48 protein-coding genes (2 of these 48 cut by a window edge) are annotated in these 57,671 nt (G+C 33.9%); 25 read left to right on the forward strand and 23 right to left on the reverse strand.

All coding sequences use genetic code 11. The features are described from left to right. From H0V01_01470 to H0V01_01500, 7 genes are all read right to left on the reverse strand, one after another. Nucleotides 1-21, reverse strand: partial view of an energy transducer TonB gene (locus H0V01_01470; protein MBA2582037.1) — the 5' end (the start) only. 678 nt of this gene lie to the left of the window's left edge; 21 of the gene's 699 nt are visible here — the first part of the coding sequence; the start codon lies at nucleotides 19-21; its stop codon lies beyond the left edge, outside the window. Between the two features lie 494 nt (nucleotides 22-515). Then, nucleotides 516-1,178, reverse strand: coding sequence for an energy transducer TonB (locus H0V01_01475; protein ID MBA2582038.1), 663 nt, complete (start codon nucleotides 1,176-1,178; stop codon nucleotides 516-518). 341 nt (nucleotides 1,179-1,519) lie between these two features. Beyond that, nucleotides 1,520-1,942: a VanZ family protein gene (gene vanZ / locus H0V01_01480; protein MBA2582039.1), complete on the reverse strand. Its 423-nt coding sequence runs from the start codon at nucleotides 1,940-1,942 to the stop codon at nucleotides 1,520-1,522. A 40-nt stretch (nucleotides 1,943-1,982) separates the two neighbouring features. Beyond that, the gene (gene gcvH, locus H0V01_01485; protein MBA2582040.1) at nucleotides 1,983-2,360 is read right to left on the reverse strand and encodes a glycine cleavage system protein GcvH; all 378 of its coding nucleotides are present in this window, start codon (nucleotides 2,358-2,360) and stop codon (nucleotides 1,983-1,985) included. Nucleotides 2,361-2,437: 77 nt separating this feature from the next. After that, nucleotides 2,438-9,688, reverse strand: a complete 7,251-nt coding sequence (gene sprA / locus H0V01_01490) for a cell surface protein SprA (GenBank protein ID MBA2582041.1) — start codon at nucleotides 9,686-9,688, stop codon at nucleotides 2,438-2,440. A gap of 146 nt (nucleotides 9,689-9,834) precedes the next feature. Then, nucleotides 9,835-10,425, reverse strand: a complete 591-nt coding sequence (gene ruvA, locus H0V01_01495; GenBank protein MBA2582042.1) for a Holliday junction branch migration protein RuvA — start codon at nucleotides 10,423-10,425, stop codon at nucleotides 9,835-9,837. 11 nt (nucleotides 10,426-10,436) lie between these two features. Beyond that, nucleotides 10,437-12,713 carry an NADP-dependent malic enzyme gene (locus H0V01_01500; GenBank protein ID MBA2582043.1) on the reverse strand — a complete coding sequence of 759 codons (2,277 nt, stop codon included), beginning with the start codon at nucleotides 12,711-12,713 and terminating at the stop codon, nucleotides 10,437-10,439. 160 nt (nucleotides 12,714-12,873) lie between these two features. Here H0V01_01500 and H0V01_01505 point away from each other — a divergent pair, with 160 nt between their 5' ends. Continuing rightward, a complete protein-coding gene (locus H0V01_01505) occupies nucleotides 12,874-13,560 on the forward strand; it encodes an NAD-dependent deacylase (protein ID MBA2582044.1) in 687 nt (228 codons plus the stop codon). A gap of 157 nt (nucleotides 13,561-13,717) precedes the next feature. Beyond that, entirely contained in the window at nucleotides 13,718-14,398 is a 681-nt protein-coding gene (locus H0V01_01510) for a T9SS type A sorting domain-containing protein (protein MBA2582045.1), read from the forward strand. A gap of 287 nt (nucleotides 14,399-14,685) precedes the next feature. Here the strand turns inward: H0V01_01510 and H0V01_01515 are convergent, their stop codons facing one another. Beyond that, nucleotides 14,686-15,384 (reverse strand): T9SS type A sorting domain-containing protein, encoded by a 699-nt coding sequence (locus H0V01_01515; GenBank protein MBA2582046.1) that lies wholly within the window; start codon nucleotides 15,382-15,384, stop codon nucleotides 14,686-14,688. A 193-nt stretch (nucleotides 15,385-15,577) separates the two neighbouring features. Here H0V01_01515 and H0V01_01520 point away from each other — a divergent pair, with 193 nt between their 5' ends. The 7 genes from H0V01_01520 (at nucleotide 15,578) to H0V01_01550 (ending at nucleotide 22,451) form a co-directional block, all read left to right on the forward strand. Further along, entirely contained in the window at nucleotides 15,578-17,473 is a 1,896-nt protein-coding gene (locus H0V01_01520) for an Omp28-related outer membrane protein (GenBank protein ID MBA2582047.1), read from the forward strand. A 130-nt stretch (nucleotides 17,474-17,603) separates the two neighbouring features. After that, nucleotides 17,604-18,125 (forward strand): TlpA family protein disulfide reductase, encoded by a 522-nt coding sequence (locus H0V01_01525; GenBank protein MBA2582048.1) that lies wholly within the window; start codon nucleotides 17,604-17,606, stop codon nucleotides 18,123-18,125. Further along, nucleotides 18,115-19,797, forward strand: coding sequence for a hypothetical protein (locus H0V01_01530; GenBank protein MBA2582049.1), 1,683 nt, complete (start codon nucleotides 18,115-18,117; stop codon nucleotides 19,795-19,797). The genes H0V01_01525 and H0V01_01530 overlap by 11 nt, the downstream gene beginning before the upstream one ends. Before the next feature lie 17 nt (nucleotides 19,798-19,814). Then, nucleotides 19,815-20,720 carry an Omp28 family outer membrane lipoprotein gene (locus H0V01_01535; GenBank protein ID MBA2582050.1) on the forward strand — a complete coding sequence of 302 codons (906 nt, stop codon included), beginning with the start codon at nucleotides 19,815-19,817 and terminating at the stop codon, nucleotides 20,718-20,720. Nucleotides 20,721-20,888: 168 nt separating this feature from the next. Further along, nucleotides 20,889-21,530: a PorT family protein gene (locus H0V01_01540; protein MBA2582051.1), complete on the forward strand. Its 642-nt coding sequence runs from the start codon at nucleotides 20,889-20,891 to the stop codon at nucleotides 21,528-21,530. Beyond that, complete coding sequence (locus H0V01_01545; GenBank protein ID MBA2582052.1) at nucleotides 21,520-22,083, forward strand: UbiX family flavin prenyltransferase; 564 nt, start codon at nucleotides 21,520-21,522, stop codon at nucleotides 22,081-22,083. Before H0V01_01540 ends, H0V01_01545 begins: the two co-directional genes overlap by 11 nt. A gap of 182 nt (nucleotides 22,084-22,265) precedes the next feature. Beyond that, nucleotides 22,266-22,451: a hypothetical protein gene (locus H0V01_01550; GenBank protein MBA2582053.1), complete on the forward strand. Its 186-nt coding sequence runs from the start codon at nucleotides 22,266-22,268 to the stop codon at nucleotides 22,449-22,451. A 37-nt stretch (nucleotides 22,452-22,488) separates the two neighbouring features. Here the strand turns inward: H0V01_01550 and queG are convergent, their stop codons facing one another. The 5 genes from queG to H0V01_01575 form a co-directional block, all read right to left on the reverse strand. Continuing rightward, entirely contained in the window at nucleotides 22,489-23,433 is a 945-nt protein-coding gene (gene queG, locus H0V01_01555) for a tRNA epoxyqueuosine(34) reductase QueG (GenBank protein ID MBA2582054.1), read from the reverse strand. Nucleotides 23,434-23,671: 238 nt separating this feature from the next. Beyond that, nucleotides 23,672-24,706 carry a Holliday junction branch migration DNA helicase RuvB gene (gene ruvB / locus H0V01_01560; GenBank protein MBA2582055.1) on the reverse strand — a complete coding sequence of 345 codons (1,035 nt, stop codon included), beginning with the start codon at nucleotides 24,704-24,706 and terminating at the stop codon, nucleotides 23,672-23,674. Nucleotides 24,707-24,751: 45 nt separating this feature from the next. Continuing rightward, nucleotides 24,752-25,408 carry a hypothetical protein gene (locus H0V01_01565; protein ID MBA2582056.1) on the reverse strand — a complete coding sequence of 219 codons (657 nt, stop codon included), beginning with the start codon at nucleotides 25,406-25,408 and terminating at the stop codon, nucleotides 24,752-24,754. 71 nt (nucleotides 25,409-25,479) lie between these two features. Further along, complete coding sequence (locus H0V01_01570; protein MBA2582057.1) at nucleotides 25,480-26,532, reverse strand: sensor histidine kinase; 1,053 nt, start codon at nucleotides 26,530-26,532, stop codon at nucleotides 25,480-25,482. 76 nt (nucleotides 26,533-26,608) lie between these two features. Continuing rightward, nucleotides 26,609-27,301, reverse strand: a complete 693-nt coding sequence (locus H0V01_01575) for a response regulator transcription factor (GenBank protein ID MBA2582058.1) — start codon at nucleotides 27,299-27,301, stop codon at nucleotides 26,609-26,611. A gap of 323 nt (nucleotides 27,302-27,624) precedes the next feature. Here H0V01_01575 and H0V01_01580 point away from each other — a divergent pair, with 323 nt between their 5' ends. From H0V01_01580 to H0V01_01615, 8 genes are all read left to right on the forward strand, one after another. Beyond that, on the forward strand, nucleotides 27,625-28,554 hold the full coding sequence (locus tag H0V01_01580) for a PCMD domain-containing protein (GenBank protein MBA2582059.1): 930 nt from the start codon (nucleotides 27,625-27,627) through the stop codon (nucleotides 28,552-28,554). Nucleotides 28,555-28,806: 252 nt separating this feature from the next. Then, entirely contained in the window at nucleotides 28,807-29,247 is a 441-nt protein-coding gene (locus H0V01_01585) for a hypothetical protein (protein MBA2582060.1), read from the forward strand. Nucleotides 29,248-29,328: 81 nt separating this feature from the next. Further along, complete coding sequence (locus H0V01_01590) at nucleotides 29,329-30,015, forward strand: hypothetical protein (protein ID MBA2582061.1); 687 nt, start codon at nucleotides 29,329-29,331, stop codon at nucleotides 30,013-30,015. After that, a complete protein-coding gene (locus tag H0V01_01595; protein MBA2582062.1) occupies nucleotides 29,981-30,373 on the forward strand; it encodes a membrane protein insertion efficiency factor YidD in 393 nt (130 codons plus the stop codon). The genes H0V01_01590 and H0V01_01595 overlap by 35 nt, the downstream gene beginning before the upstream one ends. Further along, nucleotides 30,373-31,191 (forward strand): hypothetical protein, encoded by an 819-nt coding sequence (locus H0V01_01600; protein MBA2582063.1) that lies wholly within the window; start codon nucleotides 30,373-30,375, stop codon nucleotides 31,189-31,191. Before H0V01_01595 ends, H0V01_01600 begins: the two co-directional genes overlap by 1 nt. Then, nucleotides 31,148-32,002, forward strand: a complete 855-nt coding sequence (locus tag H0V01_01605) for a tetratricopeptide repeat protein (protein MBA2582064.1) — start codon at nucleotides 31,148-31,150, stop codon at nucleotides 32,000-32,002. Before H0V01_01600 ends, H0V01_01605 begins: the two co-directional genes overlap by 44 nt. Nucleotides 32,003-32,160: 158 nt before the next feature. Beyond that, entirely contained in the window at nucleotides 32,161-33,030 is an 870-nt protein-coding gene (locus tag H0V01_01610) for a ChaN family lipoprotein (protein MBA2582065.1), read from the forward strand. Then, a complete protein-coding gene (locus tag H0V01_01615) occupies nucleotides 33,027-33,584 on the forward strand; it encodes a DNA-3-methyladenine glycosylase I (protein ID MBA2582066.1) in 558 nt (185 codons plus the stop codon). Before H0V01_01610 ends, H0V01_01615 begins: the two co-directional genes overlap by 4 nt. Nucleotides 33,585-33,696: 112 nt before the next feature. On the opposite strand, the gene H0V01_01620 is transcribed toward H0V01_01615, so the two are convergent. The 9 genes from H0V01_01620 to topA form a co-directional block, all read right to left on the reverse strand. Further along, nucleotides 33,697-35,652: an ATP-binding cassette domain-containing protein gene (locus H0V01_01620; protein MBA2582067.1), complete on the reverse strand. Its 1,956-nt coding sequence runs from the start codon at nucleotides 35,650-35,652 to the stop codon at nucleotides 33,697-33,699. Nucleotides 35,653-35,761: 109 nt separating this feature from the next. Beyond that, on the reverse strand, nucleotides 35,762-36,610 hold the full coding sequence (gene gldN / locus H0V01_01625; protein MBA2582068.1) for a gliding motility protein GldN: 849 nt from the start codon (nucleotides 36,608-36,610) through the stop codon (nucleotides 35,762-35,764). A 234-nt stretch (nucleotides 36,611-36,844) separates the two neighbouring features. Further along, entirely contained in the window at nucleotides 36,845-37,678 is an 834-nt protein-coding gene (gldN, locus tag H0V01_01630) for a gliding motility protein GldN (GenBank protein MBA2582069.1), read from the reverse strand. A 23-nt stretch (nucleotides 37,679-37,701) separates the two neighbouring features. Next, nucleotides 37,702-39,303, reverse strand: a complete 1,602-nt coding sequence (gldM, locus tag H0V01_01635) for a gliding motility protein GldM (protein MBA2582070.1) — start codon at nucleotides 39,301-39,303, stop codon at nucleotides 37,702-37,704. 67 nt (nucleotides 39,304-39,370) lie between these two features. Further along, on the reverse strand, nucleotides 39,371-40,183 hold the full coding sequence (gene gldL / locus H0V01_01640; protein ID MBA2582071.1) for a gliding motility protein GldL: 813 nt from the start codon (nucleotides 40,181-40,183) through the stop codon (nucleotides 39,371-39,373). A gap of 78 nt (nucleotides 40,184-40,261) precedes the next feature. After that, on the reverse strand, nucleotides 40,262-41,554 hold the full coding sequence (locus tag H0V01_01645) for an SUMF1/EgtB/PvdO family nonheme iron enzyme (protein ID MBA2582072.1): 1,293 nt from the start codon (nucleotides 41,552-41,554) through the stop codon (nucleotides 40,262-40,264). A 134-nt stretch (nucleotides 41,555-41,688) separates the two neighbouring features. After that, a complete protein-coding gene (locus tag H0V01_01650; protein MBA2582073.1) occupies nucleotides 41,689-42,651 on the reverse strand; it encodes a type IX secretion system membrane protein PorP/SprF in 963 nt (320 codons plus the stop codon). Between the two features lie 142 nt (nucleotides 42,652-42,793). Next, a complete protein-coding gene (locus H0V01_01655) occupies nucleotides 42,794-43,957 on the reverse strand; it encodes a formimidoylglutamase (GenBank protein ID MBA2582074.1) in 1,164 nt (387 codons plus the stop codon). Between the two features lie 13 nt (nucleotides 43,958-43,970). Next, entirely contained in the window at nucleotides 43,971-46,349 is a 2,379-nt protein-coding gene (gene topA, locus H0V01_01660) for a type I DNA topoisomerase (GenBank protein ID MBA2582075.1), read from the reverse strand. 233 nt (nucleotides 46,350-46,582) lie between these two features. Between topA and miaB the strand changes: the two genes are divergently transcribed. The 8 genes from miaB to H0V01_01700 all read left to right on the forward strand — a co-directional run bounded on the left by miaB (nucleotide 46,583) and on the right by H0V01_01700 (nucleotide 55,651). Further along, the gene (gene miaB, locus H0V01_01665) at nucleotides 46,583-47,992 is read left to right on the forward strand and encodes a tRNA (N6-isopentenyl adenosine(37)-C2)-methylthiotransferase MiaB (GenBank protein MBA2582076.1); all 1,410 of its coding nucleotides are present in this window, start codon (nucleotides 46,583-46,585) and stop codon (nucleotides 47,990-47,992) included. A 17-nt stretch (nucleotides 47,993-48,009) separates the two neighbouring features. Next, nucleotides 48,010-49,248 carry a sigma-54-dependent Fis family transcriptional regulator gene (locus H0V01_01670; GenBank protein MBA2582077.1) on the forward strand — a complete coding sequence of 413 codons (1,239 nt, stop codon included), beginning with the start codon at nucleotides 48,010-48,012 and terminating at the stop codon, nucleotides 49,246-49,248. A gap of 74 nt (nucleotides 49,249-49,322) precedes the next feature. Beyond that, on the forward strand, nucleotides 49,323-49,775 hold the full coding sequence (locus tag H0V01_01675; GenBank protein ID MBA2582078.1) for an LptE family protein: 453 nt from the start codon (nucleotides 49,323-49,325) through the stop codon (nucleotides 49,773-49,775). Then, nucleotides 49,776-51,038 (forward strand): hypothetical protein, encoded by a 1,263-nt coding sequence (locus H0V01_01680; GenBank protein ID MBA2582079.1) that lies wholly within the window; start codon nucleotides 49,776-49,778, stop codon nucleotides 51,036-51,038. A 19-nt stretch (nucleotides 51,039-51,057) separates the two neighbouring features. After that, nucleotides 51,058-51,378: a preprotein translocase subunit SecG gene (gene secG / locus H0V01_01685; GenBank protein MBA2582080.1), complete on the forward strand. Its 321-nt coding sequence runs from the start codon at nucleotides 51,058-51,060 to the stop codon at nucleotides 51,376-51,378. Nucleotides 51,379-51,593: 215 nt separating this feature from the next. Beyond that, entirely contained in the window at nucleotides 51,594-51,872 is a 279-nt protein-coding gene (locus H0V01_01690) for a co-chaperone GroES (protein MBA2582081.1), read from the forward strand. A 28-nt stretch (nucleotides 51,873-51,900) separates the two neighbouring features. Further along, nucleotides 51,901-53,532, forward strand: a complete 1,632-nt coding sequence (gene groL, locus H0V01_01695; GenBank protein MBA2582082.1) for a chaperonin GroEL — start codon at nucleotides 51,901-51,903, stop codon at nucleotides 53,530-53,532. A gap of 376 nt (nucleotides 53,533-53,908) precedes the next feature. Continuing rightward, nucleotides 53,909-55,651 carry an ABC transporter substrate-binding protein gene (locus H0V01_01700; protein ID MBA2582083.1) on the forward strand — a complete coding sequence of 581 codons (1,743 nt, stop codon included), beginning with the start codon at nucleotides 53,909-53,911 and terminating at the stop codon, nucleotides 55,649-55,651. Between the two features lie 66 nt (nucleotides 55,652-55,717). Here H0V01_01700 and cphA read toward each other — a convergent pair whose 3' ends face one another. Further along, nucleotides 55,718-57,671, reverse strand: the 3' portion of a protein-coding gene (cphA, locus tag H0V01_01705; GenBank protein MBA2582084.1) for a cyanophycin synthetase. Its footprint extends 668 nt past the window's final position; 1,954 of the gene's 2,622 nt are visible here — the last part of the coding sequence; its start codon lies beyond the right edge, outside the window; its stop codon occupies nucleotides 55,718-55,720.

The following is a 57,671-nucleotide window of genomic DNA, read 5'->3' on the forward strand; positions in this document are numbered from 1 at the left end:
AGAATTTTTCTTTAATTCCATATATGATTTATTTAGGGGGTTACAAATTAAAGCCGCTCCAAAATTATCCTTGCACATTCAATAACAAATTCAAGAAGAAACAAAAAATGAATCTTTAAATTTTTACTATTTTAGTGTGTAAAGATCAAATCATATATTTAGTGTTTTATAGAAAGGTTAAAAAAATAGTAATTGTACTAATTTTAAAATTTCGAGAACCCTAAAAAAATCAAGGTTGAATAAATTTCTTTAACTTGTATTACGAAAAACTAAAAGAAACAGTTTCTAAAAAAGGTGTTTTTATATCTAAAGTGAAACTTTTAAGCAATTCAAAGTAAAAACACAATTAGGCCTTTGCCAAAAACGATGCGTCTTTTGCGGAAATTCCAATCATTTCTCTTTAAAGAGGCTCATTAAATAAATATATAAAGCCCAGGAATAAGGTTAAGTTAAACAAAAAAAAGCGTCTGTTCAAAATTGAACAGACGCTTAAAATTTCTATTAAATCTAAAGGCTTATTTTAAAACAAATCTTATTGGCAAATTGTATTGAACTGATACTGCCTTTCCTCTTTGTTTACCAGGAGACCATGCAGGCATTTTTTGAACTACGCGTACTGCTTCATCATCCAATCCTTTCACTCCCCTTAATATTTTAACATCCTTTACTTTACCGTCAGATCCAATAACAAAAGTAACATAAACTGTTCCTTGAATACCTGCATCCTTAGCCATTTGAGGATATTTCATTTCATTACCCAGAAATTTAAACAATGCTTCTTCACCACCTGGAAAAGAGGGCATATTTTCAACTATCGTAAAAATTTCATTTTCAACAATTACCTCATCTTTTTGCACAATATCAACAAATGTTGATTGATCGGCTTCGGATTCCTTTATTTCAACTTCGTTTTTAATTACAACATCATCTTCCACTACTTGTAATTCTATAACTGCAGGAGGAGGAGGTGGGGGTGGTAACAATTCTGGCTGAGTTATAGGAATCATTTCTTCCTCTGTCTGGTCAATAACTAATTGGCCAAGATCCGCCAGGCTACCTTCGTAGCTTTTCCATTCTAAACCTATTAATACTAAACCAAGGGAAACAACAAGACCTATTTGAAGAAACAGGGATCTCTTTTTTTCAAGATCAGCATTAGGATTTTTCTTTAATTCCATTTTGAATTAATTTTAAGTCTTTAATATGCAAATATAAAAATTACGGTTGCTAAAATTACGGTTTTTATAGAATATTACACTATTTTATTCCACAAATAAATGTTGTTTGTATTATAAACAGTAAAGCTGCATTATTCAACACATTAACTCTGAATTCGTGATTTTATTTTCTGCCTTAAAAATCGTTTGAATTTACACTTAAATGAATTTTAAAAAAGTTTAGCGTAAATAAAATGCTTGAACATGTATTATTTTGCTTCTTATTTGGCTATTTATAACAGCAATTACAGGGTTTATTATAACATCGTTAAAGGTGAAATCCAAGAAACTTAATAAATTAGTTATTCGTTCGAACTAAACCTAAAGGTATTCTCTTTACCATAAATAACATAAAAAGTAATTAGCCCTAAAATGCTTCCGCTTAAATTGGCTATTACATCATAAACATCAGCATTGCGCTCGATAAATAACTGATCTTGCAAAACTTCTGTAATTATACTCAAGAAAAAGGCATATCCTAAAGCTAGTTTAATCGAGTTGTACCGGAGAGTTTTAAATGCAGGCTGAATTTTAAGTCCTTTTATGGAAAGAAGCACTAAAACCAAGAATAAAAAAGCATGTACAAATTTGTCAAAAGACAAGAGTTTCCATTTAATTGCATCGGGAAAATCAGAGCCAGGCAATCCGCATAAAACAAGAATGAACAGGGACCAGAAAATAGGGAAAAGATTCCATCGAATAAATACAATAAAACTACTCTTCATAACAAAATGAAAAACATTAACTCAAATAAATTTACAAAAATCAAGCCCCTATAACTTCCTTATATTGTGAAGCAGATAAAAGATCTTCCACTTCCGAATTATCAGAAAGTTTAATTTTAACCATCCAGCCTTCGCCATAAGGATCGTTATTAACCAGGTCTGGATTTGACTCAAGTGCTTCATTTACCTGGGTAATTTCACCGCTCAGGGGCATAAAAAGATCAGAAACTGTTTTTACAGCTTCCACTGAACCAAAAATCTCTTCTTTTTTAAAGGAATCTCCACTGTTAACCTCTACGTAAACAATGTCACCAAGTTCTTTTTGGGCAAAATCTGTGATGCCAATAGTTGCTGTATCACCTTGTATTTTTACCCATTCGTGATCTTTGGTGTATTTTAAATCTGCAGGAATATTCATTATTAAATTTGTTAAATATTTTACTAAGAGTGAATTTTAAAAGTTGTCAAAATTACATTTTTTTTAATTATATTCCTTTAAGAAAGTGTAAACCTTAAACTAATTCCTGCATTGGTGTTTGATGAAGGAAACGAGTTTGTAATTACTGGTGAGGTAAGTATTTTATCAAAGAATAAACGAAGATTAACCCTGGAGTTAAGCACATAATCTGCAGCTAATTTAATTGAAATAATTCGCTGGCCTCCGGTTGGTTGATGTAAATTATCATCTATTGACCTCATCATAATTCTATTGTCCCTTACCGATATATCTGCCCTGCAATTCAAATCACTTTGAACTTTTGTTTTTGTAGGACCTATTTTGAATGGGAAAGGAACATTTTTAAACCTATATCCAAAACCAACTATAACTTCATTCCCTTTGCTTTCCTGTAATCTGTTATCGGTAAAGTTAAAAGCAAGGTTCCTGTCACGTTTTAGTTCAATACGAGTAATTAAACTGTTGTGCCAGGTCATGTCCATATTTATTAAAGGACTGAATTGTTCTGTAATTGAAATTTGAGCAATCTGAAATTGAGGAATGTAATTATCATTGATATCCATTTTATCTGTATAACCTGGTCCTGCATTTTCTACAAAAAGCATATTGGTTGAATAGGAGCCAATATTGTATGAGGAGCGGTAAGCATGACTTAATGTAAATGACTTGAAATATTTTTTAAACAAGTCCAGTTTAGATAAACCATCATATGTTATCCTCCAGTTAGGCTTAGGTATTTTAGGCATAAGGCTGGTGGAAGCTGAATTAGCATCAGTGCCGGAATAAGCAGCAAGGAAAGCAGGAATTAATACATCCTGAGAAGTAGCACCATAACCTTCCCTGTAACCATCCTGGTTTACACCCACCGGAAGCCCTGTTTCTGCTTCCCTTTCATTTGCTAATTTGTTTGAAATTGCAATTCGGTTATCCATGAATTGCTGGAAAACAGGTGATGATCCATCTTCCAGATCCCTTATAAATGAAGTATTCCAACTCACATAAGACATGCTAAAGTTGCCAGTCTCCATGCGGCTTTCCCTTACAAATTCACCTAAATCATCATTCCACCTTATAAACTCCGAATTACTTTTACCAACGTTCCTTGTAACATTAAGCTCCAGGCGCAAATCTTTAAGAGGCTCTATATTCGTTCTTGCATTAAAGTTTTTACTGTTTGTTGTTGCATATGGTGTCATAAGCAATGATTCTTCCATAAGCCACCCCTCTCGCACAGCTCGCATTGCAAAACTTGTATCCTGGTGACCAGAAATAAAACCCCATCCTGGTGCATTGAAATTATCCATTCCAAGGAGTGTGGTTGGTTTAGAATAACCTGGCAAAATTGTTCCTGAATTGTCTGTATAAGTGAAAGATGCATTCTTTACACTCATTATCACTCTTGCTGATTGTTCGTAAATATTAAATTTATTCGGATCTTTTTCCTTTTCTTTTCCTTTTAAGCTATCTGGAAGGGCGGGCTTTGGAACAGGTGGCTTAGGAGCCTGGCGGGCACCTCCTTTTCCTGAATACTTTTGGTTGACTTTCTTTAAATAAGGTACTTTGTTATAAAGTGTTAAAAAATTAAACTGTCCGTTCCATTGTTCTGATCGTGAATTTTTAATTGTATTTCCAAGTTCATTGGCAGCAAAAGGGGCCCTCATCCAATCATATGTTCCTCCGATACGTGTAGTTAAATTAACCCAATCAGTGAGTGGAAATTTATTTATTGGCCAGGTATAATTCAAATTCATAGCATGGTTATACAAAACATTGGTTCCTAATTCTTTTAGACTTTGATTTATTGAATCCTTTTTTTCCTGGGTATCTATTTTACCGTCCGGCTCCATGATCCTTGCATTGTTGGTGGCAGTAAAATCAAATTTCAATGATTTGGTTATATCATGTCTTACTTCATACATCCTTGTCATTGTGAAGTTTTTATTAAAGGTGGGAGGTATTACATAATCAGCGAATCCACTGTTATTTCTTATCTGTACTTCGTTAAACATCCTGTCTAGGCTAGTAGAGAAGGACAGCCTGCTTGGCATTAAATTGAAATTAAAATCAGTGATGAGCTTAGCATATTTAGATTTATTAAGCAATTTAGATTTTGAAAAAGGCTTGATGTTTTTTGGCGAAGTGGAAAAACTATACATTACAGCACCACGATAAAGCTTGGTTTCATTGTATTCTGTATTAATGTCACGCTTAAATATTTCATTGTAAGAGTAGGTGAAGGATAAATTTTCCACATCATATATCCTGCTTTTAGAGGCTCCCTTGCCTTTTTCTTTTTTTACATTGGCAAAATTGATGCTTCGTCTGCGGGTGTAGTCCTGTACCGATTCCTTAATTGAATCCCTTACTGATTTATCATCGATTTTCAAAAGATCATCAAATTCAATATCCGGGTCATTTGGATGAAATTGGGGATTAATAAAACCTTCGGAATAACCAAGGAACATAGGGATACTTAAATTAAAATTCTCAGGTAAAAGTCTGCCCATTCTGAAATTACCAGAAAGATCATAGGATCTAATATCTGCCCTTTGTCTTTCACTGATCTTCTTTTCTATTGAACCAAAGCCAGGAGTACTCATATTTCCGGCAACGGTTACATCTCCAAAATCAGCAAGCTTTGCAGATACTCTTCCTGTAGTTGCCCATCCATTTCTTTTATCAAAATCCGAGAGCCTTAACTCATTCACCCATATTTCAACACACTTAGCAAAGCCATCATCACTGTCATCTGTTCCTTCTTTTTTAGGATTTCTAACCCCAATCATAATTGAACTGATTTCACTTAACTGAGGATTTCCCACTACAGCTAATACATGTTCCCCATTTTTTCGTGTATAAGGAATATTAAAAGGTACCTGGGCTGCATTTCTGTCCAGTTTAAGGGCTGTAAGCAATTCAAAAGGAAGATCAATTTCATTTATAAGCGGCCAAACTTTAATTCTATCTGCCTCCGAATCACCATTGTATTTACCAGGCGGGGTAACCACCAGGGGTATTTCATATTCGTAATAATTTTCATTGTAGTCTCTTCCCAATCTTACGAACAACCTTAAATCACCATCATTAAGTACTTGATTGTTTAATGCCTCTGCATGAACAAACATTTTTAGCTTTTTATAGGATCTTACATCAAAATTTGTATTTCTGTAAGCGGCCTTTGCATCTCCATCCTCAAGATCACAGGCTTTTAAAACCATTGATTGTTCATTTAATCTTCTTAATTGAGGGTTAGCAGCATCAATTACTCGGTCTATTCCAGGAGGCAAAATATAATTTACAGGAGTTTTCACTCCATTTTCTTCAATATTCACTGCTCCAACATCAAAAAGGGTGGAACCCGAAGCATCATCCGCAAGGTATTCACCTGGTGATCTAAGATCATAAAGATATTTTCGCCATTCTCCACGAACAAGTTCAAGTCTTCCAAAACGACAAATTACTGAATCTGTAAAACCTGTTAAAAACATTCTTACAAACCGTATAGAGGTAAAATCCTGAATCCCTCCAATTACTTTTTCCGGGTTACGAACAGGGATTTTAAACTGATACCAGTCCACATCAATTTGCTCTCCGTCTTTTGTTTTGCCTGATCCTGTTACTTTATCCGTTATGTAATTCTGTCCAACCACCATATCCTGTGGCCTTAAACTTACCTTGTACTGGTAATAACTTTCATTTGTACTTAATGTATTGTCACGATTTATGTCTTCAATGTTTGGAGATGGTGATGAAGCAGTTGGAAATGCTTCTGTTTCGTTTTGGCTTGTTTTGGAATTTCCTTCAACCCCATTAAACTCTTTATATCTTTCAAGAATATTTCTTTGATCATCATCTTGTGCAGTTCCCCTGAAGTATTTAAAATTATCTCCCGAAGGATCCTGTAATGCCTTTTGATAAGCCGGGCTATTAACTCCATATATACTGGCAATATTTGCAAGATAAATATTATCAAAAAAAGTTTTTTCATCCTCATCGGATAACCCATCATACCCAATATCTTGAAAAGGCCTTGCTTCCTCCTTGGTATCAAAAGCATTAACAAGGGACTGAAGAGAAGAAACCCGCCCCCATGCAGTGGTGTCAACATTGGTAACGCTAGCGGTTGTAGGCAATCCATGCTCAAAACTTTTTCGATCATCTCTTAATATATCCTCTGAAATGTTACCAAGATTGAAATATAAATCTCCTCCCGAATGTGTTGCTACCCCATTATCAGAATGAAAGGGGTCCATTACCCAAAACTGTATATATTCAATATTCGCAGTTTCGAAGTCATTCTGGTCAATCTTTCGCATAATACCCGCCCAACGACTTGCCGGATCATTCAATAATCCATTTTGATCAATACCAGCAGAATAAGCTGAGGGTTGAACATCATAATTATAAGGCCCTTTTTCATTTGGATAAAGTGCAAGGTCAAGAACAGGCATATTCATAACTTGCCCTTGAGGTGGAACCCTGTTAGGAAAAATTTCTGTTTCCAGAATCTCCCTCATATAATGATTGGATTGCATTTCAGAGCCTTTTATATGCGTAGGCGTTAAATTATTGTCTCTCCAAAACAAGGGGTCAATTGTATACCAGGCTAGCTTTGCCCTGTTAAAACCATATCTAAGGTCATTAACGAAATTCGCTTCTGGAAATAAATTTGTTTGCTTTTGAGGAGTACTAGCAAGGCTCCAGGCAAAACTAGATCGAATATCAATCACAGATTGGCTTCCTTCAAAATCATCAAGGTAAGAAACTCCTTCCTTGCCTATTGCCTTTGAATTACCCGGAATTAAATGAGCGAATTCTCCCTGAAAAGTAATTGTTGACATTTCTTTTGTAGCAAGAAATGGAAGCTTGTCTACTAATTTAGTTAGTATAGGAGCATCAGTGCGGTAGTTTGCATCAAGACCCCAAATGGTATTTGACATGGGTTCATCACCGAAATTTACTTTTTGGGTTAATGGTCTTTCTGTCAAATTCATTATAGTTGCACCTACAGTAAAATCATTGCTTATCTTATAGTCCAAATGAGTACCAAACAAGGATTTAGACTGAATTGCAAAAAGCTGGTTACTTTCAAGGGAAACCTTAATTGGAGTATTTGACTCCAAAAGACTTGCATTAATAATTTTCACCCTTCCTAAGGTATAATCAACTGTGTAGTCGGAACCTTCTACTAAAGTCGCTCCCCCTGCAGTAACTACAACTGAACCCTGTGGAACATTCATTGCATTAAGTGAAATTTCAGAACTACTGGTTGATTGATAGGAACCTTTTATTCTAAACCTATTAAGATCAGGCCTCTGTTGGGCAGCAATCTTGGTTGTATCGTAAAGGGGCTCAAAAACATATTTATTTGCAACTGTTTGCAAATTATCATCCCCACCTGTAATCTGCTTTCTCAAATGACTCCCAAAAGGTTCAATAACAGGAAAGTAAATTCTTCCGTTTTGTGGGTTAATTGTTCGTCCGGGTAAAAAATCAAAAACCCCATCTGAGGATGCATCTTCCTGAGCATTTAATCGGTCGAGCCCAAGAACCTGAATTAATGGCCTTCCCCTATATGCCCCTTCAGGTAAATAAGGGATGTTTATACCTTGCTCAATACTGTTATAAACAACATCCAATTTAAAGCCTTCCTTATTGACGCTATATGCACCAATGGAATAAATATTTTTCATCATTAAATCCCACAAAGGAATCTGAGTATTTAAATTAGTGCTTTTAAGTAACTTCAATACAAGTGCTTTTTCTCCATTTATACCATCTGTGGAAAACTCCCCTACTTGATAAATATCTGGAGAACCACCTACAGTATATTGAAAAGCCACAGAAAGAACCTGGTCAGGATTTAAGGTTTGATTAAGTGAAATAAATCCTAACTGAGGATGGAAAGTATATTCAGCAGGAGTTAACAATCTGGCTCCTTGTGCCACATCATAATCAATGGCAAATTCAAGCTGAGTTTGATTATTTAGATATGAATTGGCTTGTAAGAAATTCCTTACAGGTTCCAAATTGCTGACTTTGTCATAAAGACTATTCACTTTATTGTCAGGATATGTTCCGGAATTTTGTGTTATATATCCTGATTGATGATAAAAATTTGGTTCACCCAAATCCATAAAACCTACAACATTACGAATGTTTGTAGTGGAGGAAATATTGGTATTTGTAATCCAAACCTCAACCTTTGTAATATTAACAGTGGAACTGATAATTGGCATTGTTGCCATGGAATTGTCATAATTTTCCCTGAAATAATTAGCAAGAAAAAAGTGCTTGTTATATTCATAATTGTCGGCAGAAATATCAAAATAACTGGTTTGTGCACCACCCGAAGTTTCAACCTCCTGCTTTTTCCCCCTTTGTTGAGAGAAAACACTTGTTACAGTTAATCTTCCGAACTGCAATTGAGTTTTAATCCCAAACAAACTTTGGCTACCGGTAATTAGGGATCCGGTAAGTGGAAGATTAACATTTCCTGCTTCTATTTTTTTAATGATTTCATCTTCATAACCAGTATATTCTAGTTTCATTTGATTTTCAAAATCAAATGTTGCTTCTGTATTGTAGCTGGTTGTAAGTTTTAATTTTTCACCGATATTTCCAACTACATTAAGTTGAATTTTTTGATTGAAATCAAATGCTGTTTGTCGCCTGTTCCTTTCAGGTATAGCAGGATTATCAATCCTATTGGACATAACCCCAAAAATCAACTCTGCTGTTCCCTGAGGTTTAATATCTACAATATTCCCCCCAAATATTCGGTCAAAAGCCTCTCCCCCTACATGAATTTTTGGAATAATGGGATTTTCTTTGTCAATGGTCTCTGCATCAATTTTTTGTCGCCAATAATCCTTGGTAGACTTATCCATTTTGTAATTGACGTATTCATCAAAAGTCATATAAACAGGGCTTCTGTAATTCCTATCGCCTAACTTTTGTTCATAATTGTAATTTCCTGTTTCAACATCATACGAAAATTCACTTTGTATATTTGATGGGTCCTTTAAATACATAGAACCATTGGAACCAGAACTAGGGAAAGGATCCCAACTTTGATCATTAAATGGAAAAGGAAGTGGTTCAGACTCCTTAGTGTTGGGAATTGTATCATCGAGGGTCAAAATAGATTGACCTTCCGTTTTCTCATCTCCAGCTTCTAGAGCATAAAGATATTCTGCCGGAGAGATTTCTGCATTTGAAACCCAGGCAATTGTAAAAAACGAAATAGCCGACAATGCGGAAATAATAATGTTTCTGCTGTTTTTCAACTGCTAGGCTGTTTATTTTTTTAGAAAATGAATTTCTAATTTAAGTAGATATTCAATCGATAGGCTATAGCAGTTTTATATTTTTCATAGGAGAAATAAAGATGAATATACACCTTTTTTTATTTATTAACAATAGGGTTTTTATATTACAAACTTTTTAATGCATCCTTAATTAATTGCTCAACCAATAACTCATGCTCACTATTTTTTATTGCTTTGTCAACTGCCTTTTCTGCAGCCAATTTTCCAAAACCTAGCATTACCAATGCAGACAGAGCTTCATTTCTGGTATTATTTGTTTGCGTTAATTCTATTCCTTGCAATAAGGATTCTTTTGAGAGTTTATCTTTCAAATCAACAATTAACCTTTGAGCTGATTTAAGACTGACTCCCTTAACCCTTTGCAGCAATGTTACATCTCCATTTGAAATTGCTTGTATGATCTCTCTGGGATTTAAGGAAGATAAAACCATTCGTGCCGTACCAGGTCCAATTCCTGAAACAGAAATCAGGTTTTTAAATAGATTTCTTTCTTCATTGTCTGCAAAACCGTATAGAATTGGGGTTCCCTCCCTTGCAACAATATGCAGGTGAGCAAATAATTTAACACGATTCCCTTCTGTTAAAACAGAAAAGGTATTGAGTGAAATATTAAGGTAATAACCAACTCCGCCGCAATCTATCACTGCATAAGTAGGTGTTTTTTCTACAAGTTTGCCTTCTAAATGAGTTATCATAGTATAGGTAATTATTTTCTGATTCTTGACTGGGCATCCACTACAGCAATGGTTACCATATTTACAATTTCTCTAATTGAACTTCCGAGTTGAAGTATATGTACGGGCTTTTTCATTCCGATCAAAATCGGCCCAATTGCTTCTGCTGCACCCAATTCCTGTATAAGTTTATAGGCTATATTTCCTGAAACAAGGTTTGGGAATATCAAAACATTTGCATTGCGATCAGCCAATTGTGAAAATGGAAATTGTTCATTGCGCAATTCTTTATTTAAAGCCATATTTGCCTGCATTTCCCCATCAACAACAAGATCAGGATGGTTTTTATGTAAAAAGGAAACCGCTTCTCTTATTTTGCGTGTCTCATCACTTTCCGAGGAACCAAAATTGGAATATGAAAGCATAGCAACATGAGGTTGAATACTAAGTTGTTTAACTGCTTCAGCTGTAAGTAAAGTTATATCAACCAGATCTTCAACAGTAGGATTCACATTTACTGTTGTATCAGCAAAAAACAAAGGCCCAGACTTGGTAATCATTATATACATTCCTGCAACTCTTCTTACATCTGCCCTTTTACCAATAATTTGAAGAGCAGGCCTTATTGTATCGGGATATTTTCTGGTTAGGCCAGAAATTAATGCATCTGCCTCACCCATTTCCACCATCATTGATCCAAAATAATTTCTTTCCTGCATTACTTTCCTGGCTTCATATAAAGTAAAACCACGTCTTTTCCTTTTATTAAAAAGAATATCTCCGAAAGTTTTTCTTCTCTCCTCCTCTTGCTTACTTCTAGGATCTATGATTTGAATATGACCCAAATCCAAAGCGTTTTCCTTTATCAAATGTTTTATTTTTTCCTTATCTCCTAAAAGTATCGGAACGGCTATACCTTCATCTGAAACTATCTGGGCTGCTTTTAAAATTTTATAATTATCTGCTTCTGCAAAAACAACCCTTTGTGGATTTTGTTTGGCCTTGTTGGTTATATTCCTGATTAATTTGTTGTCAAGGCCAAGTCGTTTTTTAAGTTCTTCATTATATGCTTCCCAATCAGTAATAATATTACGGGCAACACCTGATTTAATTGCAGCTTTGGCCACTGCAGGAGCAACATTTGTAATAAGCCTTGGATCAAGTGGTTTTGGAATTATATAATCACTTCCGAACATAATGTTTTTTGAATCATAGGCAACATTTACTATTTCAGGAACATTTTCTTTCGCAAGGGCTGCAATGGATTTTACTGCTGCCAGCTTCATTTCTTCATTTATACAGGTTGCCCTTACATCTAGTGCTCCCCGGAAAATATATGGAAAGCCAAGTACATTGTTTACCTGGTTAGGGTAATCAGATCTGCCAGTTGCCAAAATTATATCTTTTCTTGCTGCAATGGCATCTTTATATGCAATTTCAGGATCAGGATTGGCAAGAGCAAATACAATAGGTTTTTTAGCCATTGATTTAACCATGGCAACTGAAACAACATTACCTTTTGAAAGACCAAGAAAAACATCTGCATTTTTCATAGATTCCTCTAAAGTGTATATATTTCTAGAAGTAGCAAAATATTTTTTCTGTACATCCAAATCTGCAATATCCTTTCGTATCACACCTTTGCTATCACACATTACCAGGTTATCCAATTTTGCACCCATTGCAATATATAGTTTTGCACAAGATATGGCAGAAGCCCCAGCACCATTTACTACTATTTTAACTTTTTCAATTTTTTTCCCAGCAATTTCAAGTGCATTTAACAGGGCTGCCGATGTTATAATAGCAGTGCCATGCTGATCATCATGCATTATTGGAATATCAAGTTCCTCTTTTAATCTTCTTTCTATCTCAAAACATTCGGGAGCTTTAATATCTTCCAAATTAATTCCTCCAAAAGTAGGGGCTATTGCTTTTACCGTATTTACAAATAGATCAATATCCTTTGCATCTACTTCAATATCAAAAACATCTATGTCTGCAAAAATTTTAAACAACAATCCTTTTCCCTCCATAACGGGCTTTGAAGCCTCTGGGCCAATATCCCCCAGACCTAAAACTGCAGTTCCATTCGAAATTACTGCAACAAGGTTTCCCTTCGCAGTATATTTATATACGTCTTCTTTATTTTTTTCTATTTTAAGACAAGGTTCAGCTACCCCTGGGCTATAGGCCAATGAAAGATCCCGTTGTGAACTGTATGGTTTAGTGGGTACAACTTCAATTTTCCCAGGTCTACCCTGAGAATGATAATCTAATGCCTCTTGTTTTCTGATTTTAACTCCCATAACAGTATTTTAATAACCGTCAAAAGTAATAAAATTCGGCAATTTGTTAATTTCATTAATAAAATGATTGAATTAAATTTTATTTATTAATATTGTTTCTTGAACTTTGATTTACTTAAATTATTAATAGTGTTTAAATGCGGTAGTTCATAAAAGTAGGATGACAAAAAAAGAACTGGTTGTATTTACGGGAGCTGGAATTAGCGCAGAAAGTGGCATAAAGACCTTCAGGGACAGTGGAGGCCTGTGGGAAGAATTTGATATATATGAAGTTGCAACTCCTGAGGCTTGGAATAAAAATCAAAAGTTAGTTCTGGAATTTTACAATGCACGAAGAAAGCAGGTTCTTTCTGCTATTCCTAATGCTGCCCATCTTGCATTAGTTCAACTTGAACAAAAATTCAATGTAAATATTATTACCCAAAATATTGATGATTTACATGAAAGGGCTGGTTCAAAAAACGTTTTGCATCTTCATGGAGAAATAAATAAAGCACGAAGTACAATAGATCCTTTGTTAATATATCCAATAATAGGACACGAAATTAAATCAGGAGAAATATGTGAGAAGGGTTCTCAATTACGACCTCATATTGTTTGGTTTGGAGAGGAAGTGCCAGAAATGGAACAAGCTTTAAAATTTGTTAAAAAAGCCGATATTTTTATTGTTATTGGCACCTCTCTAAATGTTTTTCCCGCCGCTAGTTTAATATATAATACCAGGTCTTCGGCACAAACCTATCTTATTGATCCAAATGCAGGAAATTTCGACAAACTCCCCAAATTAAAAGTAATACGAGAAAATGCATGTAAAGGAGTATGTATTTTGGCTGATTTGCTGATGTGAATTTTACTTGTACGTTTTATTATGTTATATTTGAATTTCCAAAACTATTTTGATAAAATAGCAAGACACAAACAGGAATGAACAATTTAAAAACAATGCTATGGCATTCATTAGTTCCTTAGAACAATAATTAAAAAAAACGAATAAATAAATCCATATGAAAAAAATTGCTGCTCTTTTAATTGGCATGCTTCCTTTTCTTCTTTTAGCTCAAAATTATACTGTATCACCTTCTAATTCTTTGGATATTGTTTTGAATATAGATGAATACAGTGGAAGACAAATATCTTTTGTAAACAATTTAAATAAAACAATCAATCTTGAGTGGCAATTAATCAGCAACAACTTAATAGCAGGATGGGATTATTCTCTATGCGATTATGGAACTTGCTATGCTGGAGTACCAAATTCAGGCGTAATGGATCCTATTGTTCCTGGGGATTCTGGCTTTGTCAAAATGAATATTACTCCATTAGATATCGAAGGTAGCGGAGTGCTTAAATTGATTGTTTTTGAAACAGGAACTACAACTAATCCGGATACACTTGTTTTTAATTACAATACATTTTCAACCAATGGCATAACTGACGGACCTTCAGAATTTGCTACTATTTCTGTTTTTCCAAATCCTGTTTCTGAAATCATTTTTATTAAAAATATACCAAGTCCTTCAACAATAAATTTGATGGATGTAACAGGCAAAACAATTCAAAAAATAGTTTCCAATTCAACAATTGAAAACATAAAAGTTGATTATCTATCTGATGGTTTATATTTTATTTCTATTGAAAATTCAATAAGCCAGAAACAAATTCATAAAATAATAGTAGGTCATTAATTCAGCCATTTTATAGAATTTACAAAAAACAGCTTAATGTTTTTTGGTTTTTCTCCGCCCAGAACATCCTGTTTTTTTACCCATATTATTGGCGCTGAAATGTATAGGAAAATCGAAATTCTATTTACAGAGTTTGCTCATCAATTGTATCCTGTAATCAAATGAGCTTCCCAATTTGTTTGAATCAGCAAGGATAGGATTATGCTAATGGAGGGCTTTATTATACATATGGCTGAAAAGGTTTTACCTATTCAGCCATATTAAAATTGATACGCTTAATAAAAATACTATCTCACAACAAATTTCTTGGTTGCGCTATTTTCTCCTTCTGAGTTTAAAGAATAAAAATAAATCCCTGGAGACAATTTACTAACAGGAAAAACAACAGAACCTTGCAAATCAACCAATTGAACACGGTTGATTTCCGCTCCAACTACATTGTAAAACAATAAATTGGCATCATGTGATGGATTCTTCATTTTATATTTAATTGCTATGAAATCACTCGTTGGATTTGGAAAAGCATTGGATAATGACAAAGAAGCTTCCTGTTCATTAATCCCCACTGACGTTGCAATAAAATGAATAATAGTACAAACAGAATCTGCAGGATCATCATTATTAAAAAAACAATACTGAATTATACTCTCACCTTCATTTTCCAAAGGATTATAATCTGCCTTAAAAGTAGTATTTACGGCTCCAGCAGTAAAAAATTCCGGAGTGGGGGATTCATCTACAAATGGAGGGTAACAAGCAGTTCCCCAACAAAAATTGTTTTCAGAGCCCGTAACTTCAGATAATATTATTCGCTTTACTTTAACATTAATATTTGAAGCACTCTCATTTTTTACATCAAAAGAGGCATTAATATAGGCATCAGAAGAACCTGACACACTAGATGGTGGGTTAATCAATGAAATTGATTGTCCAAAAACGGATGAAAAATTTAATAGCATTAAGGCAAAAAGTATGTTTTTTATCATCTTATTATTTTTAATTGTTTAATTAAACATTTATCAAAAATAAGCATTTCTAAATACCTTTCATAATTTAAATGTCTTTACAAGATTAATAGGATTCATAGAATAAAAGAAATTATACGACTTTTTTTTTCATTAAATAAAGGATTGTTAACACTTTTGTATTACTTTTAAAAAAATTAAACAAAAAAAAAATATGAAAAAAACTTTACTCACCTTAACATTGCTGTTCTCAACAATTGCATTCTTAAGTAGTCAAAACATTTTAGTTGAAAATTTTGAATCTGGTGCTTTGCCAAGTGGCTGGACAAAAACTCAAAGCTCACCTTCTGTTGGCTGGGAATTTGGTACAGCAACTGTAGTATCTAGTCAATATTGGACAATTCCTGCACATACAAAAATTGCAGGATCCAATGATGATAAATACGATAATCAGGCTGCTACTGCAAATGTTGCCAATCTTGATTTTCTAATTACTCCATCAATGGATTTTTCAGGTTATGCTGCCATTTTTATGGAATTCGCTGCTTTTTTTGATGGTCAATATGGATCTACAGCTCATATTAAGGTAAGTACAAATAATGGTGCAACTTGGACCAACGTTAAAACTCTTACTGCAAATAGCGCCTGGCAAAATGTAACTGTTAATTTAACAGCTTTTAATTCAAATACCGATGTTAAAGTGGCTATTCATCATAACGATAACAATGGCTGGGCAAGTGGATTTGCTGTTGATGATATTCGGATATTTGTTCCAAACAGCTTTGATATGGCTGGAGTAAAAATCAATTTAGATGATCATGTTTTAAATATTGCTCAAACAATTGCTGGGAGTCTTAATAATGCGGGTTCGGTTTCGGTAACATCTTTGGATTTAAATTACAACATTAATAATGGTGCAGTGGTAACCCAAGCTCTTTCCTCACTTAGCATTGCTCCTTTGGCAAATTATAATTTTTCACATGGTACTCAATGGACTCCTTCATCTACAGGCAATCATACAATAAAAGTATGGGCCTCAAATATTAACGGAAACGTAGATGGGTTCACAACAAATGACACTGTGATTAAGACAGTTTACGTTGCGAACAACCTTTCGCAAAGAAAAGTACTTTATGAGCAATTCACTTCAAATACCTGTGGCCCATGTGCATCTTCTGCTCCGGCAATTACTACTTTTCTAAACAACAACAATGTTAATTCTACAAATGGAAAAATTGTTGCCTTGAAAAATCACATGAATTATCCATCACCAGGTAACGATGCTTCATATACTACTGAAGCATCAACAAGACACACTTATTATGGTGTTACAGGAATTCCACATGCAAATATCGGTGGAAGTGCTTATAGCGGACATCCAGGGAATACAGCTTCAACTCAGGTTATTGTTAATGCTGAATATGCCCGACCAGCAATTTTCAATATCGATATAAACGCTGAGTATACCGCTGATTCTGTTGTTACTGTTAGTGGCAATTACACCTCACATGTTGATGTTGCAGGGAACTTAAAGCTTCATGTTGTTATTATTGAAGATCTTATTTTAAAATCACAAATGAATGGAACAGGTACTACTTCTCAAACAGAATTCAGGCAAGTTATGAGAAAAATGCTTCCAAATGCAGCTGGCACAACTGTTCCAACTCAAACAGAAGGGCAAAACACTCCCTTTACTTTAACTTACGATTTAAAAAATGGTCCTAAAGTTTTTAACACTATGAATGGTTTAACTGTAGTTACTTTTATTCAGAATGTTACTACTAAGGAAGTTTACCAGGCTAATTCAGTTCGTGTTAACCTTTTTGTTGGAATAGAAGAAGCAAAATCAACTGTTTTCGGTGTTAATGTTTACCCAAATCCAGTTTCAAATAACGCTAACCTTGTATTCAATCTCAATAGTGCTGAGAATACTCAGGTAATGGTTTACAATATGATAGGTGAACTTGTTTATTCAAATGAATTAGGTGTTTTAGGTCAGGGAAATCATTCTGTTGAAATAAATACAACCTCATTTAACTCTGGTTTATATTTTGTTAATTTAAAATCAGGTAATACTGTTACAACTAAAAAGATTTCAGTTTTACATTAATTGAAAAAAACACTATGAGAAGTGCTTTGTAAAACTAAAATAAATAGCTTTGCATTAATTCTCTAAACAATCGAGAATCAGCGGAGGACAAGTCATCCGCTGATTCTTTTTTTTTAAAAAACTTTAGTCCATGAAATTTCTCAGTATAATTTTCGCATCCCTGCTTTTTGTCTTGAACCCCGTATTGGCCCAAGAATCTAAAGCCCGTAAAATCCCTGCTTCTGAACTCAAAACCCTAGATGGAAAAACATTTCACACTGAAAATTTTTCTAATAATGGAAAACCTATTTTCATTAGCTTTTGGGCAACATGGTGCAGCCCATGTAAAAAGGAACTTAACGCTATTGCCGAACGCTATGAGGAATGGCAGGAGCAAACAGGTGTAAAAGTAATTGCAATATCCATTGATGATGCAAGAAATACGAATAAAGTTGGGCCTTATGTTAATGGCAGAAATTGGGAATTTGAGGTTTACCTTGATACAAACCAGGATTTCAAAAGGGCAATGAACGTTAACAATGTGCCCCATTCATTTCTTTTGAATGGAAATGGAGAAATTGTTTGGCAACATAATTCTTATTCTGACGGGGATGAAATTAAAATATATGAATTAATTAAAAAGCTTGCTGCAGGAGAAAAAATTGAAGAATAAAAATGCAATATTTATCCCATTGAAAAATTCTAATCTACTCTGTCTATCGACTTTTATTTTTTGTGCAATTTTTTGTTCATCTTCTGTTTTTTCACAGGATAAGGATGTAGGATCAATTCATGGAAACTTTCAAACGGATGTTCAATATTACAATGTTGACACCGTAATTGGAGCCCCTATTGTTCCTGAAAAGTTATTAATGAATGGCTTTGCTAATATTATTTATACAAAAGGCAACTTCAATGCAGGCTTAAGATATGAAAGCTACATGAATGCTTTGCAAGGGTTTGATCCGGGATTCAAAGGGAACGGAATTCCTTTTCGTTACGCTTCTTATTCATTAGATGGATTGGATGTAACGGTTGGAAATTTTTATGAACAGTTTGGAACTGGTCTAATACTGCGAACATATGAGGAACGCGGACTTGGATATGATAATGCATTTGACGGAATAAGAGTTAAATATTCTCCTCTTTCCGGAATCTATTTAAAAGGAATTATTGGAAGACAAAGGCTGTTTTTTGATTATGGGCCAGGCATTGTCCGGGGAATTGATGGAGAAATTATGCTCAATGAATTAAGTGAGTATTTTTCTGAAATGAAAACAAGAATTACAGTAGGTGCAAGTTTCGTAAGTAAGTTTCAACGTGATCAAGACCCTATTTACAACCTCCCGGAAAATGTAGGTAGTTTTGGAGGCCGATTAAACATTTCAAGGGGTAAAATTAGCTTACTTAGTGAATATGCATATAAAATCAATGATCCATCTGCTGTTAATCAATACATATACCGGCACGGAGAAGCTATGTTTTTATCTGCAAGTTATTCACAGAAAGGACTTGGAATTGTTATAGCAGCAAAAAGAATTGATAACATGAATTTTCGCTCTGATAGAAATGCTACTGCAAACAATTTAAACATAAATTTCCTGCCTGCTTTAACCAAACAACATGTTTATAACCTTGCAGCAACTCTTTATCCATATGCTACTCAATTTAATGGTGAAATGGGGATACAAGGTGATTTAATTTATACCATTAAAAAAGGAACTCTTCTTGGAGGAAAATATGGAACTGGGCTAAACATCAATTACTCTGCAGTAAATAATATCCATACTGTTCCACTTGATGATTTAAACGAGAAAAGAATAGGATACACATCTGATTTTTTCACTCCTGGAGATGAAGTCTTTTTCAGGGACTTCAATGTAGAGCTTACAAAAAAAATAAGCAAGCGAATCAAAATGAACCTTATGTATGTAAATTTCGTTTATAATATGGAGGTTGTACAGGGTCTTGGTGGTAAAGGAACAGTATATGCTGATGTTGCCATTGCCGATATCTCTTTTAAGCTTTCAGATAAAAGCTCCATACGGACAGAATTGCAAAGTTTAACAACTAAACAGGACTTAGGGAATTGGGCAACAGGAATTTTGGAATATACTTATTCCCCAAGTTGGTTTGTTGCAGTTATGGATCAGTATAATTATGGAAATACAAATCCTGATCAACGTATACATTATGTTACAGGATCTGTTGGTTATACAAAAAAAGCAAATCGTTTTATGTTAACTTATGGAAGGCAAAGGGCAGGAATTTTCTGTATTGGTGGAGTGTGCCGAAATGTTCCAGCTTCCAACGGTTTAACCTTAACCATTACTAGTAGTTTTTAAAATTCAACAAAATAATTATGAGAAAATTCCTTAAAAATATTTTTTATTTTCTCCTTATCACCTCCTTTTGTGCTTGTGATTTTGTAGATCAGCCTTTTAGTGAGATTCAAACTGGAAACAATGACCCTGTTCCTCCTATAACAGACACCATTCCTCCTGTAATACAAGATACTGTTATTAGAAAAATTTTGATCGAAGATTTTACTGGGCATACTTGTGGTAATTGTCCTGCAGCAGCCAATACTGCAAAACAAATTCAAGATTTATATGGAAAAAAAGTAATTGTTGTTGGAGTCCATTCCGGATATTTTGCAAAACTTTCTACCGTTGCAGGAACAAAATACAAAACTGATTTTCGTACCATAGCCGGAGAAGCATATAATAACCTGTGGAAAAATGATGTTGCTGGAAACCCCAATGGCTTTGTAAACAGAAGTAAGATAATAAACAGCAATATAATAATTCAACCATCCGCATGGGGACAAGCTGTTGAATTATTAAAAAATGCATTACCGGATTTTAAAATAGAACTAATTACTGTTTATGATGCTGGCACACGATCCCTTAAAACAATTGCAAAAAATAAAGCTTTAAATAATCTTTCCAAAAAATACAATCTTGTGGTTTATCTTATTGAAGATAATGTACAAGATTGGCAAAAGGACTATTCATTCCCTTCCGGCCCGCAACAGGATGTAGAAAATTATATGCACCGACATGTTTTAAGAGACAATATTAACGGAACCTGGGGTGAAGAAATAGTTGCAACATCATTAGCTGCCGGAGATTCTGTTATAAAAACATATAACAATTATTTGATTAACCCTTCCTGGAAAGCAAATGATTGTTCAGTGGTAGCCTATATTTATGATGTGGATACATATGAAATAATGCAAGCCGAGGAAGTTCATATTATTCCTTAATATTATTTTTTGAGATTAATCCAATTATTTTTTTTCGGAAAACAAAGTCATAAACAGTTTAAGCTTATCTAAAATAGCTTTTATAAATATCTTAATCACTCGCCTTTTCAGCTAAAAAACTATTTTTTATAAGGCTTACTCTTTATTATTTTCAGTATTTTTGCAGATATGATAAGGTTTTGGGGCTATTTATTATTGATTTTCATCATTTCACTTAATCCTTTTAATGGAATAGCCCAATCATTTAATGCAGGAATTACAGCTGGTTTAAATACAGCTCGCGTTCTTGGGGGTGTAAATCATTCTGGATGGAGGCGATTTGGTATTATTGCCGGCCCATTTGTTGAATATGAACTAAATGAATTATCAGGATTGAAAATGGAAATGCTTTTTTCACAAAAAGGAGAAAAAAAGCCCTATCGTCCAAATGTTGGAGATTATACATTTTATCAACTTCGGTTAAACTACATTGATATTCCAGTGTTTTATTATTATAAACATACTAAATTCATATTCGAAGCTGGTCCTTCATTTAATTACCTTATTGAATATTCTGAAGAAGATTTAAGCGGGCCTTTAACATTTGAAAGGCCTTTTAACACAATGGAATTTGCTGCTCTTTTTGGTGTTAATTATAAATTAACAGAAAATCTGGATATGAACTGGAGGTACAGTAATTCACTTGTTCCTATAAGGGAACATTTAGGAGGTAGTGTTTACAGGTTAAACAGAGGTCAATACAATTCATTTTTTACATTCAAAGTTATTTATTGGTTTAATAAGGATCGAAAACATGCAAGTGGGGAATAAAATAGTAGTTGCAATAACAGGTGCAAGCGGAGCAATATATGCCAAAGTACTGCTTCAAAAACTTGCTGAACTTAAGGAACAAGTTTCTGAAGTGGCTGTAGTTATGTCTGACAATGCAAAAGATGTATGGTACTACGAATTAGATAACAGGAATTATGAAATCCTTCCATTTAAGGTATATAGTAAAAATGACTTTTTTGCTCCCTTTGCATCAGGTTCTGCAAATTTCAATACCATGATAATATGTCCATGCTCAATGGGTACAATGGCAAGGATTGCTTCAGGCATTTCAAATGATCTTACCACCCGATCTGCTGATGTTATACTTAAAGAAAGGAGAAAACTTATTCTTGTTACTCGCGATACTCCCTTAAACCTTATTCATATCAATAATATGAAAACTATAACAGAGTCAGGTGGAATAATTTGCCCTGCGAGTCCATCCTTTTACAGTAAGCCTGCATCTTTTGAGGCTCTTGCAGCAACTGTAACAGACAGGGTTCTCGAATTAGCCGGATTCTCATTAAACACTTTCCGTTGGGGGCAGCACTAATTCTGCTTTCACAAATTTTGTTTAAATTTAAATTTTAATCCTGTAAATTCTATTTATTGTTTTTTCAATAAAAAAAATTACAAACATTTGTTAATATCTTTTACAGAGATACTTGTAACCCATTTGTTATTTTCACGATTAATAATTACCTTAGAATGTTTAATTTCAAAATCATATAACCTATGTTTGAATTATGTAAAGTAATCTTACAAAAAGTAAGTTTTGACAAATTGTTATTCAAAAAAGAATTGGTAAAAGCTACACGTTGGTTGAAAAAAGAAGAATTGCTTTTATTAAAAGTATGGTGCCTGGCAACCTTCTCTCAATACCAGGATTTAACCTCTGAGGTATTTGATTCACTTCAATAAACTAAAACTATTCTATTATCAAAAAACAAAACCTCGATTAACCGGGGTTTTGTTTTTTAATAAAATCAACATTTCTTTTTATTCCATTAAATTTTGCCCTTTTTAATGGAGAGTCTTTAAAAACTTCATTAAAAATTTCTTCTGACATATCTCTCCAATCATTCCCAGACATTTTCAACAATCCATTTATAGGATCAAATAAAGGCTCATCGTGAGGTTTAGAAAATCTGTTCCAGGGGCAAACATCCTGGCATATATCACAGCCAAACATCCAATTGTTAAATTGGCCCTTCATTGTTTCAGGAATCTTATCTTTTAATTCAATCGTGAAATAGGAAATGCAACGGCTTCCATCCACAACATAAGGTTCAACTATTGCTTGTGTAGGACAGGCATCAATACATTTGGTGCAAGTACCACAATAATCTTTCACTGGCCCATCATATTCAAGCTCAATATCCAATATTAATTCTGCAATAAAAAAGAAAGAACCGAATTGCTTATTAATAAGGTTAGAATTTTTTCCAACCCATCCAAGCCCGCTTTTTTTTGCCCATGCCTTGTCCATTACAGGTGCTGAATCTACAAAAGCCCGTCCACTAACCTCTCCAATGGTTTCTCTTATAAATGCTAATAATTCCTTGAGTTTTGCTTTAATTACATCATGGTAATCCTTGCCATAAGCGTATTTTGAAACTTTTGGCGCTTGTTGATCTATGTTTTCTTCTTTAGGAAAATAATTCAAGAGTAAAGAAACTACTGATTTAGCATCATCAACCAACAAAACAGGATTAAGTCTTTTATCAAAATGATTTTCCATGTAAGACATGGTTCCCTGCATGTTTTTATTTAGCCACTTTTCCAATCTTGGTGCTTCTTCCTCTAAAAAACCAGCTTTTGAAACACCACAGAACATAAAGCCAAGCCGTTTTGCCTCGGCCTTAATTAATTGTGAATTATGGTAGCGCTGTTGCTCAATCATGTAATAAAGGGACAAGGGACAAGAAATACATTTTAATTAAATTATCCATTAACTGACTTTAATTTTCTAATTGCTAAGCAAATATTTAACAATTCTTTTTAAATTTTATTTGCATATCAGATGAATGATGTATTTATAGGGCCTGAAAGAGAAAATACACTTGATTAATACTCGAAATGAATTTTTAAAGGTAAGGAATGAAAAAAATCAAATAGTAATAAAAGCAATGAAAAACAAACTATTCATTACTAAACAAAGTTCCTTGATCAGCTCTAGGAACCCGGCCAAGGTGCCTGTACGCTTTTTCTGTAGCTTCCCTTCCTCTTGCCGTTCTTACAAGGTAACCTTCCATTATCAGGTAAGGTTCATAAACTTCCTCAATAGTATCTCCTGGCTCACCTACAGCAGTTGAAATAGTTGTAATTCCTACCGGGCCTCCTTTGAATTTATCAATTATGGTTGATAGTATTTTATTGTCCATTTCATCAAGCCCATATTTATCTACATTAAGCGCGGAAAGAGCAATATGGGTAATTGCAATATCAATTTTTCCTGTGCCCCTAATTTGGGCAAAATCCCTAACCCTTCTAAGTAAAGCATTGGCAATTCGAGGAGTTCCCCTGCTTCTACCAGCAATTTCTAATGCAGCATTATCGGCAATTTCAATATTCAAGATACTACAGGAGCGCTTTAGAATGGTTGATAAGGTTGCAGTATCATAATATTGCAATCTGAAATTTATTCCAAAACGGGCTCTTAATGGAGCTGTTAATAATCCCGAACGTGTAGTTGCTCCTACCAGGGTAAAAGGATTAAGTTGCAATTGAATGGAACGTGCATTTGGTCCGCTATCAATCATAATATCAATTTTAAAATCCTCCATTGCAGAATAAAGATACTCTTCAATTACATGGCTCAGGCGATGAATTTCATCAATGAAAAGAACATCTCCGGTTTCAAGATTCGTAAGTAAGCCGGCAAGGTCTCCAGGCTTATCAAGTACAGGGCCAGAAGTTATTTTAATGCCAACCCCCAAGTCGTTAGCTATAATGTTAGCCAGTGTGGTTTTTCCAAGCCCAGGAGGGCCATGCAGTAAAACATGATCTAAAGCTTCGCCCCTTAATTTAGCCGCATCAACAAAAACTTTAAGTGTTTCTACTATTTTCGATTGCCCTGTAAAATCATTAAAATGATCAGGCCGCAATACCCTTTCAATCTCTTTCTCAGAGGATGATAAATTATCGGATGTGGGATCAAGATTAATGTTATTCATTAGGGGGAGTAATTATAATTACAAAGTTACTAAAAAACAGCCAATTTACTTACGCTTTTGATCATTTTTAGGCCAAATGCTTTTCACAATTGTTCCTAAAAAAACTTTCATTTTCAAAACGTAAATAGGTGAATTGAAATTCTCATTGATGCTATTGTTATTTAATAATAAGATTCTGTACCCAAGACCAACACCAATACCAAACCAAGGCATAATTTTATATTGTGTAGTCATGGCTGGTTCATAAAGAATAATTGGCCGGTAGTTTTCTCTAATATTCCTTCCATTAACTTTGTATTCATACCAGGTATTACCAAAACCCAATTGAAGAGGAATAGTGTGCTCCCATTTTTTATTGCGGTGAAAAACATATTCAAAATACGGAGAAACAAAAACGAACTTTAAATTTGCATAAATCTTCTGATTATTTTGAAATTCATCAACTATTACTTTTTCTTTAGAAATAGTAGAAACAAGTTGGTTATAACCAATTCCTAATTTGACTGTTTCATTGTATTCATATCCTATTTTTACCCCAAATATTTTTGCTCTTTGAGTGGTAATAAATGAATTCCTTGAATCCAATTTGAATTCAATTCGAGGTTTGTATTTAAAACTTACGGCAATTGTATCGAATAACTGAGCAAAACCAGGTGAGAAAACAAAGGATAATACAATTAAAATAATTATCCGTAGATGCATGAGAATTAAGTGATATTAATGAAACGTCACAAAAATAAGGAAAATTAGAATATAAGTTCCAAATCGGTCTTTCACTTTATCTTCTTTAATGTAAAAGAAAAAGTTGAACCTACACCTTCTGTGCTTCTTACGTTAATAGTCTGATCATGGGCCTCAATTATATGCTTTACAATAGCAAGTCCTAAACCAGAACCTCCTGATTCCCTGGACCGGCTTTTATCAACCCGATAGAACCTTTCAAATAAATGAGCAAGATGGTGAGCAGGAATTCCTATTCCATTGTCAGCTACCTCAATCAATATGTTTTCCTCCATGTCATAAAAGCGAATTTCCGTAAGTCCCTCTTTTTTTCCATAACGTATGGAATTTAGCATCAAATTGGTTAAAACTTGTCTTATACGGTCCTTATCTGCTTTTACCAAAACCGGTTTTTCGTTATCCTTTTTTATTTTAAAAACCACTCCTTTTTGTTTCGCATTCATCTGTAATGCATCTACAACATCTTTAGAAAGATCCACAATATCAAATTTAATAAAATCCATGACCAGTTGGCCTGTTTCAAGTTTTGTTACAGTATCAAGATCCTCAACAATATTAATCATTCTCTCCACGCTCCTTTCGGCCCTGATCAAATAATTCCGGTTAATAGTTTCATCTTCCAATCCTCCTTCCAGCAGCGTTAATACATATCCTTGAATATTAAACAAGGGTGTTTTTAATTCATGAGAAACATTTCCAATAAAATCCTTTCTGTATTGCTCCTGACTTTTGAGATCCTCAATTTCTTTATTGCTGCTTTGTGTCCAATTCACAACATCCCTGCTAACCTGATTTAATATATCAGTATCCAAATCAAAGGAATCAGGAAAATTGGCTCCGTTTATTTTCATACTGTGAATTGTTTTGTAAATGACCTTGATTTTTCGATAAATGAATCGTTCAATAACATATAATGAAACATAAAAACACAGGGCAAAAAGCAATAATCCACCAACTAATCCAGGAATAATTAGTTTGCTTCCCCTAAAATCCAATATATATATAAATGAAAGAAAGATTAAAAAAACAAGCAGACAAATAACTGCAATAAGAGAAGCAATTTTTTTGGGGGTTAATGATTTCAAAAGTATAGCTAAAAAATATTAATTTGAACAATATCAATAATACAAACAAAACTACTTGTTTTACGCAAATAGTAAATTAACGGAATTCAAACTTATAGCCCACTCCTTTTATTGTTTTTATATAGTCTTCACCTAATTTTTCTCTTAGTTTTCGAATATGAACATCAATTGTTCGATCTCCCACCACAACTTCCTCACCCCAAACTCTGTCTAAAATAACTTCCCTTGTAAACACATTGCCTGGTTTTGATGCAAGTAACGAAAGCAGTTCAAACTCTTTCTTAGGTAAATTAATTTGAACATTGTTTTTATAAATAACGTATTTTTCACGGTCTATAACTATTCCCCCTAAGTCTTGAAGGGAAGTTCCAGATTCATTTGAAACACCCGTAGATCTTCGAAGCAATGCCTTTACCCTGCTAACTAATACACGTGGTTTTATAGGCTTTGCAATATAATCATCTGCTCCTGCTTCAAATCCTGCAATTTGAGTATAGTCTTCATTTCTTGCAGTTAAAAAAGCAATTAAACTATCCTTAAATTTGGGATTCTCCCTGATTTGTATACACGTTTCAACACCATCCATTCCAGGCATCATTACATCTAAAATAAACAAAGATGGAATTATTTTTTCTGCCAATTCAATGGCTTCTTTTCCATTGGTTGAAGTATATACTTCAAATCCTTCCTTTTCCAGATTATACTTAATAAACTCTAAAATATCAGGTTCATCATCTACCAGTAAAATTCTAATTTTTTTTTCAGCCATCTTAATCTCTCAAGTTTTAAAAATAACGTTTTAAACCTTCGTTTCAAAATTAATAAATCCTTCATCTTGTAATGTTATGAAAACATTAAGGTTTAATGTAAATAGCAAATAAAACAACCTTTTATTTATAAATTCCATTTTGCAGCTATCTCAAAAAACAGGTTTTTTAATTGGAAAAAATATTCGGAAAATTGTTTTCGAACCAATTACGAACAACATTCAAAACCATTTCAATACTTACAAAATGCAGTTGAAGTCAAAAAAAAAATTCATTTGTTTCTTTTCTTCAATAAAATCAATAAATTTGAAAAAAAACAAACTTTATGAAAAGAAAAATACTTTTATTAGCAATTCTATCTGCTGGATTTTATGTTAAATCAACAGCTCAAACCGGAGTAATTCCAAACGGGGGTTTAAATACCTGGACAAATTTCTTTTTCACCTATGATGAACCTAATGGTTGGGCAACTTCCAATCAATATAAAGCGCTTGACATTTCAAATCCTGTTACAGTTTTTAAAACCACGGATAAATTTGAAGGAGGATTTGCCGCTAAAATAGAAACAAAACCAATGAATACTGCTCCCGCTGAGCAATTTGACACCCTTGGCTATCTGATTTGTGGAAGCGTTGATTTTTCAACGGCAGAAATAAAAGGTTTTCCTTATAGCGAGCGTCCCGATCGATTGGAATTTTATTATAAATATGCTCCTGTTTCTGAAGATGAAGGAGGGGTTTATGTTTCTTTAACCAAATGGGACAACACTACAGGAACAAGAATTACTGTGGCAGAGGGCGGAGCAGCCTTTACGGATAATGTTTCTCCTTACATCCTTAATGAAGCAATATTAGGATACAACACTGATGATGTTCCTGATAGCGCCTCTATTATTTTCCTTTCAAGCAATTTTCTATTTGGCACTCCACAAGTTGGTTCAGTGTTATTTGTTGATAATGTTTCTTTCCAGGGACAAGCTACAGTTACTGGAATAAAAAATGCTCCAATAGAACAGATCCAGCAGCCTGTTGCTTATCCAAATCCCTCTTCAACAGAAATAAATTTTAGAGCATCCAAAAATGCAACCAGGATTACTACTGCACATTTTGGAGGCAGTACCCAGGCAACCATTCATTTAGTAAATGGACAGGGCAAATTAGATACTTCTAATTTACCTGCAGGGATTTATTTTTACCAAATATTCATGGAGGATGAGCCAACGCCATTTCTTGGGAAATTTGTTGTTGTAAGATAACATTGCAAGTATGCTACAACCTTTAAAAGCATCCTAATCGAAGAAAATAAAAAACAGCAATTCCTGAATTTTTATACTACCAACCGTATCCCAATATGGTTGGTAGTTAATTCGAAAAAATAAAAATTCATTTGATTGGGTTATTATTATTGATGTAAAATCAAGCATTAAAATTGGGATTTTGTTTTGAATGGTCTGATTTTTCACCTTACAAATAATCGTTATATTTGTGTTCATAAAATCAAAAGTCATATGAAAAAAACTACATTAATTATCACTTTGTTTTTTTGCAGTTTTGCATTTCATTCAAAAGCATCCACCAGTATGTTTGAACTTGATTATGATCTTGTCAGTTCAGAATTAGCTGATCTTTCCGAACTTGAAAATTACCTTTCTATAAATGGAATAGTTTCTTTGGGTGAATTATCACTTACTGATAACATAATATTAAAGAAGCTAAATATTTCAAAAGAACTTTCAATGGTATCCCCTAATAACCTTCTCTTTAGAATTGAGGATATGGAATGGGGATCTTTCTTTTGGGGATTCTGTTGCTGGCCTATTGGTGTTTTCACCGTCCTTTTGAATGATGACAAAGATAGCAATCACAAAATTTCCTACTTAATAGGATTAGGCACTGCTTTCATTGCTTATTCACCTACATTCTTTTTCCGTCCACAAGGATGGAGGTAATAAAAATTACAAATCTTTTTAGTTATGGGCCGGCATTTTATTGCCGGCTCTTTTTTTAATTTTGTCACTAAAGCCAATTCAATGCTTAATACAAGGCATCTTTTAATAATTCTTGGTCTTACACTTTTACACTTTACCCAGGCATTTTCTCAGCAGTTTTACCGGATTAAAGCAGATTTTAGTATTAAGGAAAACAAACCGGATGGACAATCCCAATTAATTATGGGCCAGGTTTATTACGACAAGATTTATAAAAAAATAATTTACGATATAACCTTTCCTGAAAAAGGTGTACTAATTGTAACTGATACAGTGATATACAGGATTGAGAACAATAAAGTAATAAGTAAAACTCCAACTGGCAATTTAAATGACTTTTCTGTTTTTCACCTATCCTTAAATGGCGATTTAATCAATTTTGGCCTTAACAATTCACCTTACACAATAGGAACCATTGAAAAAAAAGAAAATTTAGTGATTTCCACCTGGATTCCACCTAAAAAATATGCTCATTTATTAGGAAAAACAATAATTTCACAAAAAGACAAACGCCTTTTTGGGCTGGTCTTTTTCACGCCAACCGAAGAAATAATAGGCAAGCAATTTTTCAGAAAATACATTAATACAAATGGACTGGAATTCCCATCAGAATTGGTACAGGTAACCTATTTTGACAATAAAGAATTTTACAAGATTACCACTTTTAAAAACATTATAATTGATGAATTCAAAAATGAAAATTTATATAACTATAATCTTCCTGATTAGTTTTGTCATTCCTTCAATGGTAATGGCACAGTCTACTTTTGAAATCTCAAAAATGAGAGAAGTATTGCATCCGCACACCAACAATATTGAATACAGCAGCGCCAAGAACAATACAAATGAAGTAGAGTACATTTTTTCAGGGCTTTTTCTTTTTTACAAAGCTTTTATTTCTTCCCAGGACGGGCAGTCATGTTCTTTTACCCCTTCGTGTTCTGAATTTGGAATGCAGGCTGTAAAAAAACAAGGACCTATATTAGGTGTTATAAATACAATTGATCGTCTTACAAGGTGCAATGGCTTGAGTCCTGAAAAATATAACAGAGATGATAAATCAAAACTCTTACACGACCCTTTATAATGTTTCTAAGAATTGTCTTTATTTGTATCCTTCTCTTATCAAACATAAGGGTAAAATCTCAGGATTTATTTAACCTGGAAAATTCCACCCAGTTTGCTGATTTTTTAAAGAGAACCAGGCAATTTGAGCATGCAGCCAGGGAATATGAACGAATTGCCTTTCTTGATGTTCAGAACAATGATATAAGGCTTTCGCTTATCCAAGTGTATTTTCTTTCCGCAGACTATGCAGAGGCCTTAAAAAAAGCCTCGAAAATATATCAATTCAATCAAAACCTTCCTCGCCTTTTTGCAATGGAATATTCGCGTTTAATGTTACTTAATGATTCCATTGCCCAATTAAATTCTTTTGTAACAAACAACCCTAATTTACAAATTGAAGATAATAGAAAAATAATAATGTATTCTTATATGCTAAATGAAAATTGGCAGCAGGCTGAAAAGATCCTAAAACAAATGCCAGAGGAATATTCCGAACACTCACTTGTGATAAAACAGGCTTTAAATCAAAAATACAAAAGCCCTTTGCTTGCCACAGGAATGTCTGCAATTATTCCTGGGGCAGGAAAAATATATACAAGAGATTGGAAAGACGGGTTATTTAGTTTCCTGGCTGTAGGATCATTGGCTTTTCAATCCTACAGAGGATTTTCAAAATATGGTACACAAGCCGGCTCGGGATGGATTTATGGGGGAATTGGAACAGTGTTTTATGCAGGAAACATTTACGGAACTCACAAAGCTGCAAAAAGGTATAATTCAAAATTAAAAGAAAGTGTTAAGGCAAAAACAAGGCATCTGCTTATTACTGGTTTTTAAAATTGCTTTTGTTTTAAATTTATCCGCTCAGGATATTGAACAAACTCTTGCGCTTGCAAACCAGCAATACGAAAAAGCTCAGTATACTCAAGCAATAAGTTATTATCAAAGAATACTATTTTTTGATAAAAAAAACTACAATTCACAAATCCACCATCGACTTGCAAATTGTTTTTTCAATACAGGAAATTACGAGAAGGCTGCCGAAAGCTACGATATTGCTTGGTATTCCGAGGAAAACGACAGCATAAAAACCGAATTGGTTTTTAAGAAAACATCAAGCCTGCTGCTTCAAAATAAATTTCAATTTGCGCTAATTGAAATATTAAACCTTAAGGATGATCTATCCATAGATTTTCAAAAACGAAAGGAATTTTATTCGGGAATAATCTATTTTGGATTGGAAGATTTTGTACGTTCTGAATCTCATTTCAAATTAGTTTTTTCAGAAAAAGTTTTTGTTAACGAACTTGAAAAACTATTTAAAAAGAATCAAAAAATTGAAAAATTAAATCCTAAAACCGCGCGAATATTAAGCATGGTAATTCCGGGTTTAGGGCAATTTTATTCAGGAGATATAAAAAACGGAATTAATTCTTTGTTATTAACCGGATTATTCGCCTATTTATATGTAAATACCGCTATAAATTTTAGTTTTCTGGAAGGTTACTTAATTGTTTTCCCTTGGTTTCATAGATACTATACTGGCGGATATAAAAGAGCTGGTATAAATACTGAAAAAATAAAATCAAACAAACGTGCTGTAATTTATCAGGAAATTATTACCCTTATTGAAAAATCAAATAGTTAATGCATTTTTGTTTTTAGAAAATCATAGGATTATTTATACTTTGTGCAGAGAATATTTAAAAACGTTCAATATTATTTGTCATACAAGAATAAAACTCAATGTGAAAATGCTTGACAATAGAAAAACAATAATAAATAAAATCTTAACAAACTCAAGTCATGAAAAACATTTCCAAATTTTCTGCTATATTTATTGTAGTAGTTATTCTGGTGTCCTTTTCTTTTAAAAACAAAAAGGACACTTATAAAATATACGATTCAAAAGGAAAGGAAGTATCTTATTCTGATGTTTTACTTGCCTCCCAAAAAGCTGAAATAATATTGTTTGGGGAGCTTCATAACAACCCTGTTATTCATTGGATGCAGCTTGAATTGACAAAAGATTTATATCAGAAAAAACCAAATTTAATAATGGGGGCTGAAATGCTTGAAGCGGATAATCAAATATTACTTAATGAATATCTGACAGGAAAAATAACCGAAAAAAATTTCAAGGCTGAAGCTAAATTATGGACAAATCACAATACAGATTATCAGCCATTAGTGAATTTTGCAAAAGAAAATAAATTGTCTTTTATAGCCACAAATGTTCCAAGACGATATGCCAGTATGGTATACAGTAAAGGAATTGACGAACTTCAAAGTTTAAGCAATGATGCAAAACAATGGATTGCCCCTCTACCAATGAAGTATGATTCCACATTAAAGGGTTACAGTGAAATCATTAAGGCTGCCGGTGGCCATGGTGGTGAGAATTTGCCTAAATCTCAAGCATTAAAAGATGCTACCATGTCCCATTTTATTTTAAAAAACTACAAGCCTGCATATACATTTATTCATTACCATGGATCATACCATTCAAATAATTTCGAAGGTATTTATTGGTATTTAAAACAAGAAAAAACTAAACTTAACATTTTAACAATTGCTTCTGTTGAACAACTAAACATTGATTCACTTTCCCAAGAATATTTAAATATGGCTGATTATATTTTTGTAATCCCGGAAAACATGACAAAAACGCATTGAAAACGATTTGCCCCTGGGTTTCTGACAACCAATTGTATATTGATTATCATGATAATGAATGGGGAATACCTGTTCATGATGATAGAAAATTATTTGAACTGCTCTTGCTTGAAACTTTTCAGGCAGGCCTTAATTGGCTTACAGTTTTAAAAAAAAGAGAAAATTTCAGGAAGGCTTTTGATAATTTCTATCCTGAAATAATTGCTAAATACGATCAGCAAAAAATTCAGGGTTTAATGACAAATGAGGGCATTATACGCAACAGATTAAAAATAATGGCTGCAATATCGAATGCTGATTCCTTCTTAAAAATTGTAAAAGAATATGGCAGCTTTGATAAATTTATCTGGAAATTCACAAGCCATAAAACGATTACAAATCAATGGAAAAACATAAATGAAATTCCTTCAAAAACAAAAGAATCAGACGAAATGAGCAAGGAATTGAAAAAGCATGGGTTTAAATTTGTAGGCTCTACAATTTGCTATGCATTCATGCAAGCTACGGGAATTGTAAATGATCATACCATGGACTGCTGGAGGCACAATAAATAATCGTGTTTACTCTGTTAGATGATACACAAACTCCTTGAATAATTTAGGATTAAACCAGGCCGAATAGTGAAAGATTAAGGTTTGCATTAGAAGCTAAAATTTAATTCCCAAATTATTTCTGAATCCCTTCTAATTCTGTTTGTAGTTTTTCCCACAAATTCAGTTCTTCTTCAAGTTGTTTTTTCAATTTTTCATACTCAGTAAAAAAAACTTTATCATTCATCATTAGCTTGTATTGCTCAGAATCCTGTAATTTTTCATCATTCAAAGCAATTTCCTTTTCCAGTCTTTCTATTTCCCTTTCTGATTTGCCAATCTGGTTGCTTAAACGCTTATTTTCCTTTTCTAATAGTTTTTTATCCTCGTTGGATAAATCAGAGGATTTTGGTTTTTCAATTTTAACTTCAGAAATTTTTTCCTGTTGATTTTTCTTTTCAACCTGTTCAAGCTCGTGCAAAGTACTCAATTTTCTTGTTGCAAGATATTCATAAACATCACCATAATGCTCACTAATATTTCCTCCGGCAAATTCAAAAACCTTATTGGTTAAGCCTTGCAAAAAATCCCTGTCGTGAGAAACTACAATTAATGTTCCGTCATATTTCATCAGTGCATTCTTCAGGACGTCTTTAGATCGCATGTCAAGGTGATTAGTGGGCTCATCTAACACCAGCAGATTTACTGGTTCAAGAAGAAGTTTACACATTGCCAATCTTGATTTTTCACCACCTGATAAAACTTTCACTTTCTTATCAACCGTATCTCCACTAAACAAAAATGATCCCAAAAGGCTACGTGCCTTTTTAAGCATATCGCCTCTTGCTGCATCTTCAATGGTTTGCAACACTGTTTTATTACCATCTAAGGATTCAGCTTGATTTTGGGCAAAATATCCTATTTCAACATTATGTCCAAGTTCCAGTTTACCTTCATTTTTTTCCAGTCCAGCAATTAACTTGCTTAAAGTAGATTTCCCCTGTCCGTTTTTTCCTACAAATGCAACACGTTCACCTCTTTCAATATCAAAATCAACTTTGTTTAATACTACATGATTATCGTATTGCTTCTTTAGGTTTTCGGCCAGCACCACAACTTTTCCTGAACGAGGAGAGGGTGGAAAATAAAAATTTATGGTTTGTAAATCTTCCTCATCAACCTCAATACGATCTATTTTATTCAAATGCTTTATTTTTGATTGCACTTGTATAGCTTTAGAAGCTTTTGATCTAAACCTGTCGATAAATTTTTCAGTTTCCTCAATTTGCTTTTGCTGATTTTTAAACGCAGATAATTGTTGTTCCCTTCTCTCGGTTCTTAATTCGATATATTTACTGTAAGATGCTTTATAATCATTTATTTTCCCCAGGGAAATTTCTATTGTCCGGGTGGTAACATTATCAAGAAATGCTCTATCATGAGATACAAGAACAACAGCTCCGCGATAGGTAAGCAGGAATTCTTCAAGCCACTGAATGGATTCGATATCAAGGTGGTTTGTAGGTTCATCAAGCAATAAAACATCTGAATTTTGAAGAAGTATTTTAGCAAGCTCAATTCTCATTCTCCACCCACCACTAAATTCATCCGTTAAACGGTTGAAATCATCCTTACTAAAACCTAATCCAAGAAGAATTTTTTCAATATCTGCCTCCATGGAATATCCGCCTATCATTGAAAATCTTTCATTGGCTTCATTTAGCTTATTAATGATATCATAATATCCCTCCGACTCATAATCAATTCTTGAAGTGAGTTGTTCATTGTAATATTCCAGATCCCTCTGAAGCTTTTTTGCCTCAACAAAAGCACTTGATGTTTCCTCAAAAACAGTCTTGCCATTATTGTGTTCCATTTCCTGTGGAAGGTATCCTATTGTTCCACCTGAGGGGATAGCTACATTTCCCTTTTCAGGCTCAATTTGTTTGGCAAGAATTTTTAATAGTGTTGATTTGCCTGCACCGTTTTTCCCGGTAAGTCCTATCCTGTCCTTGGTGTTTACAATAAAAGATACATTGTCAAAAAGACTGGTGCCGGTAAAATGTATGGAAAGTTGGTTAACTGATATCATCTATATAATTGAAAATTCTGCAAAAGTACAAAATAAGAACTATCTACAGAGGATCATAGTATATATTAGTGAAAAAGGAAGCAAAAATTCTGACAAATAGGCTATAAATCTAATAATGCCATAGATCCTGCTCAAAATTAAAAATATCTTCCTTTATTTTTTCAGCCTCAAGTATAGCATCAAGGCCTGTTGAATAATCTTCAACAGCCCGGTCATACACATTTGATTCTTTTACTACATAACTATTAAACATCCTTTTCCAGAAAATATCATCGTAAGTTATTCTTTGCGCATCATTATTACGGTTATATGTTTCGGCATTAATAAAAATATCCCTGCAGTTTGGAAAATACAACCAGAATGGTATTGTTTTTCCTCTTTCAAATCCCTCATCATCTTTAGTAATTACAATAGGTGCTATACCAACTATTCTAACATCCATAACAGACCGTTGCTTATCAAAAAACCAGTCTTCTTTAAGTTGGTATTGAATAACATCCCTTGATTCAATTTTGATAGTATCAGTAATTTCAAAAAATTCACCCGGATTATTCGGATCCTCTACTTGTTTTATTGTAATTTTTTGAAGAGCTTCAAGTGCTTGATCCTTTGTTAACTGTGTTCTAAAATCATCATTTGCAGGATCAAAAGCATATAAGTCTCCATTTTCAATACCTGCAACAATAACATCAAAAAGAGATTTCCTACCATTTGAGGGTTCATTTGGAAAGTATAAGGGATGATTCAATTTTTCTCGAAGATCAATCCTTCTCCATATCCTTTTTGACCACATTACATCTGCCTCGCGTAAACTAGTATAAGAAATAGGTTCTCTTTCTTTGTTATTCAGTTTTTCATATATACCATCCTCAATCACTTTCATTGTTTGATCTTGTGCATATGAAAAAGTAGTAATAAATACAACAGCAATAACTAAGATGGGCTTTACAATATTCATAACCAGTAGTATTAAAGTTTATATTAACAATGCAACGTTTTCAAAAGTGGTTTATTTTAAACTTGTTGGCCTCATAGGAACCATAGTGCATTTTTAATCTAAAAAGGCTTAATGTATTTAATACAAGGAAGGTGGTATAAATATTTATAAGAGAGAGAGGCAGGGAAATAAACAAATAAAAAAAGGGACTCAATCTAAACGACAGAGCCCCTTTTTATAAATCTAGTTAAGCTTTTAATAATGCCACATATCCATTTCCATTGTAAAAATATCGTTTTTAATTTTTTCGGCCTCAAGCAATGCATCAAGTCCTGTATTATAAGAAGCGATGTCTCTGTCATAAACATTTGTTTGTTTAGTAATATAACTACCAAACATTCTTTTCCAGAAAATATCTTCGTAAGTTCTACGCTCTGCATCATTGGTGCGGTTGAAGGTTTCTGCATTAGCAAACACTTCTCTGCAATTTGGGAAATACAACCAAAAAAGCATAGTTTTTCCCCTTTCAGCACCATCCGCATCACGAGTAATAATAATAGGTGCTATCCCAATAATTCTAACATCCAGAACAGAACGTTGCCTATCAAAAAACCAATCTTCTTTAATTAAATATTGAATAACATCCCTTGATTCCACATTATTGGTATCAATAACTTCGAAATACATTCCTGGATTATTTGGATCCTCCGCTTGCTTGGTAACAATTTTCGACATTGTTTCAAGAGCTTGGGCCTTGGTGAGTTGAACCCTAAAATCATCTTGAGTATTATCGAATGCCAACAGTGAGCCTTCATTTACTCCCTTTTTAATAACATCAAAAAGCGACATTCTGCCATTAACAGGCTCATTAGGATAATAAAGAGGGTGATTGATTTTTTCTCTTAAATCAATTGTTCTCCAAATCCTATGGCTCCACATTACATCAGCCTCTCGTAAACTTGTATAAGGAATTGGGTTACGGGTAGGAGTATGTTCCTTTACGTAAAGTCCATCCAAAACCTGAGCTTCAAGCAAAGATGGTATAGCTGCAAATACAGTTACTGCTAATAATAATCTGGCAAATTTCATATAGCGCCCTCCAATGGTTTAAATTACATTACTTTTAAGTTAATTGGGCTTAAGGTCCTAATGGTACCATCTTCACCTTTAACTTTAATATTTTCAATATACACCTTCGCACCTGGTTTAACACTTTTCAACAGAGATTTTTGTTCCTCTGTAATCATATTGCTTTTTGAGGTTTTATTCTGTTCAAAACCACCAATTGTTGCAGTAATATCAAATTCAAGTACTTTAAATTTAAGGTCAAAATCAAAATTTTCAAGATCGGCAATCACACCAAGTGCTGTTGTTAAATCACTTCTTGAAATATTAGCTGCACCTTTTTTACCAGCAAACATAGCAACTGGATCCGGTACCCTTTTAACCCTAAATTCAGCACTTCCCATAGAAGTAGTAGCTGAACCAATTTTTGCAGAAACATTTACTGTGGCTTTAACTCCACTTTGTACTCTTGCGATGTATTTTCCTCTAGAACCAGAAAGTGTACCTCCAGCTAATGTTGGAACTATGTTCTCGGCAGCTATTCCCGAAACAGAGATATCTAGAGGGTTATCAACTCCAATATACAGCACGTTCATTTTAGTAGGAGAAACAACAACACCGCCTTTAGCAACCATATATTCAGTTTTAAAAGGGTAAGGTTTAACAGTACCGTCAGGAGCTTTAATATTTATAATACCTCTTACAGTCTGAGGTCCTTCAGCTACACTTTTCCTGCTGAACTTACCTATACCATTATTTACATTAACTGCAGATGGATCACCTTTAAACTGATATGAAACCGTATCTAATTCACCTACTAAAACTTCAGGATTTTGAGTACTGCTGTACGCAGCAACAAAAATATCTGCTTTAAAGGAATCACCTAATATTACGTAATTTGATTGGGGGATAACTTTGGCAACAACCACATCAAATTTAAAATCCCCAGCATCTACTTCACTAAAAAGTGCTTTTACTATATCGGATTCAGCATTTCTTATATCTGTTTGAAGTTTAGATAAAATGGTAACAGTAGCTGCTAATGGAGTGTGATCAAAGTTTAAAACCTCCCAGCCAACATTAACTCCATTTTGATTGGCACCTTCTAAAACAAGTCCAATATTCATGTTTGACCTATATTTCTCATCAATAAGCTCTAACATTTTTCCTCTGAATGACTCGATTTTGAGTTTTAACTCATTGGCGCTAAATTCATCTGTTCTTGGAGATGCTGGTTCACTTCCAATTAAAATATTGGTAGGAGTACCATAATCATCTTTTGCCTCTACTTTGGTAAGACTCAAAGAATCATCAGGAATAGATGGATCAATTTTATCAGTTGCCCTAATTAATTTAAACTTAATTTGGTCAATATGATCAATTAATTCCTTTGATAATTTTTTTGCCTCATTTGCCTTATCCCAATATTTCTTAACCTTATCCTTATTTTCAGCATATGCTTTATCAAAGGCACTGTATGCTACATCGTTTTTACTTCCAAATGTAATATTTGTAGCTTCCAAGCTGTCATTGATCATAACAAAGGCATTTAAAATGTCTTTGGATATATTCATTGCCAGAAGTGCCGTCAACACAAGGTACATCATTCCGATCATCTTCTGCCGTGGTGGTAATTTGCCGCCTCCCATTATTTAAAAATTATTATAGAGTTAAAATATTAAGATTAATTATGATTCTGTTTGGAATTTGAATGGATTATGCTCTAACATTCATTGCATTAAGCATATTGCCATAAACTGTATTTAAGGCACCCAGATTTTTAGCTAAATCAGCTATATTTTCTTTATACTTCTGGGTATCCTCAAGAGAATCATTTAGATTTTGCATAAGTTGTCCAATTCCATCATACATTTTATTGGTAACCTGCAATTGATCGTTAGAACTTTGGTATTGTAATTCATAAACAGAATTCAAAGCAGCAAGATTTTTGGAAACCTTTGCAAGTTGTTCACTGTAATTAGCTCCATTTTCAGAAGATACTGAAAGAGAAGACAATGACTCGGATGCTTTTATATAAGACTCATCAAGTTGTTTCATTGAACCTGAAGCAGATTTAATGTTACTAACAAATTCGGTAGTTGCAGCTGATGCATCAGTAATGTTATTCAGTTTAGATGTTTGATCGCTTAATGCTCTCAAGCCGGTTCCAAGACTAGCCAATAACTCTGGTTCTATTTTGGCTTCCTCAAGCATTTTATCAAGTTGTTCAGTAATGGTTCCTGTTTCTTCCTCTTCTACTGCAAATTCATCATGCCCACCATGTCCATGTTCTCCTCTTAATTCAGGATATACAAGACTCCAATCTGGATCTTCGTGAATAGGTTCAAAAGCGGAGAAAAAGAAAATAACAGCTTCAATACTCAATCCTGCTACAAGCATAGGGCCTGCAAATGGCCAATGCTGAATTTTAAACATCGCACCTACGATTACAATAGCAGCTCCCCAGCCATATAAGTAACCCATGAATTTTTTACCGCCTTTTGATTGAAGTGATGAAATGAATCCCATAATGTGTTTTTTTTTAAATTGGTATTAATAAATGTTAGAATTAAACTCGATTTTTTTTGTGAACTATTTTTATGCTAGTTATAAATCATCCCCTTTAGCCCTGCCTAAATAAGTCATTACAGATCTAAAGCCAATATAACATTTTGCGGTATCTTGATATTCATAAGTACGGGTTCCATTTTGCAGGTAATATCCAATATCTTTCCAGGAACCACCTCTAATAACTTTTCTTTTCAAGGTTTCAGCATCGGTATCTTTTGCATCATATTGATAATCCATGTTAAGGTCATGAGCAAAATTATATGCGGATTCATCAAAAGCATTGTTTGTCCATTCAGATACATTTCCTGACATACAAAACAAACCGTAATCATTTGGAGAGTATGAAGTTACCTTTACAGTATGAAATCCTCCATCATCAACATAATTACCTCTTAAAGGCTTGAAATTCCCAAGGAAGCAACCACGGCTGTTTCTAATATAAGGGCCGCCCCAAGGATATGGAGAAAGATCCAAACCACCTCTTGATGCATACTCCCACTCCGATTCTGTTGGCAATCTAAAATCCTGAACAAATGTGCTTCCAATAGAAGCCAAATAGCTATTGAACAATTGTGTTCTCCATATACAAAATGCGCGTGCTTGTTTCCAATTCACACCAACTACAGGATATTCATCAAAAGCAGGATGCCAAAAATACATATTAGTCATTGGCTCATTAAAAGAATAAGTAAAATCATGAATCCAGGCAAGGGTATCAGGATAAACATTAATTATATCCTTTTTAATGAATACAGATCTGTCGGTTTTGCCTTGTTCACGATTTTCTCGCTTTGCTGCTTCACGCAAATCAATCCAATAATACTCAAAATCAAGTTTTCTGGTATCAATTTCTTTACGTCTGTAAAAACGCTCATTTTCCGGGTAAAACATATCAATGGTTGCTTCTCTAACTTCAGGTTTATCCCAACGCAATTTAGCATCCCAGTTAATATTTGGAGGGTCTATATCTTCTCCGTATTCATCAGTGGTAATTAAATATGTAGCTTCATCCTCCTCACCCATTAGCCTTCTTGCAATGGAATCTCTAACCCAATACACGAATTGTCTGTATTCGTTATTTGTAATTTCTGTTTCATCCATATAAAATGCTTGAATAGAAACAGTTTTAGATTGTGCAGTTTGAGCATAAGGCATATCCTGATCACTAGGGCCCATGTTATAACTTCCCATTGGAATATAAACCATTCCAAACGGATCGGGTTGAAACCAATCTTCACGACCCTGTACTCCGACCAATTGGCCTTGATTAGGGTTACCGCATCCTGCGATAAGAGCAGCGCCAAATATAATTATGAGAATTTTTTTCATCTTTCCCTAGTTTAAGAATAAGTTCTCCATAAATCTTTCTTAGAAACAAAATCACCATACAATTAGTATGATGATTTATTACAAGTGAGATTTTTAACGGAGTATATTGTTTTTTGTTACAAAAAAATTAAAATTTATAAAAATCTAACGTTCCGGTGTTTTGAAACTTTAGGTCTGTCAGGTATTATAAAGCAATAACCAAGCATAATTTCATGTGTATTAACTCTTTTATTGTTTTCGCCTGACCTAGCCATACCTGAAGTTGTGAAATCATATGCATATCCTATTTTCACCCCACTTTGATGCTGAAATCCCAGCAATACAACAACAGCATCTTTCATACGATATGACAACCCCGCCCAAACCATTTTATTGTATAAAACATTCACATTTAAGTCTAATTGTGTGCTGGAAGCATCTGTTTTAATAAAAACAGATGGTTTAATATCTAATTCGTCAGTTAATCTTGCAGAATATCCTGCCATTATATAATAATGTCTTGCGAAGTCAAAATTTAAAGAATAATTATTAGGGGCTGATCCTCCGATGGCATCTGCAGTAGATGCAGGAAGTCTTGTTGAAGATAGTCCTACATATAATTGTTCGCCAATGTTATAATACAATCCAAATGAAGCATCAAGTACCATATCACTTACACTTTCATTAGGAATAGATGAATCCTGAGTATAATCATCTATTGCTCTCCAGCTACCTTTAATTGCGTGAGATATAAAACCTACATTGGCTCCTATTCCCAAAATACCATTACCAAGTGCAAGTCTGTATGCATAGCCAAAATTCACAATACTGGTATTAAAAAACCCAATTTTATCTTGCATTACATTTAATCCAACCCCTCCACGAAGCATTTTAACTGGGGCATCCACACTAAGAAGAAAGGTTTTTGGAGCTCCATCCCCAAAGCCTGCCCACTGTTGTCTTCCCAGTAGAGTTGCACAAATGGCATTACTACTGCCCGCATAACCAGGATTAATTGCAAGTTTGTTAAACATGTTTTGACTGAATTGGGCATCTTGTTGAGAATAGCCAATTGCCGTTGAAAATAGAAGTGACAAAGAGATAATTATTTTCTTCATATATTATATTTATCTTGTTTTAATGATTTTATAGGCACTCCTACACCCTACTATACACAAATAAGGTTGCTAAAATAGATATAATAAATTTCTAAAAAAAATTTTTTTAATAATTAATTGTTAATAACATCTAAAAAGTTGGCTAACTTAGTTTCAAATAGGTGGTCCACCATCTATCTGGCATTTCATCATTACAGGCAACTTGATAGTCTTTATAGGAACATGGAACTAAATGATGCCTACTGTATTTAACTTTTTTATTTACAGGAAAAGGCACATCCATCCACCATCGATCACTTTTATTGCTTTTATAAAAAATAATTTCGTGTTTATTGTCCTTTATTGCAACCCTGTATTTTAAATAATCTGATTTTTCACCGATTGGAAAATCCTTTTTCCGGTTACAGTATCCATCAATAAAATACCAAATCATTTGTGAGACTAAATGTGCAGTTTGGTTGTTAATATCGTTTAATGGATTGATCTCATAAAAACCAATTGAAGTAAGTTTGTCGCTCATTCCGGCATACCTGGAAATCTGGCAAGCCTCCTCTCCATAAAAACCATTAGGTGTAGATGATTTACATCCTGGAGCATCTGAATATCTAACTGAAGAAATATCAAAACTTAATATATCTGCATTCCTTATTACCGGTTCAACTTCCTCAAAGTTATCTCTTACCTGTCCAAGTCTATGTGCATCGAAATTCAGTTTGGCCATTAATTCAAGCAGATTTTGATCCACCAAATAGGATTGGTAACCTACATTGCTGTAATTAAACAAATAATTTGGTTCATGAAGAATAATCTGACTTAAATAGGACCTGGAGTTCAAATCGCCTTCAACAGGACCCAGATCAAATGAAGAATCAATAGTGACAATGTTTACTGTCTGTTCAAGATTTTCATATGCCAGGTAATTGGCATAGGTAAGATCTTGTCCCCCACCTATGATTAGTGGCATTATATTGTTTTTTATTAAAAATGAAATAGCACTTGATAGGGCATAATAAGTATCTTCTACAGTATGTCCAGCACTTATATTTCCAAGATCAATAATACTTGCAAGATGATTTGCACCTGGATAAAGCTTGTAAAGGCTATTTCTAACTGCATCCGGAGCCTGGGAACAACCTAGGTTATCAATTGATCGCCTGTCTTCATTTACCCCAATTATTGCAATTTTACAACCAGAAACATCAGGAAAATCAAGTCCATTGTTAAAAAGGGTTAAAGAACCGATAGTTCCAGGTGAAAAGTTGATGTTTTGGAGCTTTATTGGCTCAAAAAATATTGAAATATCCATTTGTTCAATTCAATCATTTTATTTTTGCCACCGAAGCCTTGGCTTTTGGTTTTGCTTTAACAGGAACTTTTGTTTTTGCTGCTGCTTTTGCCTTTCCTTTAAACTTAGGAGCTGGTGCCTCTGCTGCTATTTTTAAACACTCTTCCAATGTAAGTGAAGTTGGCTCTTTTTCTTTAGGAATTTTAAAGTTGTTTTTTCCAATGGATATATATGGGCCCCATCGTCCATTTAAAATCTGAACTTCTTTATTTGCATCAAAGGTTTTAATAACTTTTTCTTTGTCTGCTTTTCTTTTCGCTTCAATTAATTCAATTGCTCTATCCTGTTCGATAGAATAAGGATCATCTTCTTTTTTTAAAGAATAAAAAGCACTTTTATGTTTAATATATGGCCCAAATCTGCCAATACTAACAGTCATCTCGTTATCTTCAAATTGCCCTATTTGCCTTGGCAGCTTAAACAATTCAAGAGCATCTTCAAGTGAAATTTGTTCCAATCTCTGATTAGGTCTTAGACCTGCATACTTTGGTTTTTCTTCTCCCTCTATGGATTCTCCCAATTGCACAATAGGCCCAAATCTTCCAATCCTTGCATAAACAGGCTTGCCACTTACCGGATCGATTCCTAATTTTCTTTCTCCTGAAGCTCTCTCTGATGTTTCCAGTGTGACTTCCACTGCTTTATGGAAGTTTTTATAAAAGGAGTCAATCATTTTATTCCATTCGATTTGTCCTTCCGCTATTTCATCAAATTCCTTTTCAACTTTGGCTGTAAAATTATAATCCAAAATGTTTTTAAAATGCTCAACAAGAAAATCCGTTACCACCATACCAATATCAGTAGGAAATAATTTATTTTTCTCAGCTCCGGTAATTTCAGTTAATGTTTCCTTTTTAATATTATTGCTTGATAAAGTAAGGGAGCGATATGACCTTTCCACTCCTTCTCTTTCTTCTTTAATAACATAACCTCTTTTTTGAACAGTAGAAATTGTGGGAGCATAGGTTGATGGACGTCCTATTCCTAATTCCTCTAGTTTTTTTACAAGACTAGCTTCAGTATATCTAGCAGGGTGATGAGTAAACCTTTGAATTGCAGTAATTTGCTTTAAATTCAGCTTCTCACCAGTTTTTAAAGGAGGCAACATTCCACTTTGTGCTTCCTCTTCCTCTTCATCAGTTGATTCAAAATACACTTTTAAAAACCCATCGAATTTCAGCACTTCCCCCTCCGCAATAAGTTTTTCCTGGTTGGTTGAAATATTTATTGTTGCAGTAGTTTTTTCAAGTTGAGCATCACTCATTTGGGAAGAAATAGTTCTTTTCCAAATCATTTCATACAATCTTTGTTCAGATGAATCACCTTTAACAGAATGGTTATTCATATAAGTTGGACGGATTGCCTCATGAGCCTCTTGTGCTCCTTTTGCTTTAGTTTTATACTGTCTTATCTGAACATATTCTTTGCCATATGAACTAATGATTTCCTCTTTGGCTGCCGAAATTGCAGTATCCGATAAATTCACAGAATCGGTTCTCATATAGGTAATTTTACCCGATTCATATAATTTCTGTGCAACCACCATTGTTTGGGCGACAGAAAATCCCAGTTTACGACTGGCTTCCTGTTGAAGTGTTGATGTTGTAAATGGAGCAGATGGTGATTTTTTCGCAGGCCGTGTTTCAAGTTTCTCAATAATAAAATCAGCATTTACACATTCTTTCAAAAACTCTTCTGCTAATTGTTCGGTTGAAAAGCGTTTTGGATGTTCGGCCTTAAGAACAGAATGTCCTCCAACTTCAAAATTTGCTGTTACTTTAAAGGCAGAAGTGGATTTAAAATCCATTATGGCTCTTTCTCTTTCCACAATAAGTCGCACTGCAACAGATTGAACACGTCCTGCTGAAAGAGAAGGCTTAACTTTTTTCCATAAAACTGGTGAAATTTCAAAACCAACCAATCTATCCAGGATTCTTCTTGCTTGTTGGGCATCAACAAGATTTTTATCAATATTTCTTGGTTGTTCAATTGCCCTCAATATTGCTGGTTTTGTAATTTCGTGAAACACTATCCTTTTCGTTTTAGAATCACTTAGTTTCAGCGTTTCAAACAAATGCCATGAAATGGCTTCCCCCTCACGGTCCTCATCCGTTGCTAGCCAAACCATTTCTGCACCTTTTGCGAGTTTTTTCAATTCTGCAATTACGTCCTTTTTGTCGGGCATAACCTCATATTGTGGCTCGAAATTGTTTTCAACATCTATCGCTAATCCTTTCTTTGCTAAATCTCTAACATGTCCGTATGATGATTTAACTTGAAAATCTTTCCCAAGGAATCCTTCAATAGTTTTAGCTTTAGCAGGGGACTCTACAATTACCAGATTTTTTGCCATATAGTATTATATTTATTATCAATCAACACTTTTCCTGTTTTGAAATTAACCGCAAAGTAAAGGAAAAGTAAAAGTTATTTCCAAATAATAATTTTATTTTAACCATTGAAAGTGCTGAAATTTGCATTAACAATAGCACAGAGGGGAATAAAAACGTTTTCAATATATGTCATTTTGTCACCATCTTTTTTTAACTTTGCCACTCTTTTATCTAAATTAGTAAATATTTTCAAATGATTTTGCCAGATAATAAAATAATTGACGAAAAGAAACAAGGGGAAGTTCTAAGCATCGCATCCTCAGTGAAACAAGGAGGGAAAAAATTTTACCTTGAAAGTTATGGTTGTGCAATGAATTTTTCAGATAGTGAAATTGTAGCTTCAATATTAATACAGCAAGGATTTTCAACAACCAATATTGCAGATGAATCAGATGTTATATTTATAAATACTTGCGCAATAAGGGATAATGCCGAATTAAAGATTCGTAACCGTTTAAGGCAATTCAATGCTTTAAAAAAACAAAGGCCTTCTTTAATAATCGGAGTATTAGGTTGTATGGCTGAGCGCATTAAATCAAAATTGCTGGAAGAAGAAAAGCTTGTAGATATTGTGGTTGGCCCGGATGCATATCGTGATTTACCAAACCTTATTGAAACTGTGGAGACTGGACAAAAAGCTGTAAATGTACTTTTGTCAAGAGAGGAAACATATGCAGATATAAGCCCTGTAAGATTAGGAAGCAATGGAATTTCAGCATATATATCAATAATGCGGGGATGCGACAACATGTGTTCCTTTTGTGTAGTACCTTTTACTCGTGGCCGAGAGAGAAGCAGGGATGCTTTTTCTATTGTAAATGAGGCGATGGATTTAGTTAGTAAAGGTTATAAGGAAGTTACTCTTTTAGGTCAGAATGTGGATTCCTACAAATGGAAGAATGAAGTAAATGAAAAAACAATAAATTTTAGTGCCTTACTAGAAATGGTTGCAATGGTAAGTCCGGAATTAAGGGTTCGGTTTTCAACTTCTCACCCAAAAGATATGGGAGATGATGTATTGGAGGTTATTTCAAAGTATGAAAACATTTGTAAACATATTCATTTACCTGTACAATCAGGCAATACTGAATTGCTTGAAAAAATGAACAGAGGATATAGTCGAGAATGGTACATGGAAAGAATTCATTCTATAAGAAAAATTATACCTAATTGTGCTATTACCACTGACATTATTACAGGATTTAGTTCAGAAACCCAGGATCAGCATAGAGATACTTTATCTCTCATGGAATATGTAAAATACGAATTTGCATATATGTATAAATATTCTGAGCGACCAAATACACTGGCAGAAAGAAAATTCAAAGATGATGTTCCTGAAGCTTTAAAAGCAGAAAGATTAAATGGGATAATAGAATTGCAGCATGCCCACTCTTTAGAAAGAAACGAATTAAACATTGGCAAAATTTTTAAAGTTCTTGTGGATGGTGAGTCCAAAAGATCAAAAAGCGATTTTTCAGGCAGGACAAGCCAAAACAGCACAGTTATTTTTCCAAGAAAGAATTACGCACCAGGTGATTATGTAATGGTAAAAGTAACAAGTTGTACCTCGGGTACATTAATTGGACAAATTGATGAGTAATTTAAACTGGTACTAAAATGACTATTCAACAGGTTAAGCAACGATTTGGAATAATAGGAGATAGTCCTTTATTAAATAGGGCAATTGATATAGCCATGCAGGTAGCTCCCACAGATCTATCAGTACTTATAACAGGTGAGAGCGGAACAGGGAAGGAAGCAATGCCTCAAATCATTCATCAATTAAGTACAAGAAAACACGGGCCTTATATTGCGGTTAATTGTGGGGCCATACCAGAGGGAACAATAGATTCAGAACTTTTTGGTCATGAAAAAGGTTCTTTCACAGGTGCACATGAGGCAAGAAAAGGGTATTTTGAGGTTGCAAATGGTGGTACTATCTTTATGGATGAAGTAGCTGAACTACCGCTTCAAACTCAGGCAAGATTTTTAAGAGTGCTTGAATCAGGGGAATTTATACGAGTAGGCTCTTCAAAGGTATTAAAAACCAACGTAAGGATAGTTGCAGCCACGAATGTTAAAATTCCTGATGCAATTCAAAAGGGTAAATTTCGTGAAGATCTTTATTACAGGTTAAATACAGTACCCATAATTGTTCCTGCTCTTAAAGAAAGGAAAGAGGATATTCACTTGCTTTTTAGAAAATTCGCAACAGATTTTGCAGATAAATATAAAATGCCTCCCATTAAACTGGATAATAAGGCAAAGGAAATTCTAATTAATTATCCCTGGCCTGGAAATATTAGGCAATTAAAAAACGTTACTGAACAAGTTTCAATAATTGAAAAGACAAGAGAAATCAATGCTGAACAACTCTTAATATACTTGCCGCAAGATACTATCAGTAAGCTTCCTGCCCTTTATAAGGGGGAAGGATCAGCTTCAGAATTTTCTGAACGTGACATATTATATAAAGTACTTTTTGATATGCGAAGGGATATTACTGATTTGAAAAATTTAGTCTTTGAAATTATTCAGCGCGATGGTATAACAAAGGAATTACGAGAGAGTCATGCAGGAATAATAAATAAGTTGTCTTCTGAACAACATGGTGAACCTTCTGAAGAACCCTCAATTCATTACCCTGTTTACAATCATGATGCCAGGCAAGTTGAAGAAGAAGAAAATGAACATGAAGTTGTGGAAGAAGAATCTTTATCACTGGAGGAAACTGAAATCGGACTAATAAAAAAGGCTCTTATAAAAAATAAAGGAAAAAGAAAAAATGCAGCCAAGGAACTTGGAATATCGGAGAGGACCTTATACAGGAAAATTAAAGAATACGGAATAATTTAAATTATAAAGCTTTGGTTAACAATTCTCTCAAAATAATTTTTGTGATTTTATTAGGATTTGTGGTTTCCTGTAAAATGAATTATTCATTTACTGGAGCATCTATTGCCCCTGATGTAAAAACCGTTTCAATTCAATACTTTCCGAATTATGCCCCCTTGGCTCAACCCTTATTAAGCCAGGAATTTACAGAGTCGTTACGGAATATTTTTTTAAGTCAGACGAACCTTAATTTAGTGGAAAAAAACGGTCATTTGCATTTTGAGGGAGCAATAACCGGATATAGCACCACACCTGTTGCCATTCAAGGCGGTGAAATTTCTCAGGCAGCTTATAACAGGTTAACTATAACAGTAAATGTAAAATTCATCAATACAAAAGATGAAAATCAAAACTTTGAAACCTCCTTTAACCGATTCACAGATTATGATGCCAGCAGAAATTTATCAGATGTGGAAATGGTGCTAATTAAAGAGATTAATGATCAATTGGTTCAGGATATATTTAATAAGGCTGTAAGTAACTGGTAGATGAAAAAGGAACAATTTTTAAGTTTCATGCAAAACCCTGAGCAATTAGACCAAAAGTCGTCTAAAAAGCTTGAAACAGTTTTGGAGGAATTTCCTTATTGCCAAACTGCCCAGGTTTTGTATTTAAAGGCGCTTCACAATGAAAAAAACATTCAATACCATAATAGACTTAAATTAACCTCAGCATATTCTGCAGATAGAAGAGTTTTGTATAAATTCATTATGCAAGCCGAATTAAAGGCTAAAATTGAAAAGGTTGAAAAGGATTTGAAACAAGCGGAGGAAACCCAAATCAGGAAAAGCCCTGCACTGGAATTAACCAAGCCAAATCAGATTAATGCAATTGTTGAGATTAAACTACCTGAAATTACACAATATGAGAAGAAAGAGGAGACAAAAATATCTGAGGGAAAAATTGAAATAAAACAGGAAAATGAAGCAACTTTCCCTAACCTAAAACCAGAAACAAAAGAATTAAAAACAATAAATTCCGATGAAATAAAAAATAATGGAACCAAGGAAGAAAAGGCGAACTCAATCCCAATAACTCTTGAACAACAAAGTCCAAAAGAAAAGAGTGAAGACCAAATAACTCCAAAAGAAACTCCAGTTAAAACTGTTAATAATCAACCAAATGAAAAAAAGCTGGATATAGAAATAAAAGTTGAACCTTGTTTAAACTTTGAAGCTGATCCTAATAAAGCAAACATTTCTTCGGTAAATGAATTTTTAATTTCTGATGATTCAAATACTCATTTAGCATCGGCAGGCGAAGAAGAAAATGAATTAACAGAACTGGAAACAGAAGTATTAAAGGAAGCAATTTTCGCTTCAATTGAACTTGATTTGTCTAAAATTCCTGAAATTGAAAACTCAAAGCAGGCAGAACCAATTAAAAAAGATTCTTTATCCCCAAAAGAAGAAAAACATACATTTAATCAATGGTTGAAAGTACTTAGTGAAAAGAAAGAAAGTAATAGCAATGCCAGTAAACAACCATCCCCAGGCTTTGATTTAATTGATAAATTTATTCAGGAGGAGCCTAAAATAAAACCAAAGAAAACAGCGTTCTTTTCACCAGTTAATATGGCACGAATGAGTGTGGTTGAGAATGACGGTTTTGTTACAGAAACTTTAGCAAAGGTTTATGCAAAACAAGGCAATAATAACAAGGCAATTAAGGTTTATGAAAATTTAATTTTGAAATATCCGGAAAAATCAGCTTACTTTGCAGCCCTAATTAAGGAAATAAAAGAAAAATAACACTAAAACACATAATCAAATGAGTATTTTAATATCGGTATTGTTGGTCATAGTATGCATTCTTCTTGTGCTAGTTGTATTAGTGCAAAATCCAAAAGGAGGAGGTTTATCTTCGTCTTTTTCTTCATCCACTCAAATTATGGGAGTAAGAAAAACTGCAGATTTCCTTGAGAAAGCAACATGGAGTTTAGCTATTGCCCTAGTTGCATTAAGCTTGTTTAGTGCTGTTATTGACAAGTCATCGGATAGAACCATACAAGGTTCTGAAATTGAACAACAAATAGAAACAGCGCCAGCACCTAGCCAGCCTGAAATGCCATCTATGCCTGAAGAGCAATAAAAAAAATACATTTATAACAAAAGGATTAAGCTTCTTTTGTAGAATAATTCACAGGAATAAAAATGTCAGCTTGTCATAAACTTGCTGACATTTTTATTTTTACCTGTTAAAATGTCTTGAAAATTCTCGACCAATAATTTAAAATGTTCTTGGCATAAAATATGACAAGAGAGTTTTGTAAAAAAATATTGTTTAACACTAAAATAAAATTCGAAATGTCAGACGTAAAAATCAAACCATTGGCAGACAGAGTACTTGTAGAAGTAGCACCTGCCGAAGAAAAAACAGCAAGTGGAATTATTATTCCTGATACTGCAAAAGAAAAACCGCAAAAAGGCAAAGTAGTTGCTGTTGGTGGAGGCAAAAAAGACGAACCTCTTACTGTAAAAGTAGGTGATGAGATACTTTACGGAAAATATGCAGGAACTGAAGTAAATGTAGAAGGCAAGGAATATTTGATCATGCGTGAATCAGATATTTTTGCAATAGTTTAATTAATTTAACAATCTAAAATTATAAAAAATGGCAAAGGATATCACTTACAATCTTGAAGCAAGAGACGCTCTGAAAAGAGGGGTTGATGCATTAGCAAATGCAGTAAAAGTAACATTAGGACCTAAAGGCCGTAATGTAATAATTGACAAGAAATTCGGTTCTCCAATAATTACAAAAGATGGGGTAACTGTTGCAAAAGAAATAGAATTAGCTGACCCTGTAGAAAACATGGGTGCTCAAATGTTAAAGGAAGTAGCATCTAAAACAGCGGATCTTGCAGGTGATGGAACAACAACAGCTACAGTTCTTGCACAGGCTATTGTAACTGCAGGATTAAAAAACGTAGCAGCAGGAGCTAATCCAATGGATTTAAAAAGAGGGATTGACAAGGCAGTAGAGGCAGTTATTGAAAACCTTAAAAAGCAATCACAGGCAGTAGGTGATGACAACAGAAAAATTGAACAAGTAGCAACAATTTCTGCAAATAATGACAATACTATTGGAAAACTTATTGCTCAGGCAATGTCAAAGGTTACCAATGAAGGTGTTATCACTGTAGAAGAAGCAAAAGGAACTGAAACTACTGTTGAAATAGTTGAAGGTATGCAATTTGACAGAGGTTACATTTCTCCCTATTTTGTAACCAATCCTGATAAAATGGAAGCAGTGCTTGAAAATCCTTTCATACTTATCTATGAGAAAAAAGTATCGGCAATGAAAGATTTACTTCCTATTTTAGAAAAAGCAGTTCAATCCGGAAGACCACTTTTGATAATTGCTGAAGATATTGACGGAGAAGCTCTTGCAACTCTTGTTGTAAATAAAATCAGAGGATCTCTAAAAATTGCAGCAGTTAAAGCACCAGGATTTGGGGACAGAAGAAAGGCAATGCTTGAAGATATTGCAGTATTAACAGGTGGTACAGTAATTTCAGAGGAACAAGGATTCAAACTTGAAAACACTGAATTAAAAGATCTTGGACAGGCTGAAAAAATCACTATTGACAAGGATAATACTACAATAGTAAATGGATCAGGTAAAAAAGAAGATATTTCAGGAAGAGTAAAGCAAATCAAAGCTCAGATAGAATCAACAACATCTGATTATGATAAAGAAAAACTTCAGGAAAGACTTGCAAAAATTGCAGGTGGAGTAGCAGTTCTGTATGTTGGTGCTGCAACAGAAGTGGAAATGAAGGAGAAAAAAGACAGAGTGGATGATGCATTAAATGCAACCAGAGCTGCCGTTGAGGAAGGAATTATTCCTGGAGGTGGTGTAGCATATATTCGTGCAGTTGAAACGCTTGAAAAAATAAAAGGAATTAATGAGGATGAAACAACTGGAATTGCTATTGTAAAGAGAGCAATTGAAGAACCTCTTCGTCAAATTGTTGCAAATGCAGGTGGTGAAGGTTCAATTGTTGTTCAAAAAGTGAAAGAAGGAAAAGGTGATTTTGGATATAATGCCAGAACTGACCAATATGAAAACCTTCTTGCAGCTGGAGTTATTGATCCAACTAAGGTTTCTAGAATAGCACTTGAAAATGCAGCTTCTATTGCAGGAATGTTACTTACAACAGAATGCGTACTTGCTGAACAAAAAGAAGAATCTCCTGCTCCATCAATGGGTGGCATGGGAGGAATGGGTGGCATGATGTAATATTTCCACTAAAACATTCTTTTAAAAAACACCCTTTTAGGTATTCTAAAAGGGTGTTTTTTATTTAAATCAATTCGCTCTATTTTTCTTTTAGGGCCTTTTTAGCGGATTATTTAATGAAAACTGTCTATTTTAATGAGAGTTCCGGAAACAAACTAAAGGGTTTCATTGGCTAGAATAGAATTTTTATAATAAAAATTCGCTTACTCGCCTAAATTTTATTTTTTTTTTACCTTTTTCGAATTGCCAAAATAAATTTTTAGTTCCAAGTAGTCTTTGATATTGCAGGAATTACCTATATTTGCATAATACTATGTTTTAAAATTAAATTAAGACAAAAATCCTCATTAGGAAACTAACATAATTTAAATTAACAATGAAAACAAGATTAATTGCACTCATTACCCTGGTTTGTATTCTTGGAGCATGTAATGGCGATAAAAAAACAGGCAAAACCAATAAAGTTGCTCAAGGCGATGTATTTTATGGAGGAGTATTCAGAATAAATGAAGTAGAAGACTTCAGGAATCTTTTTCCATTAAACGTTACCGAAGTAACCTCACATAGAATAACAAACCAAATATATGAGGGATTAGTAAAGCTTTCTCAAAAGGACCTTTCAATACTTCCAAGTCTTGCAGAGAGGTGGGAAATAAATGAGGATGCAACGTCCTTTACATTTTATTTGCGCAAAGGGGTTAAATACCATGATGATCCTGCTTTTGAAAATGGCATAGGGAGAGAGGTTACAGCAAAAGATTTCAAGTATTGCTTTAACTTATTGTGTACTGATTTTGGTGAGAATCAAGGTTTTTGGGTATTTAAGGATCGTGTAATAGGCGCCACAGAATATTATAATTCAACAACAGCTAAAGCACCATTAAAAGATGGTGTAGAAGGTGTTAAGGTAATTGATGATTACACTTTACAAATAGATTTAAAATATCCTTTTTCAGGATTTTTAAATATTTTATCCACACCCTTTACATGGGCATTCCCGCAGGAAGTTTTCGAAAAATATGGTGTTGAAATGCGCTCACATGCTGTAGGAACTGGAGCATTTATGGTTAAAAACATCAAAGAAGGCCAGGCTATTGTTCTTGAAAGGAACCCTGATTATTGGGATATAGATGAATTTGGCAATCAATTGCCTTATCTTGATGCTCTAAAATTCACTTTTCTTAAAGAAAAGAAATCTGAACTACTTGAATTTAAAAAGGGTAATTTGGAAATGGTGTATCGCCTTCCTCTTGAAATGATTAAAGATGTAACCTCAGAACTTGAAAATGCAAAAGAAGGAAACATATCTTTTGAATTGCAAAACATTGCCGCTCAAAGCACTTTTTATTATGGATTCCAGAATCAGGGCAAAATATTTGACAATAAAAATCTTCGCCTTGCTTTTAATTATGCTATCGATAGAGAGTCAATTGTAAATTACACTTTACAGGGTGAAGGAGTACCGGGAAATTATGGTATTGTTCCACCTGCTTATAAAAGCTATGAATCTTCAAAATTAGTGGGTTATACTTTTGATCCTGAAAAAGCAAGAAAATATATGGCTGCAGCAGGATATCCAAATGGAAAAGGTTTTCCAAAAATAACCCTACAAATAAACAGTGGTGGCGGTGATAGGAATGTTCAAACTGCAGAAGTAATTCAAAAAATGCTTAATGCAAATTTAAATATTGAAGTGAAAATTGATGTTATGCCATTTGCACAACATTTGGATGCACTTGAGACAGGAAAAGCGGACTTCTGGAGAACTGCCTGGATTGCTGATTATCCAGATCCTGAAAACTTTCTAAATTTATTGTACGGAGGGCATATTCCAAATACTATGGCTGAAAAATCATACATTAATTCTGTAAGGTATGTAAGTCCTGTTTTTGATTCTCTTTTTAAGGCAGGGTTAAGGGAAGTTGATCTGAAAAAAAGAAATGAACTGTATTTAATGGCTGAGCAGGTTGCTATTGATGATGCTGCCATTATGCCTATTTTTTATGACGAAAATACTAGGCTTATTCAGGTATATGTAAAAAATTTCCCTATAAACTCAATGGAGCTTCGTGACTTTTCAAAAGTTTATATTGATCCGAATTTAATGGAAAAGAAATAAAACCATTGTGATATTTTCCAATAAAAAAAGCGGCTATTGGCCGCTTTTTTTATTGGAAAAATCATCCTACAATTCATACTCCCCTACCAATTCTTTTTCCTGTAACTGTTTCAATGTTTGAATGCTATCATCAATTGATTCGGTAAAAACAGTAATCAATTGTTTTTTTCTGGCATTTTCAACTGCATATTTAATGGCTTCCGATTCACTTGAAATAATTCGAACAGGCACCTTCTTTTTAGATTTTCTGATTCCTTCTAACAATAAATCATGGATTTCTTTTTCTTGCCTCCCTCTTAAATTTTTATCACTTCGGATAATGATTTCGTCAAATATGTGGGCTGTTTTTTCACCGATACTAATTATTTGAGCATCTGGTCGATCACCAGGTGCAGCGATAATACCTGTTTTGAAAACTCCGGTGTAATTATTTACAAATTTTCCAATGGCATCAATTCCAGCTGGATTATGGGCATAATCAACAAGCACTTCAAACTCATTAAATTTAAAAAAATTCATTCTTCCCGGTGTTTTATCTGGAGAGGGATAAAATGACATCAAAGCATTTTTAATTATATCGGTATCAAATCCGCTTACATATCCGAACAGAACAACCGGAAGGGTATTTTGAACCATAAATTCTGCTTTTCCCCCAAAAGTAGCCGGAATATCATTAACCTCTTCAATTTGCATTTTTAAATCGCCATTATAAACCACTATAACACCATTTTCAACAACAGCAGCCACTCCATTTTTACTGACATGGTCTTTTATCCTCTTGCTTTCGGGATCCATACTGAATAAAGCAACTTTGCAATTCAAATTCTCAGCCATTTCAAAGACCAAATCATCATCCGCATTTAACACAGCATAACCAGTTGAAACCACAGTACGGGCAACAACCGCCTTTACCTGCGCTAGATCTTCAAGTGTTTCGATATCATCCACTCCTAAATGATCTTCAGTAATATTGGTAACAACTCCTACATCGCAGTTATTAAATGCAAGACCTGAACGAAGAATTCCCCCTCTTGCACATTCAAGTACAGCGAACTCGACATTGGGGTCGGTTAATATTAATTGAGAGCTTGCAGGGCCAGAACAATCACCTTTGGAAATAATCACATCATTTATATAAATGCCTTCTGTTGTAGTATATCCTACATTATAACCTGCAACTTTAACCAAATGTGCAATCATTCGTGTTACTGTTGTTTTGCCATTGGTACCAGTAATTGCTGCGATAGGAATTTTAAATTGCTTTTCACTTGGAAACATCATATCCATAATTGCACCAACAACATTTCTTGATTTCCCCATTGAAGGCATTAAATGCATTTTTATTCCCGGAGAAGCATTCACTTCAAGTATTGCTGTATTGTTTTGGTAAAAAGGAACTGACAAATCAGGGGAAATTAAATCTATACCGCATATATCCAACCCAACAATCCTTGCGATTCTCTCTGCCAAAAACCTGTTATGAGGATGAATTTCATCAGTTACATCGTAAGGAACAGCTCCCGCACTAACATTTGCAATTTCCTTCACATAAACTATTTCTCCTCGTTTTAATACCGATTGAAGTGTCAGTCCTTTCTTTTTTAAAATATTCATTGTAACCTCATCAATCTGAATTGGAGTAAGAACGTTTCCTTCATTAACTGCTCTGGCCGGATCACTGTTTACATCACTTATTAACTCCTTAATAGTTGATAGCCCATCTCCAGTTATAGAAGCTGCAATTCGTTTTGTAGCGGCAGAGAACTTATAATTAATTACAAGTAATCTGTAATCAAAACCCTTAATAAATTTTTCAACAATAATATCCTGAGCCACCTCCTTAGCAATGTGATAAGCATCAATAACCTGATTTTTTGTATTCAGGTTAAGGCTAATTCCTTTGCCATGATTTCCATCAAGAGGTTTAACAACTATAGGAAATCCAACTTTATTTATTGCATAATCAACTTCATCCTCAAATTCAATGATAACACCAAAAGAAACAGGAATTTTTGCTTTC

The sequence above is a fragment of the Bacteroidota bacterium genome (assembly GCA_013696965.1).
Lineage (GTDB): Bacteria > Bacteroidota > Bacteroidia > JACCXN01 > JACCXN01 > JACCXN01.

Coding starts and splice junctions, on each gene's coding strand:
- H0V01_01475 (MBA2582038.1), bottom strand. CDS start 1,178: ATGGAATTAAAGAAAAATCCTAATGCTGATCTTGAAAAAAAGAGATCC.
- vanZ (MBA2582039.1), bottom strand. CDS start 1,942: ATGAAGAGTAGTTTTATTGTATTTATTCGATGGAATCTTTTCCCTATT.
- gcvH (MBA2582040.1), bottom strand. CDS start 2,360: ATGAATATTCCTGCAGATTTAAAATACACCAAAGATCACGAATGGGTA.
- ruvA (MBA2582042.1), bottom strand. CDS start 10,425: ATGATAACTCATTTAGAAGGCAAACTTGTAGAAAAAACACCTACTTAT.
- H0V01_01500 (MBA2582043.1), bottom strand. CDS start 12,713: ATGGGAGTTAAAATCAGAAAACAAGAGGCATTAGATTATCATTCTCAG.
- H0V01_01505 (MBA2582044.1), top strand. CDS start 12,874: ATGACAAAAAAAGAACTGGTTGTATTTACGGGAGCTGGAATTAGCGCA.
- H0V01_01510 (MBA2582045.1), top strand. CDS start 13,718: ATGAAAAAAATTGCTGCTCTTTTAATTGGCATGCTTCCTTTTCTTCTT.
- H0V01_01515 (MBA2582046.1), bottom strand. CDS start 15,384: ATGATAAAAAACATACTTTTTGCCTTAATGCTATTAAATTTTTCATCC.
- H0V01_01520 (MBA2582047.1), top strand. CDS start 15,578: ATGAAAAAAACTTTACTCACCTTAACATTGCTGTTCTCAACAATTGCA.
- H0V01_01525 (MBA2582048.1), top strand. CDS start 17,604: ATGAAATTTCTCAGTATAATTTTCGCATCCCTGCTTTTTGTCTTGAAC.
- H0V01_01535 (MBA2582050.1), top strand. CDS start 19,815: ATGAGAAAATTCCTTAAAAATATTTTTTATTTTCTCCTTATCACCTCC.
- H0V01_01540 (MBA2582051.1), top strand. CDS start 20,889: ATGATAAGGTTTTGGGGCTATTTATTATTGATTTTCATCATTTCACTT.
- H0V01_01550 (MBA2582053.1), top strand. CDS start 22,266: ATGTTTGAATTATGTAAAGTAATCTTACAAAAAGTAAGTTTTGACAAA.
- queG (MBA2582054.1), bottom strand. CDS start 23,433: ATGATTGAGCAACAGCGCTACCATAATTCACAATTAATTAAGGCCGAG.
- ruvB (MBA2582055.1), bottom strand. CDS start 24,706: ATGAATAACATTAATCTTGATCCCACATCCGATAATTTATCATCCTCT.
- H0V01_01565 (MBA2582056.1), bottom strand. CDS start 25,408: ATGCATCTACGGATAATTATTTTAATTGTATTATCCTTTGTTTTCTCA.
- H0V01_01575 (MBA2582058.1), bottom strand. CDS start 27,301: ATGGCTGAAAAAAAAATTAGAATTTTACTGGTAGATGATGAACCTGAT.
- H0V01_01580 (MBA2582059.1), top strand. CDS start 27,625: ATGAAAAGAAAAATACTTTTATTAGCAATTCTATCTGCTGGATTTTAT.
- H0V01_01585 (MBA2582060.1), top strand. CDS start 28,807: ATGAAAAAAACTACATTAATTATCACTTTGTTTTTTTGCAGTTTTGCA.
- H0V01_01590 (MBA2582061.1), top strand. CDS start 29,329: ATGCTTAATACAAGGCATCTTTTAATAATTCTTGGTCTTACACTTTTA.
- H0V01_01595 (MBA2582062.1), top strand. CDS start 29,981: ATGAAAATTTATATAACTATAATCTTCCTGATTAGTTTTGTCATTCCT.
- H0V01_01600 (MBA2582063.1), top strand. CDS start 30,373: ATGTTTCTAAGAATTGTCTTTATTTGTATCCTTCTCTTATCAAACATA.
- H0V01_01610 (MBA2582065.1), top strand. CDS start 32,161: ATGAAAAACATTTCCAAATTTTCTGCTATATTTATTGTAGTAGTTATT.
- H0V01_01620 (MBA2582067.1), bottom strand. CDS start 35,652: ATGATATCAGTTAACCAACTTTCCATACATTTTACCGGCACCAGTCTT.
- gldN (MBA2582068.1), bottom strand. CDS start 36,610: ATGAATATTGTAAAGCCCATCTTAGTTATTGCTGTTGTATTTATTACT.
- gldN (MBA2582069.1), bottom strand. CDS start 37,678: ATGAAATTTGCCAGATTATTATTAGCAGTAACTGTATTTGCAGCTATA.
- gldM (MBA2582070.1), bottom strand. CDS start 39,303: ATGGGAGGCGGCAAATTACCACCACGGCAGAAGATGATCGGAATGATG.
- gldL (MBA2582071.1), bottom strand. CDS start 40,183: ATGGGATTCATTTCATCACTTCAATCAAAAGGCGGTAAAAAATTCATG.
- H0V01_01645 (MBA2582072.1), bottom strand. CDS start 41,554: ATGAAAAAAATTCTCATAATTATATTTGGCGCTGCTCTTATCGCAGGA.
- H0V01_01650 (MBA2582073.1), bottom strand. CDS start 42,651: ATGAAGAAAATAATTATCTCTTTGTCACTTCTATTTTCAACGGCAATT.
- H0V01_01655 (MBA2582074.1), bottom strand. CDS start 43,957: ATGGATATTTCAATATTTTTTGAGCCAATAAAGCTCCAAAACATCAAC.
- topA (MBA2582075.1), bottom strand. CDS start 46,349: ATGGCAAAAAATCTGGTAATTGTAGAGTCCCCTGCTAAAGCTAAAACT.
- miaB (MBA2582076.1), top strand. CDS start 46,583: ATGATTTTGCCAGATAATAAAATAATTGACGAAAAGAAACAAGGGGAA.
- H0V01_01670 (MBA2582077.1), top strand. CDS start 48,010: ATGACTATTCAACAGGTTAAGCAACGATTTGGAATAATAGGAGATAGT.
- H0V01_01675 (MBA2582078.1), top strand. CDS start 49,323: ATGAATTATTCATTTACTGGAGCATCTATTGCCCCTGATGTAAAAACC.
- H0V01_01680 (MBA2582079.1), top strand. CDS start 49,776: ATGAAAAAGGAACAATTTTTAAGTTTCATGCAAAACCCTGAGCAATTA.
- secG (MBA2582080.1), top strand. CDS start 51,058: ATGAGTATTTTAATATCGGTATTGTTGGTCATAGTATGCATTCTTCTT.
- H0V01_01690 (MBA2582081.1), top strand. CDS start 51,594: ATGTCAGACGTAAAAATCAAACCATTGGCAGACAGAGTACTTGTAGAA.
- groL (MBA2582082.1), top strand. CDS start 51,901: ATGGCAAAGGATATCACTTACAATCTTGAAGCAAGAGACGCTCTGAAA.
- H0V01_01700 (MBA2582083.1), top strand. CDS start 53,909: ATGAAAACAAGATTAATTGCACTCATTACCCTGGTTTGTATTCTTGGA.